General features: G+C 68.7%; 59 protein-coding genes (2 of these 59 cut by a window edge). 15 read left to right on the forward strand and 44 right to left on the reverse strand.

The genetic code is table 11. The features are described from left to right. The 3 genes in view from lptC to E2F46_RS04305 are tightly spaced (at most 8 nt apart) and all read right to left on the reverse strand, a layout consistent with a single transcriptional unit that may run on beyond the window. A protein-coding gene (gene lptC / locus E2F46_RS04295) for an LPS export ABC transporter periplasmic protein LptC (protein WP_133320835.1) crosses the window boundary here: on the reverse strand, positions 1-441 show its 5' portion. The gene continues 120 nt to the left of window position 1, outside the view; the window shows 441 of its 561 coding nt (coding positions 1-441); the start codon lies at positions 439-441; its stop codon lies off the left edge, out of view. Next, on the reverse strand, positions 438-986 hold the full coding sequence (locus E2F46_RS04300; protein ID WP_133320836.1) for a KdsC family phosphatase: 549 nt from the start codon (positions 984-986) through the stop codon (positions 438-440). The genes lptC and E2F46_RS04300 overlap by 4 nt, the downstream gene beginning before the upstream one ends. A gap of 8 nt (positions 987-994) precedes the next feature. Continuing rightward, positions 995-1993 carry a KpsF/GutQ family sugar-phosphate isomerase gene (locus E2F46_RS04305; RefSeq protein WP_133320837.1) on the reverse strand — a complete coding sequence of 333 codons (999 nt, stop codon included), beginning with the start codon at positions 1991-1993 and terminating at the stop codon, positions 995-997. Positions 1994-2113: 120 nt separating this feature from the next. Between E2F46_RS04305 and E2F46_RS04310 the strand changes: the two genes are divergently transcribed. Genes E2F46_RS04310 through E2F46_RS04320 form a run of 3 tightly spaced genes read left to right on the forward strand, consistent with a single transcriptional unit; the run spans position 2114 to position 3935 of the window. Further along, positions 2114-2362, forward strand: a complete 249-nt coding sequence (locus tag E2F46_RS04310; RefSeq protein WP_133320838.1) for a BolA family protein — start codon at positions 2114-2116, stop codon at positions 2360-2362. Further along, the gene (gene murA, locus E2F46_RS04315) at positions 2362-3621 is read left to right on the forward strand and encodes a UDP-N-acetylglucosamine 1-carboxyvinyltransferase (protein WP_133320839.1); all 1260 of its coding nucleotides are present in this window, start codon (positions 2362-2364) and stop codon (positions 3619-3621) included. Before E2F46_RS04310 ends, murA begins: the two co-directional genes overlap by 1 nt. Then, positions 3618-3935 carry an EF-hand domain-containing protein gene (locus E2F46_RS04320; protein ID WP_243720294.1) on the forward strand — a complete coding sequence of 106 codons (318 nt, stop codon included), beginning with the start codon at positions 3618-3620 and terminating at the stop codon, positions 3933-3935. Before murA ends, E2F46_RS04320 begins: the two co-directional genes overlap by 4 nt. Position 3936: 1 nt before the next feature. On the opposite strand, the gene E2F46_RS04325 is transcribed toward E2F46_RS04320, so the two are convergent. The 6 genes from E2F46_RS04325 to purM form a co-directional block, all read right to left on the reverse strand. After that, positions 3937-4653: a DUF3108 domain-containing protein gene (locus E2F46_RS04325; RefSeq protein WP_133320840.1), complete on the reverse strand. Its 717-nt coding sequence runs from the start codon at positions 4651-4653 to the stop codon at positions 3937-3939. 2 nt (positions 4654-4655) lie between these two features. Then, on the reverse strand, positions 4656-5474 hold the full coding sequence (locus tag E2F46_RS04330; RefSeq protein WP_133320841.1) for a DUF3108 domain-containing protein: 819 nt from the start codon (positions 5472-5474) through the stop codon (positions 4656-4658). Beyond that, positions 5398-6081 carry a phosphoribosylglycinamide formyltransferase gene (gene purN, locus E2F46_RS04335; RefSeq protein ID WP_133320842.1) on the reverse strand — a complete coding sequence of 228 codons (684 nt, stop codon included), beginning with the start codon at positions 6079-6081 and terminating at the stop codon, positions 5398-5400. Before purN ends, E2F46_RS04330 begins: the two co-directional genes overlap by 77 nt. A 27-nt stretch (positions 6082-6108) precedes the next feature. Next, positions 6109-7266 carry a Kelch repeat-containing protein gene (locus E2F46_RS04340; RefSeq protein ID WP_165967342.1) on the reverse strand — a complete coding sequence of 386 codons (1158 nt, stop codon included), beginning with the start codon at positions 7264-7266 and terminating at the stop codon, positions 6109-6111. An 81-nt stretch (positions 7267-7347) separates the two neighbouring features. Beyond that, positions 7348-7953 (reverse strand): Crp/Fnr family transcriptional regulator, encoded by a 606-nt coding sequence (locus tag E2F46_RS04345; protein WP_133320844.1) that lies wholly within the window; start codon positions 7951-7953, stop codon positions 7348-7350. Between the two features lie 3 nt (positions 7954-7956). Further along, positions 7957-8982, reverse strand: coding sequence for a phosphoribosylformylglycinamidine cyclo-ligase (gene purM, locus E2F46_RS04350; RefSeq protein WP_165967343.1), 1026 nt, complete (start codon positions 8980-8982; stop codon positions 7957-7959). A 185-nt stretch (positions 8983-9167) separates the two neighbouring features. On the opposite strand from purM, the gene E2F46_RS04355 reads away from it, so the two are divergent. Genes E2F46_RS04355 through hda form a run of 3 tightly spaced genes read left to right on the forward strand, consistent with a single transcriptional unit; the run spans position 9168 to position 12207 of the window. Next, positions 9168-10250, forward strand: coding sequence for a DUF2066 domain-containing protein (locus E2F46_RS04355; RefSeq protein WP_133320846.1), 1083 nt, complete (start codon positions 9168-9170; stop codon positions 10248-10250). 14 nt (positions 10251-10264) lie between these two features. After that, on the forward strand, positions 10265-11497 hold the full coding sequence (locus tag E2F46_RS04360; RefSeq protein WP_133320847.1) for an AI-2E family transporter: 1233 nt from the start codon (positions 10265-10267) through the stop codon (positions 11495-11497). Positions 11498-11505: 8 nt separating this feature from the next. Continuing rightward, positions 11506-12207 carry a DnaA regulatory inactivator Hda gene (hda, locus tag E2F46_RS04365; RefSeq protein WP_133320848.1) on the forward strand — a complete coding sequence of 234 codons (702 nt, stop codon included), beginning with the start codon at positions 11506-11508 and terminating at the stop codon, positions 12205-12207. Positions 12208-12229: 22 nt separating this feature from the next. Here the strand turns inward: hda and E2F46_RS04370 are convergent, their stop codons facing one another. From E2F46_RS04370 to E2F46_RS04410, 9 genes are all read right to left on the reverse strand, one after another. Then, positions 12230-13039, reverse strand: coding sequence for a PDZ domain-containing protein (locus E2F46_RS04370; protein WP_133320849.1), 810 nt, complete (start codon positions 13037-13039; stop codon positions 12230-12232). Positions 13040-13058: 19 nt separating this feature from the next. After that, positions 13059-13433, reverse strand: coding sequence for a hypothetical protein (locus E2F46_RS04375; RefSeq protein ID WP_133320850.1), 375 nt, complete (start codon positions 13431-13433; stop codon positions 13059-13061). After that, positions 13426-13968, reverse strand: a complete 543-nt coding sequence (locus E2F46_RS04380; protein WP_133320851.1) for an RNA polymerase sigma factor — start codon at positions 13966-13968, stop codon at positions 13426-13428. Before E2F46_RS04380 ends, E2F46_RS04375 begins: the two co-directional genes overlap by 8 nt. A gap of 262 nt (positions 13969-14230) precedes the next feature. Beyond that, positions 14231-14986: a PDZ domain-containing protein gene (locus E2F46_RS04385; protein ID WP_133320852.1), complete on the reverse strand. Its 756-nt coding sequence runs from the start codon at positions 14984-14986 to the stop codon at positions 14231-14233. Between the two features lie 10 nt (positions 14987-14996). Further along, entirely contained in the window at positions 14997-15374 is a 378-nt protein-coding gene (locus E2F46_RS04390; RefSeq protein WP_133320853.1) for a hypothetical protein, read from the reverse strand. Next, positions 15371-15973, reverse strand: a complete 603-nt coding sequence (locus tag E2F46_RS04395; RefSeq protein ID WP_133320854.1) for an RNA polymerase sigma factor — start codon at positions 15971-15973, stop codon at positions 15371-15373. The genes E2F46_RS04390 and E2F46_RS04395 overlap by 4 nt, the downstream gene beginning before the upstream one ends. Before the next feature lie 55 nt (positions 15974-16028). Further along, positions 16029-16754, reverse strand: coding sequence for an N-acetylmuramate alpha-1-phosphate uridylyltransferase MurU (gene murU / locus E2F46_RS04400; RefSeq protein ID WP_133320855.1), 726 nt, complete (start codon positions 16752-16754; stop codon positions 16029-16031). Positions 16755-16774: 20 nt separating this feature from the next. Beyond that, entirely contained in the window at positions 16775-17788 is a 1014-nt protein-coding gene (locus tag E2F46_RS04405) for an aminoglycoside phosphotransferase family protein (protein WP_133320856.1), read from the reverse strand. A gap of 150 nt (positions 17789-17938) precedes the next feature. Next, positions 17939-18139, reverse strand: a complete 201-nt coding sequence (locus tag E2F46_RS04410; protein WP_133320857.1) for a hypothetical protein — start codon at positions 18137-18139, stop codon at positions 17939-17941. A 188-nt stretch (positions 18140-18327) separates the two neighbouring features. On the opposite strand from E2F46_RS04410, the gene E2F46_RS04415 reads away from it, so the two are divergent. After that, positions 18328-19734 carry an FAD/NAD(P)-binding protein gene (locus tag E2F46_RS04415; protein ID WP_133320858.1) on the forward strand — a complete coding sequence of 469 codons (1407 nt, stop codon included), beginning with the start codon at positions 18328-18330 and terminating at the stop codon, positions 19732-19734. Between the two features lie 165 nt (positions 19735-19899). On the opposite strand, the gene E2F46_RS04420 is transcribed toward E2F46_RS04415, so the two are convergent. The 8 genes from E2F46_RS04420 to cysG all read right to left on the reverse strand — a co-directional run bounded on the left by E2F46_RS04420 (position 19900) and on the right by cysG (position 28219). After that, positions 19900-21084, reverse strand: a complete 1185-nt coding sequence (locus E2F46_RS04420) for a sulfate/molybdate ABC transporter ATP-binding protein (protein ID WP_243720296.1) — start codon at positions 21082-21084, stop codon at positions 19900-19902. A 17-nt stretch (positions 21085-21101) separates the two neighbouring features. Then, complete coding sequence (gene cysW, locus E2F46_RS04425; protein ID WP_133320859.1) at positions 21102-21956, reverse strand: sulfate ABC transporter permease subunit CysW; 855 nt, start codon at positions 21954-21956, stop codon at positions 21102-21104. Continuing rightward, positions 21946-22809 carry a sulfate ABC transporter permease subunit CysT gene (gene cysT, locus E2F46_RS04430; RefSeq protein ID WP_133320860.1) on the reverse strand — a complete coding sequence of 288 codons (864 nt, stop codon included), beginning with the start codon at positions 22807-22809 and terminating at the stop codon, positions 21946-21948. Before cysT ends, cysW begins: the two co-directional genes overlap by 11 nt. Positions 22810-22824: 15 nt before the next feature. Beyond that, positions 22825-23826 (reverse strand): sulfate ABC transporter substrate-binding protein, encoded by a 1002-nt coding sequence (locus E2F46_RS04435; RefSeq protein ID WP_133320861.1) that lies wholly within the window; start codon positions 23824-23826, stop codon positions 22825-22827. Positions 23827-23850: 24 nt separating this feature from the next. Beyond that, positions 23851-25332, reverse strand: coding sequence for an OprO/OprP family phosphate-selective porin (locus E2F46_RS04440; protein WP_133320862.1), 1482 nt, complete (start codon positions 25330-25332; stop codon positions 23851-23853). 76 nt (positions 25333-25408) lie between these two features. Further along, positions 25409-25624, reverse strand: coding sequence for a YezD family protein (locus E2F46_RS04445; RefSeq protein WP_133320863.1), 216 nt, complete (start codon positions 25622-25624; stop codon positions 25409-25411). Between the two features lie 20 nt (positions 25625-25644). After that, on the reverse strand, positions 25645-26622 hold the full coding sequence (gene cysK / locus E2F46_RS04450) for a cysteine synthase A (protein WP_133320864.1): 978 nt from the start codon (positions 26620-26622) through the stop codon (positions 25645-25647). 148 nt (positions 26623-26770) lie between these two features. Next, a complete protein-coding gene (gene cysG, locus E2F46_RS04455; RefSeq protein ID WP_133320865.1) occupies positions 26771-28219 on the reverse strand; it encodes a siroheme synthase CysG in 1449 nt (482 codons plus the stop codon). 226 nt (positions 28220-28445) lie between these two features. Between cysG and E2F46_RS04460 the strand changes: the two genes are divergently transcribed. Further along, entirely contained in the window at positions 28446-29432 is a 987-nt protein-coding gene (locus E2F46_RS04460; protein WP_133320866.1) for a LysR family transcriptional regulator, read from the forward strand. Between the two features lie 12 nt (positions 29433-29444). On the opposite strand, the gene E2F46_RS04465 is transcribed toward E2F46_RS04460, so the two are convergent. From E2F46_RS04465 to E2F46_RS04475, 3 genes are read right to left on the reverse strand one after another with little or no spacing between them, the layout of a single operon-like run. Continuing rightward, on the reverse strand, positions 29445-30185 hold the full coding sequence (locus tag E2F46_RS04465) for a phosphoadenylyl-sulfate reductase (protein WP_133320867.1): 741 nt from the start codon (positions 30183-30185) through the stop codon (positions 29445-29447). Further along, complete coding sequence (cysI, locus tag E2F46_RS04470; RefSeq protein ID WP_133320868.1) at positions 30182-31933, reverse strand: assimilatory sulfite reductase (NADPH) hemoprotein subunit; 1752 nt, start codon at positions 31931-31933, stop codon at positions 30182-30184. The genes E2F46_RS04465 and cysI overlap by 4 nt, the downstream gene beginning before the upstream one ends. Continuing rightward, positions 31933-33741 carry an assimilatory sulfite reductase (NADPH) flavoprotein subunit gene (locus tag E2F46_RS04475; RefSeq protein WP_133320869.1) on the reverse strand — a complete coding sequence of 603 codons (1809 nt, stop codon included), beginning with the start codon at positions 33739-33741 and terminating at the stop codon, positions 31933-31935. The genes cysI and E2F46_RS04475 overlap by 1 nt, the downstream gene beginning before the upstream one ends. A gap of 173 nt (positions 33742-33914) precedes the next feature. On the opposite strand from E2F46_RS04475, the gene cysD reads away from it, so the two are divergent. Beyond that, complete coding sequence (cysD, locus tag E2F46_RS04480; protein ID WP_133320870.1) at positions 33915-34838, forward strand: sulfate adenylyltransferase subunit CysD; 924 nt, start codon at positions 33915-33917, stop codon at positions 34836-34838. Next, positions 34838-36679, forward strand: a complete 1842-nt coding sequence (cysC, locus tag E2F46_RS04485; RefSeq protein ID WP_133320871.1) for an adenylyl-sulfate kinase — start codon at positions 34838-34840, stop codon at positions 36677-36679. The genes cysD and cysC overlap by 1 nt, the downstream gene beginning before the upstream one ends. A 356-nt stretch (positions 36680-37035) precedes the next feature. Here the strand turns inward: cysC and E2F46_RS04490 are convergent, their stop codons facing one another. Both E2F46_RS04490 and E2F46_RS04495 read right to left on the reverse strand, forming a co-directional pair. Beyond that, positions 37036-37302, reverse strand: a complete 267-nt coding sequence (locus E2F46_RS04490) for a GlsB/YeaQ/YmgE family stress response membrane protein (RefSeq protein ID WP_133320872.1) — start codon at positions 37300-37302, stop codon at positions 37036-37038. Between the two features lie 74 nt (positions 37303-37376). Then, the gene (locus tag E2F46_RS04495) at positions 37377-38870 is read right to left on the reverse strand and encodes a M20 family metallopeptidase (RefSeq protein ID WP_133320873.1); all 1494 of its coding nucleotides are present in this window, start codon (positions 38868-38870) and stop codon (positions 37377-37379) included. Between the two features lie 204 nt (positions 38871-39074). On the opposite strand from E2F46_RS04495, the gene E2F46_RS04500 reads away from it, so the two are divergent. Next, positions 39075-39410 (forward strand): ComEA family DNA-binding protein, encoded by a 336-nt coding sequence (locus tag E2F46_RS04500; protein WP_133320874.1) that lies wholly within the window; start codon positions 39075-39077, stop codon positions 39408-39410. Between the two features lie 170 nt (positions 39411-39580). Beyond that, positions 39581-40228 (forward strand): HutD/Ves family protein, encoded by a 648-nt coding sequence (locus E2F46_RS04505; RefSeq protein WP_133320875.1) that lies wholly within the window; start codon positions 39581-39583, stop codon positions 40226-40228. Positions 40229-40257: 29 nt separating this feature from the next. Here E2F46_RS04505 and E2F46_RS04510 read toward each other — a convergent pair whose 3' ends face one another. From E2F46_RS04510 to E2F46_RS04540, 7 genes are all read right to left on the reverse strand, one after another. Continuing rightward, positions 40258-40590 carry a non-heme iron oxygenase ferredoxin subunit gene (locus E2F46_RS04510; RefSeq protein ID WP_133320876.1) on the reverse strand — a complete coding sequence of 111 codons (333 nt, stop codon included), beginning with the start codon at positions 40588-40590 and terminating at the stop codon, positions 40258-40260. After that, the gene (locus E2F46_RS04515) at positions 40587-41126 is read right to left on the reverse strand and encodes a GNAT family N-acetyltransferase (RefSeq protein WP_133320877.1); all 540 of its coding nucleotides are present in this window, start codon (positions 41124-41126) and stop codon (positions 40587-40589) included. The genes E2F46_RS04510 and E2F46_RS04515 overlap by 4 nt, the downstream gene beginning before the upstream one ends. 48 nt (positions 41127-41174) lie before the next feature. Then, complete coding sequence (locus tag E2F46_RS04520) at positions 41175-42455, reverse strand: cysteine desulfurase (protein WP_133320878.1); 1281 nt, start codon at positions 42453-42455, stop codon at positions 41175-41177. Further along, entirely contained in the window at positions 42452-43711 is a 1260-nt protein-coding gene (gene sufD / locus E2F46_RS04525; protein ID WP_133320879.1) for a Fe-S cluster assembly protein SufD, read from the reverse strand. Before sufD ends, E2F46_RS04520 begins: the two co-directional genes overlap by 4 nt. Then, on the reverse strand, positions 43711-44475 hold the full coding sequence (gene sufC, locus E2F46_RS04530) for a Fe-S cluster assembly ATPase SufC (protein ID WP_133320880.1): 765 nt from the start codon (positions 44473-44475) through the stop codon (positions 43711-43713). The genes sufD and sufC overlap by 1 nt, the downstream gene beginning before the upstream one ends. Before the next feature lie 132 nt (positions 44476-44607). After that, a complete protein-coding gene (sufB, locus tag E2F46_RS04535; RefSeq protein WP_425599801.1) occupies positions 44608-46041 on the reverse strand; it encodes a Fe-S cluster assembly protein SufB in 1434 nt (477 codons plus the stop codon). Between the two features lie 54 nt (positions 46042-46095). Next, on the reverse strand, positions 46096-46551 hold the full coding sequence (locus E2F46_RS04540) for an SUF system Fe-S cluster assembly regulator (protein ID WP_133320882.1): 456 nt from the start codon (positions 46549-46551) through the stop codon (positions 46096-46098). Between the two features lie 191 nt (positions 46552-46742). On the opposite strand from E2F46_RS04540, the gene E2F46_RS04545 reads away from it, so the two are divergent. Then, a complete protein-coding gene (locus E2F46_RS04545; RefSeq protein WP_133320883.1) occupies positions 46743-46925 on the forward strand; it encodes a hypothetical protein in 183 nt (60 codons plus the stop codon). A 108-nt stretch (positions 46926-47033) separates the two neighbouring features. On the opposite strand, the gene E2F46_RS04550 is transcribed toward E2F46_RS04545, so the two are convergent. Next, positions 47034-47564, reverse strand: a complete 531-nt coding sequence (locus tag E2F46_RS04550; RefSeq protein WP_133320884.1) for a cytochrome C — start codon at positions 47562-47564, stop codon at positions 47034-47036. A 154-nt stretch (positions 47565-47718) separates the two neighbouring features. Between E2F46_RS04550 and E2F46_RS04555 the strand changes: the two genes are divergently transcribed. After that, a complete protein-coding gene (locus tag E2F46_RS04555; RefSeq protein ID WP_133320885.1) occupies positions 47719-48195 on the forward strand; it encodes an SET domain-containing protein in 477 nt (158 codons plus the stop codon). A gap of 134 nt (positions 48196-48329) precedes the next feature. Beyond that, on the forward strand, positions 48330-50549 hold the full coding sequence (locus E2F46_RS04560; RefSeq protein ID WP_133320886.1) for a DUF5916 domain-containing protein: 2220 nt from the start codon (positions 48330-48332) through the stop codon (positions 50547-50549). A gap of 27 nt (positions 50550-50576) precedes the next feature. Here the strand turns inward: E2F46_RS04560 and E2F46_RS04565 are convergent, their stop codons facing one another. From E2F46_RS04565 to E2F46_RS04585, 5 genes are all read right to left on the reverse strand, one after another. Further along, positions 50577-51218, reverse strand: a complete 642-nt coding sequence (locus tag E2F46_RS04565) for a nuclear transport factor 2 family protein (RefSeq protein ID WP_133320887.1) — start codon at positions 51216-51218, stop codon at positions 50577-50579. Between the two features lie 77 nt (positions 51219-51295). Then, positions 51296-51853 (reverse strand): DUF1439 domain-containing protein, encoded by a 558-nt coding sequence (locus tag E2F46_RS04570; RefSeq protein WP_165967344.1) that lies wholly within the window; start codon positions 51851-51853, stop codon positions 51296-51298. A gap of 80 nt (positions 51854-51933) precedes the next feature. Further along, a complete protein-coding gene (locus tag E2F46_RS04575; protein ID WP_133320889.1) occupies positions 51934-52365 on the reverse strand; it encodes a hypothetical protein in 432 nt (143 codons plus the stop codon). A gap of 88 nt (positions 52366-52453) precedes the next feature. After that, a complete protein-coding gene (locus tag E2F46_RS04580) occupies positions 52454-53104 on the reverse strand; it encodes a tellurite resistance TerB family protein (protein ID WP_133320890.1) in 651 nt (216 codons plus the stop codon). A gap of 149 nt (positions 53105-53253) precedes the next feature. Further along, positions 53254-53484, reverse strand: the 3' portion of a protein-coding gene (locus E2F46_RS04585; protein ID WP_133320891.1) for an HU family DNA-binding protein. Its footprint extends 168 nt past the window's final position; the window shows 231 of its 399 coding nt (coding positions 169-399); its start codon lies beyond the right edge, outside the window; the stop codon is at positions 53254-53256.

The raw sequence follows: 53484 nt of genomic DNA on the forward strand, positions 1-53484 counted from the left end.
GACCACGGACGAGGTGGCGAGGTTGTGGTTGGGGAAGACGTCCAGTTCCTCCGTATTCATCGTGGTCGGGCGGCTGGCGCCCATCGGGCTGATCGCCACCACGTCGCCGCGCAGGCGGATCTCGTCGCTGTCCTCGTTGACCCAGCCGGACTTCGAGCGCACTTCCCAATGGCTGCCGTGGTGGTCGGGCATCAGGAACAGCGGGGTGGTCAGTTCCATGGTGCGCGCACCCGGCGTCTGCCGCAGCTCGGGGGCCTTGAGCGAAAAAGACTCCTTGCCTTCGGCGTCCAGGGTGACCAGTTCGAAGTCATGCAGCACGTAACCCGAGCGCACCGGACCGGCCTCCACCTCGACCACCTCGTCGCGCTGCACCCAGGCGGACCACGCCGACACCAGCGCGCCGACCAGCAGCAGCAGCAGCAGGGCGGAGCGCCAGCTCATGCCGGTGCCCTCGCCAGCAGTGCATCCACCTTGCCCTGTGCCAGCAGCACCAGGTCGCAGAACTCGCGTGCCGCGCCATCGCCGCCGCGTGCGCGGGTGATCCAGTGCACGTCGTCGCGGATCCACGGGTGCGCGTTCGCCGGTGCCACGGCGAACCCGACCGCACGCAACACGTGCAGGTCGGGCAGGTCGTCGCCCATGAAGGCCACTTCGTCCATCGACAGCCCCAGGCGGTCGCGCAACTGCGCCACGCAGGCCAGCTTGTCCTTGACGCCGTCATGGGCTTCGAGGCCCAGCTCGCGGGCGCGGTTCAGCGCCGCCTGGCTGGTGCGCGCGGTGACGAAGGCCACCGAGATCCCGGAACGTCGCAACAGCACCAACCCCTGTCCGTCGAGCACGTGAAACGCCTTGCTTTCGCGATGCCCGGCGTCGAAGTACAGGCGCCCGTCGGTCAGCGTGCCGTCCACGTCGAAGCAGGCCAGCCGCACCTTGGCGGCACGGGCCAGCAGGTCGGCGGGAATCTCGCGGAAAATACGGTCGTCCATGTGCCTGATCACACGACGCGCGCGCGCAACAGGTCGTGGATGTTGAGCGCACCCACGACGCGTCGCTGCGCATCGAGTACCAGCAGCGCGTTGATCTTGCGGGTTTCCATCAGCCGCGCCGCCTCGACCGCCAGCGCGTCGGCGCCGATGGTGACCGGGTCGCGGGTCATCACCTCGGTGATGCGGGTGGCGCGTACGTCGATGCTGCGGTCGGCCAGCGTGCGGCGCAGGTCGCCATCGGTATACAGGCCCAGCAGGTGGCCGTCGCCGTCGACCACGGCGGTCACGCCCAGGCGCTTGCGGCTGATCTCAAGCAGGGCTTCGTCCAGCGTGGCATCGCCGCCGACGCGGGGCACGTCGTCGCCCACGTGCATCACGTCGGAGATGTGCAGCAGCAGCCGCCGGCCGAGTGCGCCGGCCGGGTGCGAACGCGCGAAGTCGTCCGAGGTGAAGCCGCGCGCCTCCAGCAGGGCCACCGCCAGCGCGTCGCCCATCGCCAGCGAGGCGGTGGTGCTGGAGGTCGGGGCCAGGTGCAGCGGGCAGGCTTCCTCGGGCACGCTGATGTCCAGGTGCACGTCGGCGGCCTGTGCCAGCGTGGACTGCGGCCGTCCGGTCATCGCCAGCAGCACGTTGCCCTGGCGCTTGAGCACCGGCAGCAGCATCAGGATTTCGTCGGATTCCCCGGAGTACGACAGCGCCAGCACCACGTCGGCATCGGTCACCATGCCCAGGTCGCCATGGCCGGCCTCGCCCGGATGGACGTAGAACGCAGGGGTGCCGGTGGAGGCGAGGGTGGCGGCGATCTTGCGCGCGATGTGCCCGGACTTGCCCATGCCAGTGCAGACCACGCGGCCACGCCCGGCGAGGATGCGTTCGCAGGCCTGGGTGAAGGCGCCATCGATGCGCGCGGCCACGGCCTGCAATGCGCGGGCCTCGACCTCGAACACGCGACGCCCGCTGTCGGCGGGCGTTGTGGCGTGGATGGCGTGGGCGTCGTGTGCGGCCATATCCGGGCGCAGGGGTTTCCGCTAGGCTATTCCGTTCATTTTAGGCGCTTCCCGGCGCGAAATGCCCGTGAGGGCGATGCTTGGCGGCCGGGACTCATGCGCGCTTCAGCAGGATTCCCCTTGGACGCGAACCGCATCAAGACTTTGATTGAAGACGGCCTGCCCGGCGCCCGCGCCGACGTGCAGGGCGACGACGGCGTGCATTTCGAGGCCCTCGTGGTCTGCGAGGCCTTCGCCGGCAAGCTGCCGCTGGCCCGCCACCGCATGGTCTACGCCACGCTGGGCGAGCGCATGGGCGGCGAGATCCACGCGCTGGCGCTCAAGACCCTGACGCCCGACGAGCACGTGCGTCAGCAGGAGCGCGGCTGATGCAGAAGATCGTGGTGACCGGCGGCGGGCCGCTGGACGGCGAGGTCCGGATCTCCGGCGCCAAGAACGCGGTACTGCCGATCCTGTGCGCGACGCTGCTGGCGGACGAGCCGGTCGAGATCCGCAACGTGCCGCACCTGCATGACGTGCGAACGATCGCGCGCCTGCTGGGCGGATTGGGCGCTGGCATCGGCCACGACCGCGAGGCCAGCGTGGTCCGCGTCGATCCGCGCACCGTCGACAGCCACCTCGCCCCCTACGACCTGGTGCGCACCATGCGCGCCTCGGTGCTGGTGCTGGGCCCGTTGCTGGCGAAGCATGGCACCGCCGAGGTGTCGCTGCCCGGCGGCTGCGCGATCGGCTCACGCCCCGTGGACCTGCACATCAAGGCGATGGAGGCGCTGGGCGCCGAGGTCGCGGTCGAGCACGGCTACATCAAGGCGCGGGCGCGCCGGTTGCGTGGCGGCAATTTCACCTTCCCGATGGTCAGCGTGGGCGCGACCGAGAACGTGCTGATGGCCGCGGCCTTGGCCGAGGGCACCACGGTGATCGACAACGCCGCCTGCGAGCCGGAGATCGTCGACCTGGCCGACTGCCTGCTGGCGATGGGCGCGGACATCGAAGGCGCGGGCACGCCGCGGATCGTGGTGCGCGGCGTCGAGCGCCTGCATGGCGCCACCCACCACGTGATCGCCGATCGCATCGAGACGGGCACCTTCCTCGTGGCCGGGGCGATCACGCGCGGTCGCGTGGTGGCGACGCATGCCCGTCCGGACACGCTGGATGCAGTGATCGGCAAGCTGGCCGACGCCGGCGCGGACGTTTCGATCGACGGCGACCGCATCACCGTGGACATGCAGGGCCGACGGCCACGCGCGGTGGACATCGTCACCGAACCGCACCCCGGCTTTCCCACCGACATGCAAGCCCAATTCATGGCGCTCAACTGCGTGGCCGAAGGCACCGGCACCATCGACGAAACGATCTTCGAGAACCGCTTCATGCACGTCAACGAGCTGATGCGGCTGGGCGCCGACATCGCGATCGACGGCAACCGCGCCACCGTGCGCGGCGTGGCGTCGCTCAGCGGCGCGCCGGTGATGGCCACCGACCTGCGCGCGTCGGCGTCGCTGATCCTGGCCGGGCTGGTGGCGGATGGCGAAACCACCATCGACCGCATCTACCACCTTGATCGCGGCTACGAGCGCATCGAGGAAAAGCTGTCCGGGCTGGGCGCGATCATCCGGAGGATCGATTGAGCCGCTTCACCCGCCTGTCTGGCCGTCGCAAGGTCCTGTTCGCGATGGTCGCGTTGATCCTGCTGCTGGTCGCAGGCCTGCGCTGGGCCGGCGTGGCCGGACTGAATGGCACCGAGCCCAGGCAGATGGACTGGAATGCCGACGGCGAAGTGAGCCGCGTGGAGATCCTGCAGGCCTACACCACGGTCGTGGTGCACGAGTCCGTGGACGGCGACCGCAGCTGTCGCAGCTACGCCCGGCTGCGCGACCGCGACAACCCGATCCGGGTGGATTGCCGGGTCACGCCCGGGGGCGCCAGCGCCGCAACCGAGTGAGTTAGCGCAGTGCGGTCAGGCGCAGGTCGACATGGTCGCGGCCGTTGCGCTGCTGCAGCAGGCGCGCGGGGACCGGCAGGCCATCGACGATCCAGGCAGTGATGGTGCGCGCGCCATCGCGATGCACCACCTTCGTGGCGCGTTGCTGGCGGCCCTGGACCTCGATCATTTCGGTGCCTGCAGGCGTGAAGACCTGGCGGCGCGCGCGGCCATCCTCGACCAGGCGATAGGCCAGCTCGTTCCCGGACTTGAAGTCGCGCACCAGTGCGAGGTTCATCAGCATGCCGTCCAGGTCGCCGGCCTGCAGCCGGACCGGGCCCGCGCGATCCTCGTTCACGTCACCCGACCACGTGGCCACGCCACGCGACCAGTCGTAGGTCGCGCTGCTGTTGCGGTTCTTGACCAGCATCGCCGCCAGGCCGCGTTCGCCGCGCTGGGCGTCGTTGCTCGACAGCGGGCGCCACTGGTCTCCGTTGGCCTCGAACACGGTGCTCTGGGTCAGCCGCGCGCCGGCGCCGGTGATGTCCAGGCTGTAGGTCCAGCGATTGCCGCTCTCCGGCGCCAGCGTCATCTTGCCGGTGGCCTGCATGCCCATGTAGGTCGCGCGGTAGTCGGCGGTGAACGGCTCCATCGCCATCGCCGGCATGACTGCGAACAGCAGCGCGGACACAGCCAGCAGGCGTGCCTTGCGCAGCAGGGAAAGGCGGGGGGTTGGCATGTTCATCGCGCTCCTCGGTACTCGACTAGGCGGAGGTCGATGCTGTCCTCGCCGTCCTCGCGTTGCAGGATGCGGACCGGCGTGGGCACGCCGTCCGCGATCCAGAAAATGGTTTCGTCATCGTCGCCGTCCGTGCGGGTGCGCTCGACACGCATCGCCTGGTACTCCATGTCCCCGACCACGACCGGTTCGGTCTCGGCGGCGACGCGGTACTGGTGGTCGCGCACGCGCCCGCCATCGACGAAACGGTACGCCAGCGACTTGCCGGGTTCGGCGTCGCGCACGGTGGCGAGGTTGATCAGCAGCCCGCTCATGTCGCCCTCATGCAGCGGGATCTCGCGCTGGCGCCACTCGCTCAGGCGGTCGCCGGTCCATTGCGCCGTGCGTGTCCGCCAGTCGTAGGTGCCGATGATCCGCCGGTTGAGGAATGCAGCCTTGCGTACGGTGCTTTGCGAGATGGGGCGGTACTGGTCGTGGTAGGCGTCGAACACGGTGCTCTGCTCGACATTGAGTCCGAGGATGCCGGCGAAGCCGCGATTGCCGCGGATGCCCAGGTCCACGCGCCATTGTTCCAGCGCGGGATCGCCACGTTGCACGACCTGCATCGTCGCGGTGCCTGCCTGCCTGCCGTCGTGCCAGGCTTCGTAGCTGGCCACGAACGGCTCCAGCGCCGCCGCCGGGAAGGCGACGATCAGCGCAGCGGTGCCCAGGGCGGTGGCGGAGCGACGGTCCATAGGGCGCACATCATGCGAAGCGGTTGTTGGATGCCAGCTGAAGCGGGCCGCGCAGCCTGCCGCCGTCGACGTGAACGCTGTGTTCATGCAGCGCGATGCGGCCGGAGGCGATCCAGCGCAGCGTCTCCAGCAGCAATGGGTGCTCGCGCGACAACACGCGCGCGGCCAGCGCATCGGCATCGTCGCCGGGCAGGACCGGCACGCGTGCCTGTGCGATCACCGGGCCGCCGTCGAGTTCGGCGGTGACGTAATGCACGCTGGCGCCATGCTCGGTTTCACCAGCGTCCAGCGCCGACTGGTGGGTGTGCAGGCCCTTGAAGAGCGGCAACAGCGAGGGATGGATGTTGACCATGCGTCCCGGGCGTGCCTCGACCGCAGCCGCACCGATGATCCGCATGTAGCCGGCGCACACGATCAGGTCGGGGTGCACGGCATCCACGCGTTCGAACAACGCCGCGTCGAACGCATCACGCGAGGCGAAGCCTCTTGCCCGCAGCGCCTCGGCATGGATGCCGGCATCGCGCGCGCGCTGCAGTGCCAGTGCGCCGGGTTTGTCGGAGAACACGCCGACCACTTCGGCGGCGAGAGTGCCGGCGGCGATCGCGTCGAGGATCGCCTGCAGGTTGCTGCCGCGGCCAGAGGCGAGCACGGCCAGGCGTATCGTGGCGCGGGGGGCGGAGGGGGCTGCAGGCATGGCGAGGGGAAACGGGAATCGCGCGCATCATAGTGCATCGGCTTGTGCCAACCGGGCTTGTTCCGCGCGCAGCAACCAAACCGATGCCGAAGCCACGATCCGTTCGTCGTACCCGCCCAGGACCAGCACGTCGCCGTTGGCGAGCAGGGTCGCGGTCGCGAACTCACGCGCGCCGGACGAACCGCCGTCGACCAGCTGGAAGCGCCCCTGTCTGGCCCGGAGGCGCTCGACCCGCCTGTCGCCACCTGCGACGACGACGTCGCCCGACCTCGATACCACCACCGCATCGGGCAACTTGAATCGCGCGAGGTGCATGTCAGGCCCGGGCGTGAAGCGTCCGGTGGCAGGGTCGTACCACTCCGTGCTGTGGTACCGCCCCTGCTGGTCCCGGCCATCCGATCCGCCTATGACCAGTACCCGTCCGTCGGCGAGCAGGACGCTGGCGTGCTTGCGGCGTGGAAACAGCATGTCGCCGGTGCGTTCGAATCGTCCCGTGCGCGGGTCGTAGAGTTCGGCCGAACGCATCACGTCGCCGCGGCGCGACGGGGCGCCGCCGGTCACCAGCACCCGGCCATCCGCCAGCGCCGTGGCGGCGTGCCCGACCCGTGGCGTACTCATGGGGCGGGTGCCGGTGAAGCGGGACGTGGCGGGGTCGAAGATCTCCGCCGATGCCAGTACCTCGAATGCGGCGGTCTGCCCGCCGACGACCAGCACGCGGCCATCGGCAAGATGGGCGGCGCGGGCTGCCGCGCGAGGCTGCGCCATGCTGTCGGCAGGGACGAAGCGCCTGCCCGCCGGCTCGAAGATTTCCGCGCTGCCAGTGACCCCGCGGCCCGACCATCCGCCGGCGACCAGTACGCGACCACCGGGCAGGCTGGCGGCAACGTGACTGTTGCGCGGCTCGGACATCGGCGCGGTCGCTGCGAAGGCGCGGCTGGACGGTTCGTAGAGTTCGGCCGCTGCCAACGAAGCGCTGCAGCCATCACCACATCCGCCGGTGACCAGGACCTGGCCTGAGTCCAGCAACGTGGCCTGGTGCGCAGCGCGGGCCGTGGACATCGTGCCGGCCTGGACGAGGCGGGGGTGGCCTGGCTCGGCTGGTGTGGATGCATTCGATACGAAGAACACCGCGGCGGCGGCGCAGGTTCCGGCCAGCGCAGCCGGCAGCCATGGTTTGGTTTGCATCGTGTCTTCCCGCAATGGATGGTGCGAGAGGTATACCGATGCCATCCGGGCCGCGCATTAACCTCGATCAAGATGCCGCGGTCAGCGCCTGCCGCCTGCGCGCCAGTCGCGCAACAGTCGCGACAACGCCGGCTCGGTGACGCCGATGTAGGACGCGATCTGGCGCTGCGGGAGCCACCCGACCAGTTCCGGGTAGCGGTCGGCGAACCGATGGAAGCGGGTGAGCGCGGAATCGAGCAGCAGTTCGCGCTCGCGTGCCTCCTTGCGCATCGCCATCTGCTCGGCCAGGACGCGGCCGATGCGCTCCCAGGCCTGGTGCCTTTCGTAGAGCACCGGCAGGATCGAAACCGGGAACGCCAGCGTTTCGACATCGGCGATCGCGGCGATGACGAAGGTGTTGGGCGCGCCGCTCACCACGGCCGACAGCGGCATGACGATGTCGCCCGGCCGCGAGAACGCCTTGTTGTACTCGCGCCCGGATTCGGTGACATGGAAGAAGCGAAGGAAACCCGAAGTCAGGAACCAGCAGTGCCGTGGCGGCTGGCCGATCTCGATCAGCGCCTGCCCGCCTTCGTAACGGCGTGGCTCGGCGTGCTGTCGGAGGTAGTCGAGTTCCGCGACAGGCAGCGCGGCGATGCGTCGCAGTTGGCTCGACAGCGCTTCGAATGCCTCGCCGCCGATGGCCATGGTTCAGCCGATCCGTACCCGCTCGTCAGACGTGGCGGCAACCACCTGCCCGATCCGCCAGTGCGGCAGCGCCAGCCGGAGCAACTCGGCCTCGATGTCCGGTGCCGAGGCAGGATCGACCACCAGCACGAAGCCGATGCCGCAGTTGAAGGTGCGCCACATTTCGGCGTTCTCCACGCTGCCCTCGCGCTGCAGCCACTGGAACACCGGTGGCAGTTCCCAGGAAGATGCGTCGATGTCGAGGCCGAGTCCGTCGGGGACCACGCGGATGATGTTCTCGGTCAGCCCGCCACCGGTGACGTGGGCCATGGCGTGGATCGCCGGACCGTGCGCGCCGCGCAGCAGTTCCAGCACCGGTTTTACGTACAGGCGCGTGGGCGCCATCAACGCATCGGCCAGGGCCACGCCGCCCACGTCGAGCTCGGCGGGCCGGCCGGCCTTGTCGTAGATGCGGCGGACCAGCGAATAACCATTGGAATGCGGGCCGCTGGAGGCGATCCCGATCAGCAGGTCGCCCTCGCGCACCGCCGCGCCGTCGCGCAGTTCGGATTTTTCCACCGCGGCGACGCAGAAGCCGGCCAGGTCGTATTCGCCGGGAGCGTACATGTCCGGCATCTCGGCGGTCTCGCCGCCGATCAAGGCGCAACCGGACTGCGTGCAGCCCTCGGCGATCCCGCCGACCACCGCGACCGTGGTGTCGAGGTCGAGCTTGCCGGTGGCGAAGTAGTCCAGGAAGAACAGCGGCTCGGCACCCTGCACCAGCACGTCGTTGACGCACATCGCCACCAGGTCGATGCCGATGGTGTCGTGGCGGCCCAGTTGCTGCGCCAGCTTGAGCTTGGTGCCCACGCCGTCGGTGCCCGAGACCAGCACCGGCTCGCGGTACTTGCCGGACAGGTCGAACAGGGCGCCGAAGCCGCCCAGGCCGCCCATCACCTCGGGCCGGAAGCTGCGCTTGACCAGCGGCTTGATGCGCTCGACGAGCGCGTTGCCCGCATCGATGTCGACACCGGCATCGCGGTAGGTCATGCCGGGGGGGGGAGGCGGGGGGCTGGTCACAGGGCGGGTCGCGGGAAGCCGGGCAGGGCGCGATTTTAGCAGTGTGCCGCGTCCGGGCCGCGGCGGCGGGCGGGCGGCATGGTGCCGTGCAGGCGGTGCCGACGCCGTTTGTGGCACCATTTCGCCTTTCCCGCCAACGGATCCAGGAACGGATGATGGGTGTGGCCAATCGTTTCGCGCGACAGCTGGCCTGCGGCCTCGCGGTGGTGCTGCTGCTCGCTGGCACTGCGTCCGCGCAGCGGGTCGAGGGCGACCGTGCCGGTGCGCAGGGGCCGTACGAAGCCGAGGTGCCGGTACGCAGCCAGAGCGAAAGCGAGCGCGAGGCCGGTTTCGCGCGTGCGCTTGCGCAGGTGTTCGGCAAGCTGTCCGGCGACCGCAGTGCGGCCAGCCGTCCCGGCGTGGGGCAGGAACTGCGCCGCGCCGCGGATTACGTGGATGGCTACGACTACCGCCAGGACGAGAGCGTTGGTGCCAGCGGCGCACCCACCTTCCAGACCATGCTGGTGGTGCGCTTCAAGCAGGCCGAAGTCGATGCCGTGGCCGGCGCGCTGGGATTGCCGGTCTGGCCGACGCCGCGCCCGCGCCCGGTGCTGTGGCTGGCCATCGATGATGGCAGCGGCCCGCGCCTGGTGGGCCTCAACCAGAACAACGCGGCGCGCCCGGTGCTGAACCGTGCGATCGAACGCGGCTTCCGCCTGGGCCTGCCGGCCGGCAATGCCGCCGAACAGGCCGCCGCCGGCGCCATCTGGCGCGGCGATACGGCCGCGATCGCCCGGCTGTCGGCGCGCTACAACCCGCCGATGCAGCTGCTGGGCAAACTGTACCGCGGCGATGGCGGCTGGAAGGCCGACTGGATCTTCGTCGACAACGGTCGCGTGCTGTCGCGCTGGTCGGAAAGCCACGCAGATGCACGGCGTGCGATGGCCACCGGTGCCGACGGCGCTGCCGACGCGCTGGTGCGTCGCTACGCGAAGGCCAGTCCGGCGGGGCAGCAGGCGACCCAGCGCATCGTGTTCACGGGCATCAACAGCTCGGCCGACTACCTGCGGCTCTCCGCCGTGCTGCAACGCATGTCGGTGGTGCGTGGCTTCCGCCCGGTTCGCGCCATGCCGGACGGGATCGAGGCGGACCTCGACCTGTTGACCGGCATCGCCGGCTTCCGTCGCGTGGCCGATGCCGACGTCCTGGTCGAAGTGGAAGGCGGCGACGGCATCGTGCCGATGTACCGACTGCGCTGACGGAACCACGGACCATGGATACGCAACCACAGGCGAACTTCGAGATCGCCCGTTTCCTCAAGCGCCTGCAGTGGGGGCTGGTGGCCTTCGCGGTGCTGTGGGTGGTGTACCTGCTGGGCCCGGTGCTGACGCCTTTCGTGCTGGCGGCGCTGCTGGGCTGGCTGGGCGACCCGTTGGTCGATCGGCTGGAGAAGCGCGGGCGTTCGCGTGCGGTGGCGGTGACGCTGGTGTTCCTGCTGATGGCCCTGTTGCTGGCGCTGGTGCTGGTGATCCTGGTGCCGATGGTCCAGCGACAGGTCACCACGCTGGTTGCGGAGTGGCCGACGTACCAGGCCTACATGGCCGAGTGGTTCCAGGCCAATGCGGCGCCATGGATCGAGCGGATCACGTCGATGGTCGGCATGGAGGCGGACTCGTTCAGCCTCCAGCGCCTACTGGAGCTGGCCAGGGAACATTGGCAGGCGGCGGGCGGCATGGCGACCACGACGGCCGGCTACCTGTTCGGCTACCTCGGCCGTTCCGGCATGGCGCTGGTGATCATCGCGGTCAACGTGGTGCTGGTGCCGATCCTGACGTTCTACTTCCTGCGCGACTGGGACAAGCTGGTGGCGCGTGTCGCCGCGCTGGTGCCGCGCGACCATCTGGCCACGGTGTCGCGGCTGGCCCGCGAGTCCAGCGAATCGCTGGGCGGGTTCCTGCGCGGACAGATCCTGGTGATGGCGGCGCAGGGTGCGATCTACGCCGTCGGCATGTCGCTGGTGGGCCTGCGGCTGGGCCTGCTGATCGGCATCATCGCAGGCCTGATCAGCTTCGTGCCCTACCTCGGCGCCACGGTCGGCATCCTGCTGGCGCTGGTGGCGGCCATCGTGCAGGAGGGTGGCTTCAACTGGACCCTGCTGCTGATGGTCAGCGCGGTGTTCACCATCGGCCAGCTGGTGGAAAGCTACGTGCTGACACCGCGGCTGGTGGGCGACAAGATCGGCCTGCACCCGGTGGCGGTGATCTTCGCGGTGATGGCCGGCGGCCAGTTGTTCGGCTTCCTCGGCATGCTGCTGGCGCTGCCCGTCGCGGCGGTCGCCAACGTGATGCTGCGTTATGCCAACGAGCGCTACACGCAGAGTCGCCTGTATGCCGGCGACCGGCCGAAGATCGTACTGGATGGCCGTGCAAGCGAGGCGGGCATTGTCTTGGATGCGGACGTCGATGCCGCCGTGGATGACGCCGCCAACGGCAAGCGCGAGTCCTGATCGCGACGATGGTGACGCCTGTCCCGCAACTGCCGCTGGCGTTGCGCTACCCGCCCGACCAGCGTTTCGATACTTTCGTGTCGGGTGATCCGACCGTGCCGGCACACCTGCGTGCAGCGGTGGATGGTTCGCATCCAGGCAGCCTTTTCATCGCAGGCGCCGCCGGTACCGGCAAGACCCACCTGCTGCTGGCGGCGTGCGCCGAGGCCGACGGCACGGGCCGGCGCGCCGCCTACCTGCCGCTGGCCAGTGCCGTCGGCCGGCTGCGTGATGCGCTCGAAGCGATGCACGCGAACGAACTGGTCGCGCTCGACGGGGTGGATGCCATCGCCGGTCGCCGCGACGACGAGGTGGCGCTGTTCGATCTGCACAACCGCGTGCACGATGCCGGCGGCACGATGCTCTATGCCGCGCGCGACATTCCCGATGCCTTGCCGCTGGCCTTGCCCGACCTGCGCTCGCGCTGGCAGCAGTGCGCGCGCATCACGCTGCCAGTGCTCGGCGACGCCGCCCGCCGCGAGGTCCTGCGCCTGCGCGCGACACGTCGCGGGCTGCAGGTGGATGACGCCGCATTGGATTGGCTGCTACGGCGCGTGGACCGCGACCTCGGAAGCCTCACCCAGCTCTTCGACCAACTCGACCGCGCCGCGCTTGCGGCGCAGCGGCGGATCACGGTGCCGTTCCTGCGCCGGTTCTTCGAGGGGAACTGATCGGACAGGCCCGGGCGGCGTATCAGCGGCAGGTTTCGGCAGTCTGCCGCCACACGACCGGTTCCCAGTACGTGTTGTCGCGAATCATCCCGGTGTCCGGCGACCTGGTGAGCAATCGCGCGCCGATTTCATACCGGGTGTCCGGCGCGACATCCACGATCAGTACCTTGTAGCGACGCGCACCCTGCCGGCGGAGCTGGCGTTGCCGCTCCTGCAGGGTGAAGGCCGAGAACCGGGTGGCATCGATGCGCTCGTCGACCACGAGTACGCGGCGGCCGGCATCCACGCGGTGTCGATTGACGTCGAACAAGGGGGTGCTCCTGCCATCGATCCGGGTCACTTCGGCAGGGAAGACCTGCTGGCTGACCCGCGGGTGCGCACCGGACGTGGAGACATACCCGCAGCCCATCGGCGTGGATGCGGCCGTGGGGGAAGGGGTTTCACGAGCACTGCCCCGCAGGACCATTGGCACATCGTCGCGAATGATCTCAAGATGCAGTGCACGACCCGGCCCGGAGGTCGCCGAACGGAGTGCGGCCGCCGGAGTATTGCTGGCCGAAATCGGCTGGCCATTGATCGATACGATGCGGTCACCGCCGCGCAGGCCCATGCGCTCGGCGTTGCCGCCCGGCGTGACGGCCATCACCACGGCCCCATCGGCACCGATGCGCCGGATATCGATGACGGCGCCGAAGTCCTGTATCGCGGACTGCGCCATCAGCGGGACGGCGGCCGCAGCGTGGGCAGGAAGCGGCTGGCTCCGCGCCTGGGTCGGCAGCGCGGCAATCGCGACTGCGGCCGTGACCAGGATCAGCAGGCAATAAGTACGCATGGCAGGGTTCCGTGTGGAGTCAGTTGGTGCGTTGGATGGAGAGGCCGTGCATCAGCTGTGCGCGCGCGACCCACATGGGCTCGATCTCGGGGTCGCTGGCGTCGCTTTCGTATGCCGCCTGCAGTGCGCGATCGAGCGTGGCGATCTGTTCCACGACGTCGTTTTCCGTGGCGAGCGGCGGATGCGATTCGAAGTGGGGTGCCGTCGACCATGGCAGGAGCGCCGCAACTGCCAGCATCCCCGTCGCGGCAACTGCAGACGCACCGGCCAGCATGCGCCGCCGCGCAACAGCCCCGCGCTGGCGGTCGCGCAGGCGTGGCCAAAGGGTGTCGGGTGGATCGAGCAGGGGTGCCTGCTCGAGCTGCTTGAGCGGTGAACGGTTCAGGTCATGCATCGTCATCTCCAGGGTCCATGTCCTCGCGCAGCCGTGCCAGTGCACGGGACAGGATCGATTTCGACCAGCTTTCGCTGCGTCCGAAACGCCTGGCCAGTTCGGTGTGCGACCAGCCTTCGATTTCGTGGAGCCACAGCAGGGTACGGGCAAGCGGGGACAGCCGTCGCAACAGCGCCTCCGCCTCCACGCTGTCGGCGTGTACCGTCCCGGCCGATTCCATCGACCCCAGCCGTTCATCGTCGCCGTAGCGGCGCTCCCGGCGCAGGCGGTCGATCGCGAGGTTCGCGGCCACGCGCTTCAGCCAGGGGCGCAGGGGCGTGTCCGTGCGCAGGCCGGTGAGGAAGCCGAACATGCGCAGGAAGGTGTCCTGCACGATGTCCTCGGCGGCGGCGCGGTTGCCGGTCAGGCGCAGCGCCAGTGTGAACACCGCCGGCGCGTGCAGGCGATACAACTGCTCGAACGCACCGGCATTGCCCTGACGAGCCAGCTTCAGCAGGTGCGGTTGCGAAGGCGCGTCGGCGTCGTCCAGCTCCATGCAGACAAGGTACGGCGATGGCCGTCGATCCGTCGCACCCGGACCGGACCGCCACGCGGTGCCGGCGATCAGGCGGAGGCGAGCTACCGGTGCCGCTCAGGGACGGCCAACGGCGATCCAGCGCCAAGCGAGACCCTCGCCGGCGACCGTCCTCCTCCGCAACGCCACCCGCAGCAGTCGCCGCCGGCTGGAGTCGCGGCGTCTCGGCATACGCATCCAACCCCCGGTCGATCCCCAGCGGAAAAGGGACGAGATGTCGTGGTCAGGGGCAGGGCGTGTCGCTGCGCTCCTGCCAGACCACGGGTTCCCAATAGGCGTTGGCGCGGATGCTGTCGGGGTCCAGCCGATCGGTGAGCAGCCGCGCACCGACGTAGTAGGTCGTGTCCGGGGCGACATCCACCACCAGTGCCTTATAGGCCCGGGCCTGCTCGCGGCGCTTCATCAGTGCCCGTAGCCGTCTCTGGGCGATGGTCAGCTCCTCAATCCCTTCTGCAACGATCAAGACGCGCGTACCGGCGTCCACCCGGTGGCGGTTGACCGTCCCCAGCGGTGTGCTGCGGCCATCGATCCGGGTGATCTGGCTCGAGTAGACGCCTTGGGTGACCCGGGGCAAGGTGCCCTGAGTGGTCAGGAAACCACAGCCGGAGCCGGCGCCCGTGGCGGACGTGGCGGGCGCGGCAACTCGCCCCGCCAAGGACTGCCTCGCGCCGTTGCGGACTACCTCGATACGCAGTTCGCCACCGCTTTCGGCGAGCGTTTGTCCGAGCAGGGAGCCGGGCTGCCTGCTGCCGACGAAGGAATGGCCGTTGATCGACTCGATCCGGTCGCCGACCTGAAGGCCGATGCGCTCCGCATTGCTGCCGGGCGTGATGGCAAGCACCACCAGGCCATCCTGCGTCTGGCGCAGGTCCGTGACTGCGCCGAATGTCGAAGGCGTCCATTGCGCCGAAGCGGTGCCGGCCATGGCGAGCGCCATGCACGTGGCCAGCAACAGGGTCCGTCGTCGGGAGATCGTCATTCCGGCAGCCTCACATTGCGTCGGGGAGTTGCGTGGCCTGAATCGCCAGGGATCGGCGAAGCCGCCACAGGGGTTCGATCTCGTCGTCGGAAGCGCCTTGTTCATAGGCAGCCTGCAACGCGCCGTCGATGGCCCCGAGGCGTTCCTGCACGACGCGCGTATCGACGGTGCCAGCGGACATGGCCATGGTCGTCGGCGCAGGTGGCTGGTCGCGAGGGACCAGCCACCACGCGCCTGCCAGCAGCACGGCCGCACAGAGCACCTGAGCGCCCTCGCGGAACCTGCGGCGCCGTCGCCGTTGGGCCGCCGCGAGCTTCGGCCAGAGCGTGTCGGGGAGGGCGGGAACCTTGCGGTCTGGGAGCGTGGGTCGAGGATCGAAGTTGCTCATCTTGTTTTCCGCGTCGCGGCCTTGCGCGTCTGGTTGGAGTGGTCGTGATTGGCGTCCGCGGAGGGAGCGTTGGCCCGGCGCAGCTGGGCGATCGATCGCGAGACCAGCGACTTCGACCAGCTTTCGCCGTGGCCGAAGCGTTCCGCGAGTTGTGCGTGGGACCAGCCTTCTGCCGCATGCAGCCAGACCACTGCGCGTGCGACCGGCGGCAGCATCAGCAAGAGCCGTTCGGCATCCACGCCGACGATCGCCGCATCGGCATCCCCAGCTTCGCTCAGGCCGGCTTCCTCGGGCAATGCATCCTCGAGATGGCTGCGGTCGCGACGGAGGCGGTCGATCGCGGCATTGGTGGCAACGTGCTTCAACCACGGTCGCAAGGGCCGATCGGAACGTAGCCCGCCCAGGAAACGCAGCAGGCGCAGGAAGGTCTCCTGGGTGATGTCCTCGGCGGCCGCTGCATCCCCTGTGATCCGGAAAGCGAGTGCGTGGACCGTCCGGGCATGGCGGTGATAGAGGATCTCGAAAGCGGACTCATTGCCCCAGCGCGCCTTGCGTATCAAGGCGGCTTCTTCCTCCACGTCGAATTGCGCTGCTTCCATTCCCTATGGATACGGACGACAGGCGAGAATCGTCGCAACTCTCGAGAACTTCGCTTTAATCCGTGCTGCGAGTCGTGGAATGTGGATTGAGGCTGGCATCCAGTTCTTGCAACCGCTCCGGGGTGCCGACATCGGTCCAGTGGCCGGTGAAATGCTCGCCGGTCACGGCGTCTCGCTGCATCGCCGCGCGCAGCAGCGGCGCAAGCTGGAAGCGCGGCGGTTCGGCGCGCGCGCCAGGGGTGTCGCCGATGACGGCGCGCCAGTCGTCGAACAGCCGTGGCCGGTATACGCCGATGCCGGAGAAGGTGAGCTTGTGCTCACCGCTGGCGGCAACGCGCCCATCATCGTGCAGCAGGAAGTCGCCCGAAGGATGGTGCGCGGGATTGTCGATCAGCACCAGGTGCGCGTCGCCCGCGGGTTCGCGCGGCAGTCGCGCGAAGTCGTAGTCGGTCCACACGTCGCCGTTGACGGCGAGGAACGGCGCATCGTCCAGCAGCGCCAGCGCATGCCACATGCCGCCGCCGGTTTCGAGCGGCGTGCCGCCTTCGCGCGAGTAGCGGATGCGCAGGCCGAAGCGTTCGCCATCGCCCAGGGTGGCCGGGAACTGGTCGGCCAGCCATGAGATGTTGATGACGACGTCGCGCACGCCGATCGCGGCAAGCTTTTCCAGATGCCATTCGATCAGGCGCTTGCCGCCCACGCGCAGCAGCGGCTTGGGCGTGGTGTCGGTGAGCGGGCGCATGCGCTCGCCGAGGCCGGCGGCCAGGACCAGGGCTTTCATCGTGCGACGCGCGACGTGGATCAGGCGGCCGCGCTGGCGCCCTGCAGCGCCGGGCGGACGTGTGCATCCAGCAGGTCGGCCAACGCCTGCAGCTCCGGATAACGCGGCAGCACGGCATCGAGGTAGGCGAGGAAACGCGGCGCATCGGCGACGTACTTCGGCTTGCCGTCGCGATGGTTGAGCCTGGCGAAGATACCGATCACCTTGAGATGGCGATGGATACCGATCAGGTCCGCATCACGGCGGTACTGCTCCCATGTCGGCACCGGCAGCCCGGCTTCGGTGGCCAGCGCGTGGTAGCGCGCCTGCCACCGGGCCACGCGTTCCTCCGGCCAGCTGAGGAAGGCATCCTTGAACAGGCACGTGGCGTCATAGGCGATCGGGCCGTGCAGCGCGTCCTGGAAATCGATCACCGCGGTGTCGCCATCGCCGGGCATCAGGTTGCGCGGCATGAAGTCGCGGTGCACCAGCACCTGCGGCTGCGCCAGCGCACTGTCGATCAGCACGCGGTAGACGGCGAACAGGCGCTCGGTTTCGGCCTCGTCCAGCGACACGCCAAGGTGCACGCCCAGGAACCATTCGTCGAACAGGCGCAGCTCGCGCAGCAGGACTTCCTCGTTGTAGGCGGGGAACCCGTCGGGCACCGGGATGTGTTGCAGTTTCAGCAGCTGGGCCAACGCGGCCTCGAACATCATGTCGGCGTTGTCGGCATCGATGACGTGCAGGTAGGTATGCGGGCCGAGGTCTTCGAGCAGCATGAACCCCTGTTCCGCATCTTCCGACAGCACGCCCGGCACCCGCACGCCACCGCTGCGCAACAGCTCGCGGACCTTGAGCCAGCCGGTGACGTTCTCTTTCTCCGGCGGCGAATCCATCACGATCCGGCTGGGCACGTTGCCGATGGTGCGCCAATAGCTGCGGAAGCCGGCGTCCACCGAGGCGCGCTCCAGCTCCAGCGCGGGATTGCCGGCGGCGGCGCGGGCCCAGGCCAGGCGCTGGTGTTCACGGGCGGTCGGAAGGGTGCTTGGGTCCATGGATGCTCCAGCCGGCGGATGCCGGTCGGGGCATAGGGTAGTGGAATCCGCGCCACCGCGTGTCCACCGATGTCCCGGGCATGTCGCCCTTGTCCGGCGCGCGTGGCGCCGTCCCCGAAGCTGAATGATCCGGTCCGTCGGACGTGTGGTTCAGGCTGCGGCGCGTGTCTGCCCGAGCGACGCCAGCCACTCGTCGTCCGAGCCTTCGTTCACGCCCTCGAACAGGAACGTCGACAGGTAGCGCTCGCCGGTGTCGGGCAGGGTGGTCAGGATCACGCTGCCTTCGGGCGCCTGTCGGCGACCTGACGCATGCACGCCCTTGGATACGCCGCGGTGCGGCAGCCACGGCATATCGTCATTGCCAACCGGCATATCACGACGATGCTCCGCCGCATGCTCGTCGGATCAGTACCTTGCGCTCGATGTCGTACGTTGGACCTGCGCAGCCGCGCGCTAGATCACGCCGCGATAACCGTTCGCTTACATCCGCTCCAGGCCGGCTTGCTAGAAAACCGGCGATTCCACACGAGGCGAAGGGCATGCGGATCACCATCATCGGTGCAGGCTTCAGCGGTTGCGCGTTGGCGTTGCAGTTGGCCGATACGCGCGACGATGCTGTCGAAGTCTGCGTGGCCGGCGTGCCGGCGACGTTCGGACGAGGCGTCGCATATGGCGAGGCACGGCCGGAACACCTGCTCAAAGTGCGTGCGCGGCACCTGGGAATCGATCCTGACAACCCGGACGATTTCGCCGAATGGCTGAACCTCAGCACGCGCGCCCGCGATGCCTTCCTGCCGCGCATCGCGTACGGGGAGTACCTGCACGACAGGATCCTCACTACCCGCGAACAGTCCTCGAATCTCTCGTTTTTCGAGCACGAAGTGATCGCGATCGAGCGGGAGCCCCAGGGATTCCGCGTGTTCCTGGCGGACGGAAGCGATTTCGCCAGCGATTGCGTGGTTCTCGCCCTCGGTGCGCTTCCGCCGCAGCGCCTCGCCGGTGTCGGGCCCAGGTTGGCGCGTCATGCGCGTTATATCGGCTGGCCCTGGCACGAGGAAGCGCTCGACCGGATCCAGCCGGACGAGCGCGTGCTGATCATCGGGACCGGCCTGACGATGGCCGATGTCGTGACCAGCCTGCACAAACGTGGCCATCGTGGCGAGATCGTCGCGCTGTCGCGGCATGGGTTGCTGCCGCTGCGCCACCTGCCCGAGGCGCCCGCGCCGATCCGGCTGCCGCCGAGCGTGCTGCATGCGCTCAGGACGCGCGATGTCCGGAGGTTGCTTGCAGCCGTCCGTTCGCTCGCATGCGCCGTCCCGGACTGGCGCAGCGTGGTGGATGCTCTGCGGCCGCATACGCAGGCGTTCTGGCAAGGATTGCCGGCCGTGCAGCGCGCCCGCTTCCTGCGCCACCTTCGCACCTACTGGGAGGCGTGTCGGCATCGCCTCGCGCCCCGGGTTGCGGCGGAACTCGACTTGCTGGCGGTGTCGGGGCAGTTGCAGGTGCGCGCCGGACGCCTGTTGCGTGCCGGCCTGCGCGAGGACGGGGTGGACGTCGTCATCCGTCACCGTTTCCGGAAGCAGACCAGCGTCGAACGCTTCGACCGGCTGGTCCGGGCGACTGGACTGGATACCGACATCACGCGGACCACCCACCCCCTGGTGACGCACATGCTGGATGCAGGCCTGGTCCGGGCGGACGCGCACGGCCTCGGCATCATGGTGGACGATGGCCTTGGCGTGCTGGATGCCAGCGGGTTCACCATTCCGGGCCTGTACTGCCTGGGCCCCTTGCTGCGGGGGCACCTGTGGGAGATCACCGCGGTGCAGGAGCTGCGGACCGCGGCCGGTGCGCTGGCGCAACGGCTCCTGGAGGGCGACCCATGTGCCGACAGGCCGCGACTTCCCGCATGGCCATGGCGCGCTGATGCGGACCGGTCCGGCTGATGCGCGACGCCAGGGACCCTCCGGACACGGACAGGGTCATGGGTTCAGCGCGCCGTGGAGGCGTACGCGGACCGGGTACGCGCATGCCTGGTCCGCGTGAACAGCTCCGGCATGTGCAGGACTGGCGACGTCCGGGCAAGCCCGGGGATGGACTCGTTCAGCCCGTCAACAGCGGCCAGGATCATCGGAACGTGGGTAAAGCCGGTAGCGAAGCGGTTGGATCGCGACCCGGTCGCCCGGAGAGGGCACGGACACGGCCGGCGTCGCAACGACGTCGATCTCGAACACACGCGGTTGCAAGCGCAAGCGCAGTTCGAGCGTGATCCGTTCCGCAAGCCTGCGCACCGCGGCGACCTCCGCGTCCAGTCCCTGGCCGGCCGCGGCCAGCACCACGTCATGAGGGCGCACGTACAGCGTCGCCGGGCCGTCCGCAGCGTCATCGACGTCCAAGGTCGTGGACTGGCCTGCGGCGAGGAATCGCCCGTCGGACACGCGGCCCTCCAGCGCATTGGCACGACCGACGAAATCGAACACGTAGTCACTGGCCGGCTGGCCATACACCTCGTCCGGAGTGCCGACCTGTTCGATACGCCCCTGGCGCAGCACCACCACGCGGTCGGCGAGTTCCAGCGCTTCTTCCTGGTCGTGGGTCACGAACACCGTGGTCTGGCCGGTGCGGTCGTGCAGGTGGCGCAGCCAGCGCCGCAGGTCCACCCGCACCTTGGCGTCCAGCGCGCCGAAGGGTTCGTCCAGCAACAGCACCGTTGGGTCGATCGCCAGCGCTCGCGCCAGTGCGACACGCTGTTTCTGGCCGCCGGACAGCTGTTCCGGATAGCGCCCGCCGAGTTCCGGCAACTGGATCAGTGCGAGCAACTCCTCGACGCGGCGCTGGATGGCCGCGCGTCCAGGACGGCGGTTCCGCGGACGGCTGCGCAGCCCGAATGCGATGTTCTCGGCCACGGTCATGTGCCGGAACAGGGCGTACTGCTGGAACACGAAGCCGACGTTGCGCTCGCGCAGGCTGAGTGCGGTCGCGTCGATCTCACCGAAGCGCACCCGGCCCTCGTCGATGGGCAGCAGGCCCGCGATTGCGCGCAGCAGCGTGGTCTTGCCCGAGCCCGAAGGCCCCAGCAGCGCCACCAGTTCCCCGGGAGCGATGTCCAGGTCCACCCCGTCCAGCGCGGCGACACCCGGATAGCGCTTGCACACCTTCTCGATGCGCAGTGCGACGCCGGCCTTGCCGGCGGTGGCGGTGGCAGCGCCCTCGGCATCGATGCTTCCTGGGAGTGCGAGCACGCCAAACGCGGTTGCGGGCGTCATCACGAGGGGAGCGACAAGTGTGTCCGTCATCAGTGTGGTCCCGGTCTTCAGTGGCGGCGGTGCGAATGCGCCAGCCCGTCGGCATGGCGGGCCTCCAGCCAGAACTTCAGCACCAGGGTCACCAGCGCCAGCCCGGCCAGCAGCGACGCCACTGCGAACGCGGCCGTCGTGTTGAACTCGTTGTAGAGGATCTCGATGTGCAGCGGCAAGGTGTTGGTCAGGCCGCGGATATGCCCGGACACTACCGACACTGCACCGAACTCGCCCATCGCGCGCGCGCCGCACAGCAGCACGCCGTACAGCAGTCCCCACTTGATGTTGGGCAGAGTGACCCGGAAGAACATGGTCCAGGCATTGGCGCCCAACGAGCGCGCGACCACCTCTTCCTCGCTGCCCTGCTGCTGCATCAGCGGGATGAGTTCGCGCACCACGAACGGGAAGGTGATGAACAGCGTGGCCAGCACGATGCCGGGCCGGGCGAACAGGATCTTGATGTCGTAGGCGCGCAGGAGGTCGGCGAACCAGCCCTGCCGGCCGAACAGCAGTACCAGGCAAAGTCCCGCGACCACGGGCGAAACGGCGAACGGCAGGTCGATCAGCGCCAGCAGGCCGCGCTTGCCGCGGAATTCGAAGCGGGTGACCGCCCACGCAGTGAACAGGCCGAATACTGCGTTCACCGGAATGACGATGGCGGCGGTGAACAACGTCAGCTCCAGCGCGGCGAGCGCGTCGGGTTCGGACAGCGCCGCCCACCAGTTGGCGAAACCGCTGCCGAACGCGGCGGCGAGCACCATCGCCAGTGGCAGCACCACCAGCGCGAGCATCACCAGGATCGCCAGACCGATCAGAGCGCGCCGTACCCACGGCGGTTCCTGCAGGTGCGATGGGGACTCATGCGACATGCCGGGCCTCGCGTTCGTGGTGGAACAACAGCGGGATCAGGTTGATCGCCAGCAAGCAGACGAACGAGGCGGCGAGCAGCAGTGCCGCCAGCGCGATGGCACCGCCGTAGTCGTATTCCTCCAGGCGGATGGTGATCAGCAGCGGCGCGATCTCGGTGAGGTAGGGCTTGTTGCCGGCGATGAAGATCACCGACCCGTATTCGCCGAGACCGCGGGCGAAGGCGAGGGAAAACCCGGTCAGCATCGCCGGCAGCACTTCCGGCAGGATCACCCGCCGCAATGTGGTCCAGCGCGATGCGCCCAGCGACGCTGCCGCCTCCTCCTGCTCGTGGCCCAGCGTTTCCAGGATCGGCTGCATCGTGCGCACCGTGAACGGCAGGCCGATGAACGTCAGCGCGACCACGATGCCGGAGAAGTGGTAGGCCACCGGCAGCCCCAGTGGTTCCAGCCAGCGGCCGATCCAGCCGTTGGGCGCATAGATCGCGGTCAGCGCGATGCCGGCCACCGCGGTCGGCAGCGCGAACGGCAGGTCGACCAGCGCGTCGAGCAGGCGTCGCCCGGGAAAGCGGTAGCGCACCAGCACCCACGCCAGCAGCGCGCCGGCGAGCAGGGCCAGCAGGGCTGCGATCGAGGCGGCGCCGAAGCTGACTTTCAGCGCCGCCTGCATCCGCGGATCGTGCAGCGCACGAAGCCACGCCGCACCGCCCAGGCCGGCCGCGTTCAGCGTAAGTGCGGCCAGCGGCAGCAACACCACGATCCCGAGCCAGGCGAAGCCCAGTCCCAGGCTCAGGCCGAAGCCTGGCAGCGGGCGCCGCCAGCGAGAAAGGCGCGAGGGCAATGCGATCGCCGACATTCCCGATCCGTACCGTCAGCGCGGCTGGTAGATGCGGTCGAAGAACCCGCCATCGGAGAAATGCAGCTGTTGCGCCCGCTTCCAGCCGCCGAACGCGTCGTCGATGGTGACCATGACGAGCGGCTTGAATCGCGCGAGTTCGGCTGCAGACACGCTTTCGGGCCGCGACGGCCGGTAATGGTGCTTCGCCGCCAGCCGCTGGCCTTCGGGCGAATACAGATGCTGCAGGTAGGCGCGCGCCACCGCTTCGGTGCCGCGCCGGGTGACGTTGGCGTCTACCCAGGCCACGGGCGGCTCGGCCTTGATGCTGATGCTGGGATAGACGATCTCGAAGCGGTCGCGGATCGAGCGGTCGGACAGGGTCAGCAGGGCCTCGTTCTCCCACGCCAGCAGCACGTCGCCGATGCCGCGCTCGACGAAGGTGGTGGTGGAGCCGCGCGCGCCGGTATCGAGTACCGGGACGTTGGCGAACACCTGCTTCAGGTAGTCGAGCACGCGCGCGCCGCTGCGGTACTCGCGCGATGCCCATGCCCATGCGGCGAGGTAGTTCCAGCGCGCGCCGCCGGAGGTCTTGGGGTTCGGGGTGATCACGCCGACTCCGGGTCTTGCGAGGTCGCCCCAGTCGCGGATGCCCTTCGGGTTTCCGCGACGGACCAGGAACACGATCGTCGAGGTATAGGGCGAGCTGTTGTTGGGCAGGCGCGACTGCCAGTCTGCCGGCAGCAGCGTGCTGTTTTCGGCGATGGCGTCGATGTCACCCGACAGCGCCACGGTGACGACGTCCGCTTCCAGCCCGTCGATCACCGAGCGCGCCTGCTTGCCGGAGCCGCCGTGGGAGGCGCGGATCCTGACCGTGTCGCCGGTCTCGGCCCTCCACTTCGCGGCGAATGCGGCGTTGAACTCGGCGTAGAACTCGCGCGTCGGATCGTAGGAGACGTTGAGCAACTCGATGTCTTTCGCGAACGCGGATGCCGGCAACGCGAACGCCAGCAGCAGCGCGGTGAGGGTCTTTTTCATGTCGGTATCCCGTGGGGGTGGGGTTCAGAACGAGAACTGCGCGCGGGTGAAGAAGGTCTTCTCGTCCTCGCGGTCGTCCGCCGGCGCACCGCCGTCGAAGGCGGCGCGCGTGTAGTTGGCGACCAGCTTGAGGTTGCGGCTCAGGTACCAGTTCATGCCGAGGCTCCATGCGCTCGCCGCGGATGCCGATGCGGTGGGGTCGGCGAACACCGGGAAGGCGTCATCGTCGACGTCGAGCCGCCCGTAGCGCGCGACCACTTCGAACGCGCCCCAGCCTGCACCACCGATGGTAAAAGACTGGTTAGGCGTGACGCCGCGGTAGCTGGCCGCCTCGCCGGTCAGCACCCAGCTGCCGACGAGCTGCCAGGCGCGGTGGTCCAGCGACGCCCGTGTCCCGCTGGAGCCGTCTACCACGTCCTGTTTCGAACGGATGTATTCGCCGAGCAGGCCGAACGGCCCGGCATACCAGTACGCCTGCGGCGACCAGCGGATGTGTCGGCCTTCGGCGGCCACGGCGGCGCGGTGGTTGAAGAAGACCACCTGTCCTGGCGTGCGGTAGCGCGGCAGGAAGCTGTTGCCGGCACCATGCTTGTCGCCGGCACTGCCGGCGATGCCGAAGCCGAGCCCCGACAGCACGCCGTCGCCACCCTTCCATGGCTCGACGAACACCCTGCCGGCGAATTCGAAGTCGTTATCCGGATTGCCGGTCGGACTGTCGCGCCCGTCCGGTGCGCCGTTGTAGATGCCGAGCACGTAGCCGAGCTTCGACCCGGCCAGTGCCCCCTGCAGCTGCACGCCGAGGTCGCGGTTGGGGGCCAGCTCGGTCGGGAAGCCGCGCTCGACCAGCGCGATCGCGCCGCCGCTCTGCAGTCGCTCCAGTCCGACCGGTCCTTTGACCTTGCCTACGCGGACGGTTGCGGCGGGATGGAATCTGAGGTCGATATAGGCGTCGACGATGCTGGCGCTGTCGCCGGCGAACTCCGGGGTGAGGCGAAACGCGACCAGCTCGCCCCAGTTGCCTTCCAGCGTCGGCCGGATGCGACGCCAGAGGAAGCTGTCGTTCTGGGAGCGTTCGCCGTCGTCGATGAAGTTTCGGTGGTCGGCCTGTACCAGAGCACCGAGTTTCAGCTGGATGCCGCCATCAGCGCTGCGGATCGACGCGCCCTTGTCGGCGGCCAGCGTGATCACGGGCGCTGCCTTCGGCTCGGGTGGTGCCGCGGATCCCGCGGCAGGGGCTTGCCGGTCCCGTTCGTCCAGGCCGAGTTCGACCGCGCGCAGGCGGCGGTCTAGTTCGACGAGGCCCGGCGTCGCCGCTTCGCCGGGGGCGATCCCGAGGCGCTGTTCGACGATGCGCAGGCGCTCGGCCAGCGCTTCCTGTGTGAGGGAATCGATGGCCTGCGCGGCGGCCGTGCCGGACAGCGTCGCGAGGGTCAGCGCGAGCGCGAGCGCGGAACGCCGCGCCTGCGCTTGGAGCGGTCTTCGGGATGACGGGGGGAGCAGCCGCATGGCGTTTCCTCGAAGTGCGGGGAAGCGCCTCCGGTCGTCCGGTCGGCACCGCGGGTGGGAGAGGTGGCCGGACGCGTCATGGCGCGTTGTCCAGCCGGACTTTCTGGCTGCGGGTGATCTGCACGATCCGTGAGGAATGCACCACCACCTCGACCTGGCCGTAGGCGATGCCGCGCAGCGCTTCGAGGACGGCACGTTCTGCCTCGCTGGGTGGCGGGGACGGCGCCGGCGGCGGTGCATCTGCCTCGTTCGGCAGGAGGGCGACGACCGTGTTGACGGGTGGCTGGCCCATGGGCGTCTCCTGCGTGCAGGTCAGGCCGCGTCGCGCTGCGCGTCCAGCGAGGCCAGCCACTCGTCGTCCGAACCTTCGTTCACGCCCTCGAACAGGAACGTCGACAGGTAGCGCTCGCCGGTATCGGGCAGGGTGGTCAGGATCACGCTGCCTTCGGGCGCCTGTTCGGCGACCTGCAATGCGACGGCGACCGTCGCGCCGGCCGACAGGCCGACGAACAGGCCTTCCTCGGCCGCCAGCCGGCGTGCGGTGGTACGCGCGGTCTCGTCGTCGATCGGGTGCACGGCCTCGAACACGCTGCGGTCCAGCACGCCGGGCACGAAGTCCGGGGTCCAGCCCTGGATCTTGTGCGGCGACCAGTCCTTGCCCTGCAGCAGCGAGGCGACCGCGGGCTCGGCGGTGACGATGCGCACCTCGGGGCGCGCCACCTTCAGCACCTGGCCGACGCCGGTGAGGGTGCCACCGGTACCCCAGCCGCTGACGAAGTAGTCCAGCCGCCTGCCGGCGAAGTCGCGCAGGATCTCGGCGGCGGTGGTCTGCCGGTGGTAGGCGGGATTGGCGGGATTGTCGAACTGCTGCGCCAGGAACCAGCCGTGCTCCTCGGACAGTTCCTTCGCCTTGCGCACCATGCCGGTGCCGCGTTCGGCGGCGGGCGTCAGGATCACCTTGGCGCCGTAGGCGCGCATCAGCTTGCGGCGCTCGACCGAGAAGGTTTCGGTCATCACCGCGACGAACTTGTAGCCGCGTGCGGCGGCCACCTGTGCCAGCGCCACGCCGGTGTTGCCGCTGGTGGCTTCGACGATGGTGTCGCCGGGCTTCAGCAACCCCTTGGCCTCGGCATCAAGCACGATGGCGATCGCCAAGCGGTCCTTGACCGAGCCACCGGGATTGAAGAACTCCGCCTTGGCGTACAGCGTGACGTGCTTTGGCGGCAGCCGGTGCAGCTTGACCACGGGCGTGTTGCCGATGGTGTCGAGGATGTTGTCGTAAAGGGCCATGGATGCCTCCGTATTGGCGTTGCGCTCCTCCCCTTGCTCGCGCAGCGAGTAGGGGGAGGTTGGGAGGGGGTCGAGGGGCGCAGCGCCGAGCTGGCCGAAAGCACCCCGCCCCAACCCTCCCCCTCGCGACGCGAAAGGGAGGGCGTGTTCATGCTGCTTGTGAAAGCGTTGCGTTGTGACAGTTCAATGGCCTCGCGCCGAACCAGTGCAGCGAGCGTGCCAGTCCGGCCACTTCGCCGAGGATGAGCAGCGCGGGCGAGCACACGGCGTGCAGGCGCGCGGTGTCTGGCAGGTCGGCGAGCGTGCCGATGACCACGCGTTGCGTCGCGCGCGTTCCGTTTTCGACCAGTGCGAACGGCGTTGTGGGCGCGCGGCCATGCGCCAGCAGCCGTTCGCGCAGGGTGTCGAGCATCGCCACGCCCATGTACACCGCCAACGTCTGTCGTCCCTGCGCCAACGCCGGCCAGTCCAGCGTGTCCAGCGAATCCTTCGCGTGTGCCGTGACCAGCCGCAGCGATTGCGCATGGTCGCGATGCGTCAGCGGGATGCCGGCGTAGGCGGCGCAGGCGGTGGCGGCGGTGATGCCGGGCACCACTTCGTAACCGATGCCCGCCGCGCGCAAGACTTCGAGTTCCTCGCCGCCACGGCCGAACACGAACGGGTCGCCACCCTTGAGCCGCACCACGCGCTTGCCTGCGCGCGCATGTTCGACCAGCAGCGCATTGATCTTGTCCTGCGCAGTGCTGCGTCCGTTGGCCTGCTTGCCGACTTCGATGCGCTCGGCGTCGCGGCGCGCGAGCTGCAGCACGTCGTCGCTGACCAGGCGGTCGTGCAGGACCACGTCCGCCTCGTTGAGCACGCGCAGTGCACGCAATGTCAGCAGGCCGGGATCGCCCGGGCCTGCGCCCACGAGCGCAACGCTGCCCGCCGCGGCGTGGGGTGAATCGGGCGCGAGCACCGCATCGAAATGGCGCTCCGCTTCGATGTGCCGTCGCCGACGCAGCAGCGATGGGAGTGGGCCTGACAGCAGGGTTTCGAACGCACGACGGCGCGCGGCGGCATCGGGCCAGCGTGCCCGGATGCGATGGCGGTGGCGGGTGAGGAAGGTGGCCAGTGCGCCGACGGATTCGTCGAGGCTGGTTTCGATGCGTTCGCGCAGCAGGCGCGCCAGCATCGGCGCGCCGCCGCCGCTCGAGATCGCCACTTGCACCGGACCGCGTTCGATCCGCGCCGGCAGGTGTACGCGCGCCAGCGCCATGTCGTCGACCACGTTGACCCAGACGCGTCGCCTTTCGCCCGCTTCGGCCACGGCGCGATTGACGTCGGCATCGTCGGTAGCGGCGATCGCCAGCCAGGCGTCGTCCAGCCAGTCCGGCGTGAACGCGCCGGCACGGTGTTCGATGCGACCCTGTGCCGCCCAACCGGCCAAGGTGGCGTCGAGCACGGGCGCGCCGACCACGATCCGCGCCCCCGTGCCCAACAGCGCTTCCACCTTGCGCGTCGCCACCACGCCACCACCGACCACGAGTACGGTGCGGTCGCGCAGGTCGGCGAACAGCGGAAACAGGCGATGCGCGGGTGCTGCGTCGACGGACATCGTCACGGCCAAAAAAGAAGTGGCCACGACAGTAGCGTTCGCCCCTCGTGGCACGGAAATGGCGACGCTTCCTGCGGACATGCCGATTCGGCATAAGCGCGGAACACAGTAGGCGGATCGGTGCGTGGACACCCGCCGGGTGGACGACTAGCATCCGGTGACATCCCTTCATCCGCATGGAGCGACGCGCGGTTGCACCTGCAACCGTCGCGTTCCCGGCACCGCCATGACCCTCACCCAGCTGCGCTACCTCGTCGCCATCGCCGATTCCGGGCTGAACATCACGCTCGCGGCGGAGCGTGTGCACGCGACCCAGCCGGGGTTGTCGAAGCAGCTCAAGCAACTGGAGGACGAGCTGGGCTTCCAGCTGTTCGTGCGCAAGGGCCGCAGCCTGGAAGGCGTGGCGCCGGCGGGCGAGCGCGTGATCGAGCACGCGCGCCGGATCCTCGAGGAAGCCGCCAACATCCGCCGCTATGCCGCCAACGAGCGCGGCGAACACGCGGGCCGCCTGCTGCTGGCGACCACCCACACGCAGGCGCGCTATGTGCTGCCGTCCGTGATCGCCGCAGTCAAGCGCGATTTCCCGCAGGTCAACGTGGACCTGCAGGCGGCAGGCGATGCCGAAGTGCTGCAGGCGCTGGCGCAGGACGGTGCCGACCTGGCCCTGATCAGCACCGCAGGCAGCGTGCCTTCGGGAGGTTTGGCCGTACCGCTGTACCGCTGGCGTCGCGTGCTGCTGGTGTTGGCATCGCATCCGCTGGCGGCTGCGGGACGCGCGCCTTCGCTGGCAGAGCTGGCCCGGCATCCGCTGATCAGCTACGAGTCGTCGATGCGCGCGGATTCATCGCTTCGGCGTGCCTTCGCCGCCGAGGGCGTGGAACCACTGGTGGCGATGACCGCGCGCGATGCCAACCTGATCAAGACCTATGTCCGCGCCGGCATGGGTGCGGGCCTGCTGGCCGAAATGGCGTTGGGGGTGCGCGAGGACGACGGCCTCCGCATCCTCGAGGCACCCGCGCAGATCCCGGAATGCATCACCTGGGCGGTGGTGCCGCGCGGCCGCGTGCTGCGCGACTACGCGCTGGCGCTGCTGCAGGGCATCGCCCCGCAGATCGACCGGCGCGACCTGCGCCGCATCCTCGAGGGCAACCTCGAGGCCGACTGGCCGACACCGCCCACCTGGCGCGAACTGAGCCAGCCGATCACGGTGTGACCGTCCCGCGGCTCATGCCGCCACGCCGGTCTCGTCGTCGACATGCAGGCCGCATTCGCGCTTGAGCCCGAAGAAGCGGGTGTCTTCCGCGCGCATGCCTTCGGTGAGCGGCGACGTGGTGTGCACGTCGCCGATCGACACGTAACCCTGGTCCCACAGCGGGTGGTAGGGCAGGTCGTGGCGCTGCAGGTAGTCCCACACGTCGCGATCGGTCCAGTCCGCGATCGGGTGCAGCTTCCAGCGGCCGTCGCGCAACTCGAGGAAATCGATGCCGGCACGCGTGCCCGACTGGTCGCGGCGCAGCCCGGCGATCCAGGTGCGCACGTCCAGTTCCTTCAATGCGCGCCGCATCGGTTCGACCTTGCGCAGGTTGTTGTAGCGCTCGATGCCGACGAGCCCCTGCTCCCACAGCCGGCCATGTCGCGCTTCCATCCAGGCGCGGCTGACATTGGGCCGGTAGACGCGCAGGTCCAGGCCCAGGCGTGCCTGCAATTCATCGGCGAAGCGGTATGTCTCCGGGAACAGGTAGCCGGTATCGACCAGGATCACCGGGATGTCGGGCTTGCGCTGCGTGACCAGGTGCAACGAGACGGCGGCCTGCGCGCCGAAACTCGACGACAGCGCGTGGTTGCCGGCGGTATTGGCCAGCGCCCATTCGATGCGTTCCCCGGCGCTGCGCCGTGCCAGCCAACGGTTGAGTTCGGCCAGCGCGGGCGCGGATTCGGCGGCGGTGATGGGGTCGGGCGGCGTCATGCGGATGCCTCGATGAGCAGCGTGTCGGTGGGAATGCCGCGCCTGCGATCGCGATCGGGGATGTCGACGATGCCATCGCGCAGCAGGAAATCTCCGAAACCTTCGTTGCCGTCGCGCGACGCGGCATAGCGCGCGAACAAGGGGTCGAGTGCGCCGAGGATGGTGGCTTCGTCGATGTTCTCGCGATACAGCGTGTTGAGCCGCTGGCCACGATGGTCGGCACCCAGCATCAGGTTGTAGCGGCCGGGCGCCTTGCCGACCAGTGCGATCTCGCCCAGGTAGGGCCGCGAGCAGCCGTTGGGACAACCGCTGAGACGCAGGTGGATCGGTGCATCGGCAATGCCGTGGCGTGCAAGCAGCGCTTCGACCTTGCCTGTGAACTCGGGCAGATAGCGTTCTGCCTCGGCCATTGCCAGGCCGCAGGTCGGCAGCGCGACACAAGCCAGTGCATTGCGTCGCAACGGCGACGCCGCGCGCCAGCCGTCGAGGCCGTGCTCGGCCGCCAGCGCATCCACGCGTGCGCGCAGCGCGGACGGTACGCGCGCGACCACCAGGTTCTGGTTCGGCGTCATCCGGAACTCGGCGCCGTCGCCCTCCGCATCCAGCAGCGCGGCAATCGCGCGCAGGCCGGAGAGATGCCGCACGGCCCCGCCACGGCCATCCAGTGCGCCATCGACGATCCGCCCGGCGGGAATGCGCAGCGTCAGGTGCGCGCGGCCGTCGTCGCCATCCACCCAGCCGAAGCGGTCGCCGTTGTGGTCGAATGCGAACGGACGCGCCGGCGACAGCGGGAAGCCCGCGCGACGTTCGACTTCGGCGACGAACCACTCCAGCCCGCGGTCGTCGATGGTGTACTTCAGCCGGGCGCGCTTGCGCACGGCGCGGTTGCCGAAGTCGCGTTGCGCGGTGACCACGGCCTCGGACACGGCGATCACCTGTCCGGGCGCGACGAAGCCGATGACGTTCGCCAGCCGCGGATAGGTCTCCGGGTCGCCATGGCTCGCGCCCATGCCGCCACCGATGGCGACGTTGTAGCCGGCCAACTTGCCGCCCGCGTCTGCGATGGCGATGAAGCCCAGGTCCTGTGCGAAGACATCGACGTCGTTGCCTGGCGGGATGGCGAAACCGATCTTGAACTTGCGCGGCAGGTAGCGCTCACCGTAGATCGGCTCGACTTCCTCGCCACCACCGGCAACGCGTTCCTCGTCCAGCCAGATCTCGTAGTAGGCGCGGGTGTTGGGCAGCAGGTGTTCGGACAGCGCGGCCGCCTGTGCATGCACGCCGGCATGCAGGCGTGAAACGTGCGGATTGGCGGCCACGGCGACGTTGCGGTTGACGTCGCCGCAGGCGGCCAGCGTGTCCACCAGCGCGGCGTTGATGGCCTGCATCGTCGCCTTGAGTTCAGTCTTGATCACGCCGTGGAACTGGAAGGCCTGGCGCGTGGTGATGCGCAGCCCGCGTTCGGCGAAGCGGCGGGCGATGGCGTCGAACTGCAGCCATTGCGCGGGTGAGACCACGCCGCCCGGCGTGCGCGTGCGGATCATGAAGCTGTGCGCCGGCTCGAGTTTCGCCAGCCGCCGCGTTTCGCGCACGTCGCGGTCGTCCTGCTGGTAGCTGCCGTGGTACTTGATCAGCGTCTGGTCGTCCTCGCGCAGCGCGCCGGTGACCGGATCCGCGAGGCTCTGCAGCAAGGTGCCGCGCAGGCGGGCGCTCTGCGCCTTGATGTCTTCGACCGAATGCGTGGCCATCAGTACAGGTCCCGCGCGTAGCGGCCTTCGCGCTGCAGCGCATCGAGGCGTTCGACGGCCGCTTCGCGCCCCCCGGATTGCAAGGCCACCACGTCCAGCAAGGCGTCATGCACGCCCTTGCCCATCGCCAGCGCGCCGCAGACGTAGACGTGGGCGCCGTTCTCGATCCACTCGAGCAAGTCGCGTGCGCGCTCCCGGATGCGATGCTGCACATGGACCTTCGCTGCGCCATCCCGCGAGAAGGCGAGGTCGATGCGATCCAGCGCGCCGGACTTCAGGGCGCGCTGCCACTCCAGCTGGTACAGGAAGTCGCTACGGAAGCGGGGATTGCCGAAGAACAGCCACTGGCGACCATCGGCGCCGCTGGCCTCGCGTTCCTGCACGAATCCACGGAACGGGGCGACCCCGGTGCCGGGCCCGATCATGATGATGTCGCGCGAGGCATCGGCCGGCAGCCGGAAGCGTTCGTTGGGCTCGATGTAGACCGGCAAGGTGTCGTCATGCCCGGCCTTCGCCAACTGGTGCGAGGCCACGCCGAAGCGCGCGGCGCCATTGCGCTCGAATGCGACATGGGCGACGGCGAGGTGCGCTTCGTCCCCGACCACGCGCTGGCTGGATGCGATCGAGTACAGGCGTGGCTGCAAGGGGCGCAGTGCCGCGACCAGGGACGCGGCATCCCAGTCCGCCGGTGCCGACTGCAGCACATCGATGACCTGGCGGGCTTCCGCCCAGGCGGCGAATGCCGTGCCGTCCTGCTCCGCGAGCAGCGCTTTCAGTTCTGCATCGCCGCTGCGCTCGGCGTGCGCGGCAACGAACGGGCGCGCCAGCCTGGTCAGTTCACGCTTGCCTGACAGCCAGTCGCGCAGCGGGCGCTCCTCGCCGCCATGTGCCACGAGTGCATCGCCCTGGAGCCTGCTTGCGGTAAGGATGTCGTCGACGAGGGTGTCGTCGTTGCGCGGCCACAGACCCAGCGCGTCTCCGGGTTCGTAATGCAGGCCGGACCCTTCCAGCGACAGCTCGACATGGCGGATGTCCTTGCCGGACGCGCCGCGCCCGGCCGCCAGGGTGATGCGCTGGTTGGCGAGGACGGCCGCGGAGAACGGCTGGTCGCGATCGTGGCGGGTGCCCTGCGTGGCGGTGGGACGCAGTGGCGTCACCGTCGCCAGCGGCTTCAGCGATTCCTTCGCCGCCGCCAGCGCGCGTTCGCGCCAGGGTGTGGCAACGATCTCGATGTCGAGGTCGGCATCCCCGCGCGCGGTAAGGCGTGTCGCGCCGAGTTCGGCCAGGCGCTCGTCGAGCTTGCGGCCCACCGCGCAGAACAAGGGATAGCTGGAATCGCCGAGCGCGAGCACGGCGTAGTGCAGCTGCTCGAGCTTCGGCGCGCGCGGTCCGAGGATGAAATCGTGCAACTCGCGGGCATCGTCGGACGGGTCGCCATCGCCCTGGGTGCTGAGGACCAGGACGAGGTGGCGTTCTCCCTTCAGTTCGCGAACCGGATAGGCATCGGCACGCAGTATCCGCACGGGCAAGCCGGCCGCTTCGGCATCCGCGGCCAGCCGTTCGGCAGCGCGCCTGGCGTTGCCGGTCTGGCTGCCGTAGACGATGGTCAGCCGGCCTGCCGTCGCCGCATCGAGGCGCGGAGCAACGGCAGGCGCCGGCTGTTGGGGCGCGGACCTTGCCGCGAGGCCCGCTGCATAACCCGAGAGCCACCACAGGCCCGCGGTGTCGAGTTCACCGGTCAGGCGGGCCAGCGCATCGACGGCGTGCTCGGGGATCGGCAAGGCAGGCAGTGCGGCAGGCGGTGGCATCGCGTGAATGCGGTCCGTGGGATGACGCGGCCAGACTAGGCAGCGCGGGCGCGCGATGGAAAGGAGCGTCGGTTATGCGGTCATGCCGTGGAGTGATTTATTCCCCGGGCTGCCCCGCTGGCTAGAATGCGGGCAGTCGCGGCGCCTGCCGCAGCCGGACCCTGCCGTAGACGATGAACCCGCAAGCCCCCGCCATCCGCCGACATGACGACCTGGACCGGCTGGAGGCGGAAAGCCTGCACATCCTGCGTGAAGCGGTGGCCGAGAGCCGGCGCCCGGTGCTGCTGTACTCGATCGGCAAGGACAGCTCGGTATTGCTGCACCTGTTGCTCAAGGCGTTTTCGCCGGCATTGCCGCCGGTGCCGCTCCTGCACGTGGATACCACCTGGAAGTTCCGCGAGATGATCGCGTTCCGCGATCGCCGCGCGGCCGAGACCGGTATCGAGCTGCGCGTGCACACCAACCCCGATGGCGTACGCGACGGCGTCGGCCCGTTCAGCCATGGCGCCAGCGTGCACACCGAGGTGATGAAGACGCTTGCCCTGAAGCAGGCGCTTGAATCCGGCGGCTACGACGCCGCGATCGGGGGGGCGCGGCGCGACGAGGAAAAGTCCCGCGCCAAGGAGCGCGTGTTCTCGTTCCGCGATGCCAGCCACCGCTGGGATCCGCGGCGGCAGCGCCCGGAGCTGTGGAACCTCTACAACGGCCGTGTCGGCCAGGGCGAAAGCGTGCGCGTGTTCCCGCTGTCCAACTGGACCGAGCTGGACGTGTGGCGGTACATCCGCCGCGAGGGCATCGACGTCGTGCCGCTGTATTTTGCCGCCCAGCGCCCGGTGGTGTGGCGCAATGGCACCTGGATCATGGCCGATGACGATCGGTTCGAAGTATTGCCGGGCGAGCGCATCGAGCACCGCCGCGTACGCTTCCGGACACTGGGCTGCTATCCGCTGACCGGCGCAGTCGAATCCGACGCCGTGGATCTGGATGCCGTCATCGCGGAGATGGAGGCCAGCGCGCTCTCCGAACGCGCCGGCCGCCTGATCGACCACGCCGATGGCGATTCGATGGAGAAGAAGAAGCGCGAGGGGTACTTCTGATGGCGAGTGGTGCGAGCAACGGCTTCCTGCGCCTGATCGCCTGCGGCAGCGTCGACGACGGCAAGAGCACCCTGATCGGCCGCCTGTTGCACGAGGCCGGGCGCATCCCGGACGACGAGCGGGCGGCGCTGGCGCGCGCCAGCGCGACCCATGGCACGCGTGGGGATGACATCGACTACGCGCTGCTGCTCGATGGCCTGGACGCCGAGCGTGAGCAGGGCATCACCATCGACGTCGCGTGGCGGCATCTCGACACGCCGCAGCGCCGCTACCTCATCGCCGATTGCCCCGGCCACGTGCAGTACACCCGCAACATGGCGACCGGCGCATCGGTCGCGGATGCGGCGATCCTGCTGGTGGACGCCACCCGAGGCCTGTTGCCGCAGACTTTCCGACACACCGCCATCCTGTCGCTGTTCGGCGTGCGCCACGTGCTGCTTGCGGTGAACAAGATGGATCGCGTCGGCCACGACCGGGCCGTCTTCGAACGCATCGCTTCGGACTATCGCGCGCACGCGGCCAGGCTGGGGCTGGATGACGTGGCCTGCATCCCGGTATCGGCTGCGCAGGGCGACAACGTGGTGGCGCGCGCCAGCACGATGCCCTGGTACGACGGGCCGGATGTGTTGGACCACCTGTCCTCGATCCCGCTGTCCACGGCAGCGCCGGACGAGCGCTTCCGCATGCCGGTGCAAAGCGTGCTGCGCGATACGGAAGGTGGGCGTTGGCTGGCGGGCACATTGGCCACGGGGCGCGTGCATGCCGGCGATACCGTCCGCGTCGAGCCCGGTGGCGCGGTGACCACGGTCGCCGCCTTGCTGGTCGCCGGCGCCGAAGCACCGCAAGCCGGGGCGGGCGATGCCGTTGCCCTGCGCCTGGGCGATGACGTCGATGCCGCACGTGGCGACATCCTGTCGGCGGCGGATGCGCCGCTGCCGGCCAGCGACCAGTTCGTCGCCGACGTGCTGTGGTTCGACGAGGCGCCGCTGCTGCCCGGGCGGCGCTACCAGGTCAAGCTGGCGACCCGCAGCGTCGGTGCGCGCGTCGGCGAACTCCGGCATCGGCATGATCCTGAAAGCCTGCAGCCGCTGGCGGCGAAACAGCTGGACACCAACGACATCGGCCAGGTCGCGCTGTCGCTGGATGCACCGGTCGCTTATGCGCCCTACGCCGACAGCCCAGCGCTTGGCGGTTTCCTGCTGGTCGATCCGCTGACCCGCGCCACCGTCGGTGCCGGCATGATCCGCCATGGCCTGCGCCGTGCCGACAACCTCCACTGGCAGGCGCTGGACGTGGATCGCGCCGCGCGCGCCGCGATCAAGGGGCAGCGTCCCCGCTGCGTGTGGTTCACCGGGTTGTCGGGTGCGGGCAAGTCCACCATCGCCAACCTGGTCGAGCGTGAACTGCTGGCGCGCGGCTGCCACACCTACCTGCTCGATGGCGACAACGTGCGCCATGGCCTCAACCGCGACCTCGGCTTCACCGATGCGGACCGCGTTGAAAACCTGCGTCGCGTCGCCGAGGTGGCGAAGCTGATGACCGATGCCGGCCTCGTCGTGCTGGTGAGTTTCATCTCGCCGTTCCGCGCCGAACGCGCGGCGGCCCGCGCGCTGTTCGCGGACGGCGACTTCGTCGAGGTGTTCGTGGATACGCCGCTGGCCGAAGCCGAGCGCCGTGACGTCAAGGGTCTTTACGCGAAGGCACGACGGGGTGACCTGCCGAACTTCACCGGCATCGATTCACCCTATGAGCCGCCGGAGCATGCGGACCTGGTGCTGGACACATTGGCCGATTCCCCGGCAGGGCTGGCGCGTCGCGTGGTGGAACGCTTGCTCGATTGAGGGCGTGGATGCGGATGCGCCGGCAGGACGCTGGTCGTTTGTGATCCGCCGTGAAGCGAACGGCGAAGCCGCTCGAAAAGCAGCCAGCGGAATACCCTCCGACCAGGGCCAACCGGTTTCGACAGAATGCATCGGGGGGACATCCGCGTCCTGTCGAACCACGGCTGGTGTCGCGACACGCTCTCCTCCGGATCTTCGGACAGTGCCATTGCGCAACGTAGGTCCGGGGGCTCGACAAACCGTCAGTCCGGCGGGCCCGGGGACCCGGCACCCTTCCACGCTCCTCCCGCATCAGCAGTAGCGCTACGAAAAAGGGCCGGGCATCACTGCCCGGCCCTCGGATCATGCACGCAGGGTCACCGCTTCTTGCGGAGCATGCCGACGATGAGCAGGATCACGATGGCGCCCAGCGTGGACGCGATGAAGCCTGCCGCCTGGCCTTCCGCATACCAGCCCGTGGCCTGCCCGACGAACCCGGCAAGGAGTGCGCCTCCAATGCCCAGCAGAATGGTGAGGATGATGCCCATGCTGTCCTTGCCCGGCTTGAGCAGGCGCGCAAGCACGCCGACGACCAGGCCGATCAGGATGATGTAGAGCCAGTTGCTGCTGCCGAACAATTCCATGCTGCCCCCTCGGGTTGGTTGAACGCGCGCAGCTTGGCAGGACCGGCGCGTGCGCGCCAGCCCCAGCCAAGGCATCAACAGCAGCCGTGGTCGCCGTGGCGCTGGCCGCTGTCGGCGGCGACCGCCGAACCGGTGGTTTCGCCGCGCTGGCTGGCATGGTGGTGTTCGGCGATCACCCGCGCCACCGAGGCCGTCACCTTCTTGCCCATGGCGATGTGCAGGAACTCGTTCGGTCCGTGCGCATTCGAGTGCGGGCCGAGTACGCCGGTGATCATGAACTGCGCGCCGGGGAACTTCTCGCCCAGCATGCCCATGAACGGGATCGAGCCGCCTTCGCCCATGTACATCGCCGGCTTGCCGAAGAACTCGTGGCTGGCCGCATCGATCGCCTGTTCCAGCCATGGCGACATCGCCGGTGCGTTCCAGCCGGTGGCGGCCTTCTCCAGCGCCAGCGTCACCTTGGCACCGTTCGGCGGGTCGCGCAGCAGTTCGGCCTGCAGCAGTTCGCCGGCGCGCTTGCCGTCCACGGTCGGGGGCAAGCGCAATGACAGCTTGACCGCGGTGCGCGGGCGCAGCACGTTGCCGGCCGAATCCAGCGTCGGCACGCCGCCGACGCCCGTGACCGAGAGCGCCGGGCGCCAGGTGCGGTTGAGCACCAATTCGGTCAGGTCGTCATGCATCGGCGACAGGCCCGGCACCAGCGGGAACTTGTCGTAGACCGCCGTGCCCAGCACCTCCGCGGCGCGGCGTGCCTGCGTGCTGCGCTCGGCCGGGATCCGGGCATGCAGGCCATCGACCAGGATGCGTCCGGTGGCCTCGTCCTCGATCCGCGACAGCAGTTGCCGCAGCAGGCGGAAACTCGAAGGCACCACGCCCGAGGCGTCGCCCGAGTGCACGCCTTCTTCCAGCACCTGCACGTCGAGGTTGCCGCCAGTCAGGCCGCGCAGCGAGGTGGTGCACCAGAGCTGGTCGTAGTTGCCGCAGCCCGAATCCAGGCATACCACCAGCGACGGCTTGCCGATGCGGTCGGCGAGGTGGTCGACATACGCGGGCAGGTCGTAGCTGCCGGACTCCTCGCAGGCCTCGATCAGCACCACGCAGCGCGCATGCGGCACCTGCTGGTCCTGCAGCGCGAGGATCGCGGCCAGCGAACCGTAGATCGCGTAGCCGTCGTCCGCACCGCCGCGGCCGTAGAGCTTGCCGTCGCGCAGCACCGGTTTCCACGGGCCCAGGTCGTCGTCCCAGCCGGTCATCTCCGGCTGCTTGTCGAGGTGGCCGTAGAGCAGCACGCAGTCGTCGTTGCTGCCGCCATGCGCGGCCGGGATGTCGATCAGGATCAGTGGCGTGCGACCTTCCAGACGAACCACTTCCACCTGCATGCCCGGGATCGATTGCGCGCGGGCCCAACCCTCCATCAGCTTGACCGCATCGTCCATGTAGCCGTGGGCGGCCCAGTCGGCATCGAACATCGGCGACTTGTTCGGGATGCGGATGTACTCGACGAGCTGCGGGACGATCTCGTCCTCCCACTTGGCGTCCACGTAGCGGTCGATGCGGCTGGCGTCCATTGGTTGGCTCCCTTCGGTAACGAGGCTGATTTTAGCGCGGGGGATGCAAGGGTAGGGCTTTTCCTACACGGCGCCGGGGGATTCCCCGGCATCGCAATGGCGTCTCCGGCGATACGCTGTGTCCATGGCATTCCCGAGACTGGGTCCACCGGCACCGCAGGAGCGACGCCGGGCCAGGAATCCCAACCAAGGAAGGAGAACGCCATGCACAAGTTCAGGACGCTGTTCGCCACGCTGCTGTTCGCCCTGCTGTTCGCGGGCAGTGCCGTCGCGACCGAGAAGGTCGACATCAATACCGCCGATGCCGCAACGCTGGCACGGGTGCTCGTCAACGTGGGGCCGGCGAAGGCGGAGGCCATCGTCGAGTACCGCCAGGCCAACGGCCCGTTCCGCAGCGCGGAGCAGCTGGCGCAGGTGTCGGGCATCGGGCTGAAGACGGTCGAGAAGAACCATGACCGCATCGTCGTCGGCGCCGCGCCGGCGCGTAGCAACACCCCCGCGGCAGCGCAGGCTTCGGCCCGCAACGCGCCGCAGCGCTAGATCCGGTCGCTGCCGGGCTCGCAAGGAGGCGAACCGTCAGTCGAGGAGCAGGACGCTCCACGGACCCAGCAGGGATGCTGTTACAGGGATGTTCCGCCGCCCGCATCGCACAGGACGTGCGGTCGGGCGGCTTCTGTTTGTCTTGCGAACGCGGGCGCTACACTGCCTCGATGACCATGGCGCGCCCGCAGTCCCTGCTTATCCCCGCCAACGAGTACCGGCGCGTGCGCTGGAAGAACGGCGCGGGCTGGACGCGCGAGATCTGCGCCTGCCGGATGGATGGCCGGGAGGGCATCGACGCGACGGCGTGGGATTTTCGGCTGTCGATCGCCGAAATCGAAGCCGACGCGCCGTTTTCCTCGTTCCCCGGTATCGATCGCGAGCTGGTGCTGCTGAGCGGGAACGGGCTGTCGTTGCAGTTCGACGATGGCGACGCCGTGACCTTGCTGCCGCCACACGACCGCGCCCGGTTCGCCGGGGAGCGTGGGGTGGCGGGGCGACTTGTCGACGGTCGCACCGAGGATTTCAACCTGATGTGGCGACGCGAGGCGGTGCAAGCCACGCTGTGGCATCGCCCGCTGGTGGGCGCAATGGTGGTCTTCGTCGACGCGGGGGACTGCTGGGCCGTGCACCTGGTGGGGGGGCAGGCCCGGATCGATGGCGAACGATTCAGCGCTGCGCTTGAGCAGGGCGATACCGCATTGCTGCAGGCCGAAGCCGGGCGCACGCGCCATGTCATCGAGGGCGGCGGTGAATTGCTGCTGGTGCGGATCCAGCCATCTGCGCTGGACGATGCGGCGAATCCCTCGTTCGGCTGATCGGCGGTGTGCGGATGGCCGCGCAGCGTTCAGTCCCGATCGTCCCGTGCCCAGACGCCGTCGCCCTCCCGCTTGACCGCGAACTTCGCCACCGGCGTATAGGCCGGCGCGCACAGGGCACGCCCGTCGCGCACATCGAACTTCGCGCCGTGCAGTACGCATTCCACCGTCCCGCTTGCCGCGTCGAAGCCGCCCGCGGACAGCTCGAATTCCTCGTGGCTGCACATGTCCTCGAGGGCATGCAGGTCGCCATCGAGGTTGAAGACCACGATGCCGGCCCCGGTGACCTCGTCGAACGCCGTCTTCATTTCGCCCGGCAGCAACTCTGCGCTGGCACAGATGTAGGTCCAGGTGTCGATCATGGGATGTCTCCTTCCAGTCGCTTCTCCAGTACCTCGAAGCGCAGGTCGTCGCGCAGCGGGATGCCGTAGCGCTCGTCGCCATAGGGAAATGGCTTGAACAGGCCGGTGCGCCGATAGCCGCGACGCTCGTAGAACGCGATCAGCGTGTCGCGGAGGTCGATCACGGTCATGCGCATCGCCGGAAGTCGCCACTCCTCGCGCACGATGCGTTCGCATTCGGCCAGCAGCCGCTTGCCGAGCCCTGTGCCCTGCAGGCCGGGCTGGACCGAAAACATGCCGAAGTAGCCGGCCCCGTCTTCCGCGGCGATATGCGCGCAGGCCAGCAGCGCGTGGTCGCGTTCGGCCAGCACGATGCGGCTGCGTGGCCGCTCGATGTCATGGCGCAGCACGTCGGGGTCGATGCGGTTTCCGTCGAGGAGATCGGCTTCCGTGGTCCAACCCGCGCGACTGGCTTCGCCGCGATAGGCGGACGTGACCAGGGCGACCAGGGCCGGGATGTCGGCGACGCTGGCGTCGCGGAAGCGGGACTCGTCCATGCGCCCATTGTAGGGCGGGCCCAGGCCCGCCGCTAAGCGGTCGCCCGTCTAACCCAGCAGTCTGCGGACCTTCTTCAGCGCCACGATGAAATGCTCGACCTCTTCGTGCGTGTTGTAGAACGCGAACGAGGCGCGCACGGTCGCTGCCACGCCGTACCACTGCAACAGCGGATGCGCGCAATGCTGGCCCGAACGCACGGCCACGCCCTCAAGGTCCAGCAGGGTGGCCAGGTCGTGCGCATGCGCGCCATCCACCAGGAACGACACCACCGCAGCCTTCTCCGGCGCGCGGCCGAAGATGCGCAGGCCTTCGATCCTGTCGAGCTCCTCGGTGGCATGCGCCAGCAGTTCTGCTTCGCGTACTTCGACTGCACCCATGCCCAGCGTGGCGAGGTAATCGACCGCCGCGCCCAGCCCGACGAAGCCGGCGATGTTCGGCGTGCCGGCTTCGAAGCGGTGCGGCGGGTCGTTGAACACGGTGCCGTCGAAGCTGACTTCCTTGATCATCTCGCCACCGCCGATGAACGGTGGCATCGCCTGCAGGTGCTCGCGCCGCGCCCACAGCGCGCCGGTGCCGGTGGGACCGCACATCTTGTGGCCGGTGAAGGCGTAGAAGTCGCACCCGAGGCCAGCCACGTCCACCGCGCGGTGCGGCACCGCCTGCGAGCCGTCGACCACGGTGACGATGCCGCGCCTGCGTGCCTCGCGGCAGATCTCGCGCACCGGGTTGACCGTGCCCAGCACATTGGAGGTATGGGTGATCGCCAGCAGCCTCACGTCGCCGGTCATCGCGGCGCGCAGTGCGTCCAGGTCGAGCGTGCCGTCCTCGCGGATCTCGGCGACACGGATCGTCGCGCCGGTGCGTGCGGCGACGAGTTGCCAGGGCACGATGTTGGCGTGGTGCTCCATCCGCGAGACGAGGATGGCATCACCGGCCTTCAGCCGCGGCAGCGCCCACGAGTACGCGACCAGGTTGATGGCGAAGGTGGTGCCGCTGCATAGCACCAGCTCGTCGCTGCGCACGTTGAGGAAACCGGCCAGCTTTCGTCGCGCGGCTTCGTAGGACTCTGTGGCCTCTGTGCCCAGCGCATGCACGGCGCGGCTGACGTTGGCATTGTGGCGACGATAGAAGTCGTCGACGGCGTCGATCACGGCGGCCGGCTTCTGCCCAGTATTGGCGCTGTCCAGGTACACAAGCGGCTTGCCATGCACCTCGCGCTGCAGCAACGGGAAGTCGGCGCGGACGAGGGTCCAGTCGGCGCCGCCAGCCCCTTCCCCCGGATGCGGGGGAAGGATGGGGTGGGGGTTCGCGACGTGCGACGTATTCATGCCGTGATCGTTTCCAGCGCGGCATCGACGCGGGCCAGCAGCGCCTCGCGGACGCCGTCGTCATCGATGGCCGACAGCGGCTCGCGGCAGAACGCGGCAGTCAGCAGCTGCGTCGCCTCGGCCGCGGCCAACCCGCGCGAGCGCAGGTAGAACAGGGCGTGCGGGTCGAGCTGGCCGACGGTGGCGCCATGCGCGGCCTGTACTTCGTCGGCATGGATCTCCAGCACCGGTTGGGTATCGATCTCGGCTTCGGCCGACAACAGCAGGTTCTTGTTCGCCAGCATCGCGCTGGTGCCGTCGGCGCCTTCGCGGATCAGGATGCCACCGTGGAAGACCGCGCGGCCACGACCGCTGCCCAGGCCGCGCCAGGTGAGCTCGCAGGCGGTGTCGCGGGCGACGTGGTCGATGCCAAGCCGGGTCTCGACATGGCGGCGGCCGTCGGCCAGGAGCACGCCGTTGGCATGCAGCCGTGCGTTGTCGCCTTCCAGGCGCACGTTGAGCTCGTGGCGCGACAACGCGCTGCCGAGCTCCAGGTCGATGCGCTGGTAACTTGAGTCGCGCGCCAGCACCGCGTCGGTTCGCAGGAACTGCGTGGCGCGTGCGCTGTCGGACTGCACGCGCACGTGCGACAGGCGGGCGCGCTGCGCGAGATGCACGTGGGTCAGGACATTGGCGAAGTGCGCATGCGCAGCGGCGGCGAGGTGGTGCTCGACCACGGACAGCGATGCGTCCGCATGCAACTCGATCAGGTTGCGCAGGTGCCAGGCACGATCGACCGGATCCTCCGCACCGATGAAGACCATGTGTAGCGGCTGGTCGCCACGTGCGCCGGCTTCGGCGCGCAGCAGGACGCCTTCGCTGGCGAGCGCGGCGTTGAGGCGGGCGAAGGTTTCATCGCTGCGCTCGAAGCGACGCTGCAGGAAGCGTGCGCTTTCGCCGCCTTCCGCCAAGGCTTCCGAAAGCCGCTGGACGCTGATGCCGGTCGGCAGGTTCGCGAACTGCGACAGAGCGTCGGCGTAGCGGCCGTTGACGAAGACCAGCCTTGGCGCGGGAATGTCGGCCAGCAGCGCGGCATCGACGTCGGGCGTCTCGCCCACCGCGGCAAACGTGCGCCGCTCCAGCTGGCGCAGCGAGGTGTACCTCCAGGCTTCGGTACGCGGGCCGGGCAGGCCATCGCGCAGCACCTCGTCCAGCAATGCGCGGCGCGGGGCATCGCCGCTGAACGCGGTCGAGAGGGAGTCGAGCAGGGCGCTCATCAGGCGGTAGCCTCCGGCGCCACGCGATCCTTCAGCCAGGCATAACCGTGCTGTTCCAGTTCCAGCGCCAGCTCCGGCCCGCCGCTCTCGACGATGCGGCCCTCGGCCAGTACATGCACCACGTCGGGCTTGATGTGCTCCAGCAGGCGCTGGTAGTGGGTGATCACGACGAAGGCGCGATCGGGCGAGCGCAGCGCATTGACGCCGTCGGCAACGGTCTTCAGTGCATCGATGTCCAGGCCGCTGTCGGTCTCGTCGAGGATCGCCAGTTTCGGTTCCAGTACTGCGAGCTGGAAGATTTCGTTGCGCTTCTTCTCGCCGCCGCTGAAGCCCTCGTTGACGCCGCGGTGCAGCAACTCGTCCTTCAGGTGCAGCACGGCCAGCTTCTCGCGCACCAGCTTGAGGAATTGCATCGAATCCAGTTCTTCCTGGCCGCGCGCCTTGCGCTGTGCGTTGAGCGCCGCGCGCAGGAAATAGGTGTTGTTCACGCCGGGGATTTCCACCGGGTACTGGAAGGCGAGGAACAGGCCCGCGGCCGCGCGCTCCTCGGGCTCGAGGTCAAGCAGCGGCTTGCCCTCGAACGCGACCGATCCTTCGGTGACTTCGTAGCCTTCGCGCCCGGCCAGGATGTTGCCCAGCGTGGACTTGCCGGCGCCGTTGGGCCCCATGATGGCGTGTACCTCGCCCGGCTTCACGTCCAGCGTGAGGCCCTTGAGGATCTGCTTGCCGGCGACGCTGGCGTGGAGGTTGTCGATCTTGAGCATGTTGATTGTCCGTTTCGTTGATCTGCTCCCTCCCCCATTGCGGGGGAGGGCAGGTGTGGGGCCTGTCACGTAAAGCTGCCCCCATCCGCCCTGCGGGCACCTTCCCCGCGCGCGGGGGAAGGGAATGGTGGGTCAGCCGACGGACCCTTCCAGCGACACTTCCAGCAGTTTCTTCGCTTCCACCGCGAACTCCATCGGCAGTTCGCGGAACACCTGCTTGCAGAAGCCGTCGACGATCAGGCTGACCGCGTCCTCCTCGCTGATGCCGCGGCTGCGGCAATAGAACATCTGGTCGTCGCTGATCTTCGAGGTAGTAGCTTCGTGTTCCAGCGTCGCGGTCGGGTTCCTGACCTCGATGTAGGGGAAGGTGTGCGCGCCGCAACGCTTGCCGATCAGCAGCGAATCGCATTGGGTGTGGTTGCGCGCGCCGTCGGCGCCGCGCTCCATCCTGACCAGGCCGCGATAGGTGTTCTGGCCATGGCCGGCGCTGATGCCCTTGCTGACGATCTTGCTCTTGGTGCGCTTGCCGACGTGGATCATCTTGGTGCCGGTGTCGGCCTGCTGGCGGTGGTGGGTCAGCGCGACCGAGTGGAACTCGCCGGTGGAGTCGTCGCCCAGCAGCACGCAGCTCGGGTACTTCCAGGTGATCGCAGACCCCGTCTCGACCTGGGTCCAGACCACCTTGCTGCGCGCGCCGCGGCATTCGGCACGCTTGGTGACGAAGTTGTAGATGCCGCCCTTGCCGTTCTCGTCGCCCGGGTACCAGTTCTGCACCGTGCTGTACTTGATGTCGGCATCTTCCAGCGCGACCAGTTCCACCACCGCTGCGTGCAGCTGGTTCTCGTCGCGCATCGGCGCGGTGCAGCCTTCGAGGTACGACACCGTGGCGCGTTCCTCGCAGACGATCAGCGTGCGCTCGAACTGGCCGGTGTGGCCGGCGTTGATGCGGAAGTAGGTGGACAGTTCCATCGGGCAACGCACATCTTTCGGGATGAACACGAAGCTGCCGTCGGAGAACACCGCCGAGTTGAGCGCGGCGAAGTAGTTGTCGCCCACCGGCACCACGGTGCCGAGGTACCGCTTCACCAGTTCCGGGTGATCGGCGATGGCTTCTGACATCGAACAGAAGATGATGCCTTTCTCGGCCAGTTCCTTGCGGAACGTGGTGCCCACGCTGACCGAGTCGAACACGGCATCGACGGCCACGCCCGCCAGTTTCGCGCGCTCGTGCAGCGGCACGCCCAGCTTGTCGTAGGTGTCCAGTAGTTCCTGCGGCACTTCGTCCAGCGACGCGTACTTCGCCTTGGGCGCGCTGTAGTAGCTGATGGCCTGGAAGTCGATCGGCGCGATCTTCAGCTTCGCCCAGTGCGGCACCGGCATGGTCAGCCAGTGGCGATAGGCGGCGAGGCGCCATTCGGTCATCCACGCCGGCTCGCTCTTCTTCGCCGAGAGCGCACGGATCGTTTCCTCGCCGAGGCCTGGCGGCAGCGAGTCGGACTCGATCTCGGTCACGAAGCCGGCGTCGTAGCGACGGCCGAGCTGCTCGTGGATCTCCTTGTTCGCCATGCCTGGGGTAGACACGGGGTCTGCGATGTCGGTGGCCATGGGGCTGCCTGTGGTCTATGCGTTGGCCAGGCGCGCGGGGATGCGCCGGGCCGGTGTGGGGGAGGGCGGCGGGTCGCCGAGCATTTCGGCAAGCGTCACCGCGCGCAGGGCATCGGCGACCACGTCGTTGATCCGGCGCCAGTTGCTGCGCACGCCGCACTGGTGGGAGATGCCGCAGTCGCCGTGGTCGAGGCTGCATTCGGTCATCGCCAGCGGGCCTTCCATCGCCTCGACGATCTCGACCAGGCTGATGTCGCTGGCCGGCCGGGCCAATCGGTAGCCGCCATGCACGCCACGGAAGCCTTCCACCAGCCCCGCCTGCGCCAGCGGCTTGAGCAGCTTGCTGACCGTAGGCACTTCCAGCCCGGCGCGATCGGCCAGGTCCGCCGCGCTCAGCACGACGTCGGGCCGCGCGGCGAGCACGGTCAGGACGACGGTGGCGTAGTCGGTGAGCTTGGTGACCCGGAGCATGGATGCGAATGGTTCTCGAAAACGGACCAAAATTGTACGCTTTCGAGCCTCGCGGCTCAAACCCGGGCGTCAGCTGCGGGTCAGCCGGTGACGACTGTCACCCGCGGCGGATGATGGCTGCGACTGTCGCCAGGCGTGCGTAAACACGAACATGGCCTCGTCCACTGGCGGACGCTCGAGGGAGACGGATCATGGCGACCACGCGCATCCACGACGCCGCGACCGGCCTGGGTTCGTCGGGCATTGTCAAGGCTGCCCTCGTCGCCGGCGCGGTGCTCCTGCTGTGGAGGGCCGCACGCGGATTGCGTGACCTGGGCTGGGCGGCATTCGGGCTGGGCATGGCCGCGTACTGGACCGGTTTCTGGCCGTTCTGACACAGCGCAGCGGCGATCGCATCCGTGCGGTCATTCCGGCGCAAGCCGGCAGGACGGAACGCGGCATGGCCGGCACGGGTGAAATCGCGCGCCGGCATCCTGCGCCGCTCATTCCGTCGCTGCGACTGGCTCCACCAGTTGGAAGTACGGCGGCGGGGGCGTTTCACCCGGCGGCAGTGCAGGCCGCGAGGGCTCACCCGCCCGGCCGAGCGAACGAATGAAGTGGTAGATCGCGCGGCGGTCGGCCTCGCGCATCTGCCGCAGCACGAAATCGGGCATGATCGGCCGCGTGTGCAGCTTGCCGGTGTAGTCCAGCCACTCGGTTTCGGAAAGACCGTCGACGGTCAGCCGCAGGTTGGTGGCGTACGTGGTCCCCCAGGGGCCGTGGTAGCCCAGTGGCGATCCAGTCAGCCATGCGTCCTTCGGCACGTCGCCGCCACGCGGCATGTAGTCGGCAGTGTGGCAGTCATTGCAGCCACCGATGCGGACGATGTACTCGCCGTGTGCGATCAGTCCGGCGTCGGTGCCGCTGGCCGGGGCAACGGTGGCGGGGGCTGACTCCAGCGGAGGCCCGGAGGTCGATGGTGGCTGGCAGGCCGACAGCATGCAGGCTGCGGCGAGGGCGATGGGCAGGCGCATGGCGGGTTCGCTCCGGGGTGGTGATACCGGTGCAACGCAGGGATCGATCCGGAACGGCCGTGTTGCATCGAGCGCGCGGAGGACGGCCGGCTACGGGCCGGTGGCGTGGCCGGCCGTGCGACAATCCGGCCTCCCGCCACGATGCCCGCCGCACATGCCGAAGAAGAAGAAGAAGATCGAAGCCCGCCTGTCCGAGATCCACGGCAACGGCGTGTTCGCCACCGAGGCGATCAGGAAGGGCGAGCGCATCGTCCGCTACAAGGGCAAGCTGCGCACGCACGAAGAGGTGGACGAGGCGTATGGGGATGATGACGAAGACGGCCACACCTTTCTGTTCACGCTCAACGACGATTACGTGATCGATGCCAACGTCGATGGCAACATCGCGCGCTGGATCAACCACAGCTGCGATCCGAACTGCGAGTCCGAGGTCGAGGAAGACGGGAAGGACCGCCGCAGGAAGGACAAGGTATTCATCCACGCCCTGCGCAACATCAAGGCCGGCGAGGAGCTGACCTACAACTACGGCATCGTCCTGGACGAACCGCACAACGCGAAGAACAAGAAGCTCTGGGCCTGCCGCTGCGGCTCGAAGAAGTGCACGGGGACGATGCTGCAGCCCAAGCGCTGAGGCGTTGCGTGCGGCTGGACAAGTCGCTGATGCGCCAGGCACGCCAATGGTTGCCATGACTCACGGCAGGCGTGGCGTGGCCTTGCGGCGCGTAGATTGCGCATCCAACGCGAACTGCCTGTCCGGAACCACCGATGTCGATCCTGCCGCGCCTGGCCTGCCTGGCCTTGCTGTCCTGCTGTGCGCCACTGCAAGCGGTCGAGATCGATGGTCGCATCGATCCCGACGAATGGGCCGGTGCGCGGCACGTCACCGATTTCCGCCAGACCCAGCCGCTCACCGGGCAGCCGGGCTCGCTGCAGACCGAAGCCTGGGTGCTGGCGACGCCGGACGGACTGGCGGTGGCGTTTCGCAACGTCCAGCCCCCGAGCGTGCCGCGTTCCAGGCAGAAGCTGCAGCGTGATTTCGATGAACAGGTGGACCGCGTCAACGTGTTCATGGACTTCGATGGCGACGGTCGCACCGGCTACGCCTTCACCGTCAGCGCGAGTGGTGGCATCGCCGACGAGATCATCACCAACGAGAACCAGTTCAACAGCGACTGGGATGGACAGTGGCGGCATGCGGTGTCCGAGGACGACGCGGGTTGGTCGGTCGAACTGCTGATCCCCTGGCACACCGCGCCGATGCGCGATGGCACCGGTGGCGAACGGACGTTGAAGGTGTTCCTTGCGCGCGTGGTGGGCGCCACCGGCGAGCGCATGGCCTGGCCGGCGGCCAGCTTCGAACGGCCGCGCTTCCTGTCCGAGTTCGCGCCCATCGTGGTGCCGCAGTACAGCCAGTCGCTGCTGGCGATCACGCCATACGTGTCCGGGCTGTACGACAACGTCGGCGGCGGCAGCGACTTCAATGGCGGCGTGGACGTGTTCTGGAAACCCAGCGGGCGGTTCCAGCTGACCGCCACGGTCAACCCGGACTTCGGCCAGGTGGAAAGCGATGATCTGGTGGTCAACTTCAGCGCCACCGAGACCTTCGTCAGCGACAAGCGTCCGTTCTTCACCGAGAACCAGGGCATCTTCGAACTGACGACCCCGTCGGACTTCAGCCAGCAGCTGTACACGCGCCGCGTCGGCAGCACCGGCGACATCACCGCCGCGGTCAAGGCCAACGGCAGCCTGGGCCGCGCCAACTACGGCGTATTCGCCGCCGACGAGGATGGACCGACCGGACGCGGCTACCAAGCCGTGCGGCTTGTGCGCGATTTCGAGTCGCAGAACCTGGGTGCGATGCTGACGCGTGTCGACGATCCGTGGCGCGACCGCGAGGCGATGGTGGTGGGCGTCGACCACAACTGGCGCCCCACCGCGCGCTGGAACGTGCGCAGCCGCCTGCTGGGCAGCCGCATCGACCAGGCCGGCGACCAGGTGCAGGACATGGGGGCGACCGTCTGGGCCGACTACGAGATGGACAACGGCTGGCGCCAGCAGTGGATCGCCATGCACTTCGGCAACCACCTCGAGCTCAACGACTTCGGCTACCTGTCGCGCAACAGCATGAACTACCTGCACTGGGAAGTGCGCCGCCGTTTCACCGATTTCGCCGACGACGCCCGGTATTCCTCGGTCGACTGGCGCTGGCGGGCCACCACCAACCACAACAACCGCGGCGACAAGCTCAACGACCAGTTCCGGATGAGCAGGCAGGGGCGCTTGCGCAACGGCGGCTCCGAGTACGCCCAGATCAATGTCAACAGCGCCGGTATCGGCGACACCCTGCTGCGCGGCAACGGCATCGTCCGCGTGCCGTCCAGTTTCAATGCAATGTACGAGTACGAGCGCCCGCGCGAGGGCGACTGGTCGCACCACTATGGCGGCGAAGCGTTCAGCGGCGGATTGGCGGGCAACGACAAAATCGGCTGGGCGGGGTGGCTGGGCGCCACGCATTTCTTCAGCGACGCACTGCGCGTGAACGCGGGGGTGACGGTGATCCAGCGCCCGGACTGGCTGATCTGGCAGGGCAGTGCCCGTCCTGGACTGGTGGGTTCGTTCGAAGGGCGCGAGGCGCGCCTGCGCGCGGGCATGGAATGGACCATCGACCCGCGCCAGGAGCTGCGCGTGAAGCTGCAGGCCATCGGGATCGGCGCCACGGCGCAGGGTGCCTGGCGCTTCGACCCGTCAGGCCGCGCGATTGCGGTGGACGACGCCATCGAGGATTTCAACGTGCGCACGCTCGGCTTCCAGGTCCGCTATCGCTACGAACTGGCGCCGCTGTCCTACCTGTACGTGGTGTACGCGCGCGGCGGTTACGACCGAACCGAGACATCGGACGGCGTGGACGATGCGCTGTTCGACAGCTTCCGCCTGCGCAACGACGAACAGCTGATGGTGAAACTGAGCTACCGCTTCGAGATCTGAGGCGACCGAACGTGCGGCGAGCCGGGTTTACTCCGCTGCGTCGCGCAGGTCGGCCGAAGCGATGCGCCAGGCGCGCTGTTCGGCGCTGGCGCCCTCCACCATCGCCCGGCGCAGCACGATTCGACCGGCCTGGGTGCGCACGCTGCCATCGCCGTGGGTCGTGCGCAGCAGCAGCGGCACTTCCACGACGCGCGAGCCGGCGGCCGCTTGCACAGGGCGCGGTTCGCCCGGTTGGGCGTCCACGGCGGTCACCTGGGAAAACGTGGCGGCGAACTGTTCCGGCGTGAGTCCGCTGGCGCGACCGCCGTCCGACCACATGCCATAGGCCTTGGCAAAGTCGCGCGCGCCGAGTGCGTCGTAGTACTGCCGCAGCAGCGCGACGGCATCCGCGGGCGTCGGCTCGGGCAGGTCCGCAGTGGTCTCCGTCATGCCGAGTCCGGTTTCCGGGTTGTCCTCGAGCAACGGCATGCCGAAGCGCTCGTCGGCGGCAAACAGCGGCGGCGGCGCAGGCGGCTCGCCACCCAGCGGCACGTCGCCGGGGCCCGGGTTCTCGGGCATGCCAGTGACCGCGCCATCGGCGGCCAGCGGTTGCGGCAAGGCTTCGACAGCGCCGCTGGGGCGCATCGGATCGGTGTCGTCGTCGCGCCTGCACGCGGTCGCGACCAGCATCGCGAAGAGGGACGTGGCAATGACCGTCCGGCGCAGGTGGTCGGCACGGGGCCGAAGGCGTGCAGCCCACATGGCGGTCAGCGATCGAGATGGACGACCACGGTGCCGCGCTCGATCGCGACGTCGCCGACGCGGCGACCGGCGGGGAGTTTCGACAGCAGGTCCGGCTCCAGCCGGTACACCGGCTCGTTGCGCGAGAGTTCCGCCATCAGGCTGTTGACGATGCCACGCGCGCCGCCCTGCATGCTGCCCGCACCGGGGATGTCGAATTGCAGCAGTTCCGGCGCATCCAGGTGCAGCCCCTGCGTGCCGGGGTCGTAGCGCAGGCCGCTGGCCAGCGAGATGCGGCCGTTGTCGTTGCGGCTGCCCAAGGCGCCCACGCCAACGTCGAAATCCAGTCGCAGGCGCGTATCGCCCGCCGGGATCGACAGGCGCGGGTTTTCGAGCGTGACCGTCACCAGTCCACCAAGTCTGTCGAAGCTGCGCGGATAGTGCTGGTCGAGGTAGCGCTGCAATTGTGGCGGTGCCAGGGCGACGCGATCGTTGAGCCAGGCCGAGACGACGCCGAGGGTCGTGCAGCCGGCCAGCAGGGTGGTCAATGCGGCAAGCAGGACAAGGGCGGGACGGTGGTGCATGGGCGGGCCTGCGGTCGAATGGAATGACGACAGTGTGCGCAGCGGAAATGAACGGGGCGTCACCGCGACAGGCCAGTGCGTCACCCGGGCAGGGTCAGCGTCGGTCGCCGCGGTTGCAGCCATGCCAGCAGGGCACCGAGCAGCAGCATCGACAGCGTACCGAACACCACCTGCTTGGCGACCAGCGCGGTCGGTAGTGGCTGCACGGCGTAGTGGATCAGGTAGCCCGGCACCGTCGAGAACAGCGCCATCGCGGCACCGAAGCGCAGGCCCTGGGCCAGCGTCGCCTCGCGTCCGTCGAAACCCTGCGCGAAGATCCAGGTCATCGCAAACCCGATCAGGGCGTGCGCCAGCAGCATCCACGGGAAGTGCCGGCGGCCATCCTCGGCATCGCGGTACAGCGCACCGAGCGCTTCGTAGTCGGCGCCCAGCAGCAGCGCATGCACGACGAAGGCCAGCAGCATCGCCGCGAAGAACATCACCAGGCCGCAGATCCAGAAGCGCTTGCCCATGTCGCACGTCCGCCGGGAATGCCACGATGCTAGCGCGACGGCGGCAGGGCGTCGATGGCGGCGCGGTCCATCCCCCACCGCCAGTGTCTCAGGGCGCCGCGCGCACGCTGTCTTCCAACCGTTGCTTGAGGGCGTCGTCGATCCCCATGCGGCGGGCCAGTTCGTCGAGGTAGGCGCGTTCCATGAAGTTCTGTTCGTCGGTTGCGACCAGGCTGGCGAGGTACATTTCCGTGGCGATCTCGGGCGTCGTCGCGGCAACCGCCACCTCGCCCGGGTCCAGTGGCTTGTCCAGCTCTGCCTGCAGCCACTTCTGCACGTCGGCGTCGGGCGTGATGCGCGCGAACTCGCCTTCGATCACCTCGCGTTCGCGGGCATCGATGTGGCCGTCGGCCTTCGCCGCCGCCACCAGGGCGCGCAGGATGGCTTCGCCGTGCACGCTGGCCTGCGGCGGCGGCAGGCGGTCCACGGTCTGCGGTTGCACCGGCTGGCCCTGCTGGCGCTTGTAGTCACCGTAGGCCCGGTAGGCCATCACGCCCAGCGTGGCCAGGCCGCCGTAGGTCGCCAGCTTGCGCGTGGTCTTGTTGCGTCCCAGCAGCAGGCCCAGCGCACCGCCGGTCATCGCACCCTTGCCGAAATCGGAGCCCAGCGCGCCGCGCACGCCGCCATTGCCGTCCTTGTCGGACAGGGTGGTGGGTGCGGCGGACTTGAGCAGGTGGTCGAGGAAGCCGTTGAGACTCATCGGGGAAGGCCTGGGCGGTGTGGGGTCGTGCGGGATCTATGGGCCCAATCAGCGGGCGCAAGGCATGGCAGGCATTTTCCCGCGGCGTAAACGACTCGGGACGGCAGTGCCGTCCCGAGAAGCATGTTGCAAGCGTTGGATCGTGGCGATCAGGCCGCCGAATCCTTCAGCTTCTTCAGCGGACGCACCTTCACCTTCACCGAGGCAGGCTTGGCGGCGAACCACTGCTCTTCCTTGGTGAACGGGTTGATGCCCTTGCGCTTCGGCTTGGCCGGCACGCTGACGGCGGAGAACTTGGCGACGCCCGGCAGGGTGAAGCTGCCCGCGCCCTTCTTGTTCAACGAGCCGTGGATGGCGCCTTCCAGCGCGCCCATCACGGC

The sequence above is a fragment of the Luteimonas aestuarii genome (assembly GCF_004357985.1).
Taxonomy (GTDB): domain Bacteria; phylum Pseudomonadota; class Gammaproteobacteria; order Xanthomonadales; family Xanthomonadaceae; genus Luteimonas; species Luteimonas aestuarii.

What these genes read in the sequence shown, in the direction of transcription:
- E2F46_RS04375 (WP_133320850.1), bottom strand. Translation starts at nt 13,433, where the DNA reads ATGCATGACCTGAACCGTTCACCGCTCAAGCAGCTCGAGCAGGCACCC.
- murU (WP_133320855.1), bottom strand. Translation starts at nt 16,754, where the DNA reads ATGAAAGCCCTGGTCCTGGCCGCCGGCCTCGGCGAGCGCATGCGCCCG.
- E2F46_RS04520 (WP_133320878.1), bottom strand. Translation starts at nt 42,455, where the DNA reads ATGAATACGTCGCACGTCGCGAACCCCCACCCCATCCTTCCCCCGCAT.
- cysG (WP_133320865.1), bottom strand. Translation starts at nt 28,219, where the DNA reads ATGTCCGTCGACGCAGCACCCGCGCATCGCCTGTTTCCGCTGTTCGCC.
- E2F46_RS04435 (WP_133320861.1), bottom strand. Translation starts at nt 23,826, where the DNA reads ATGAAAAAGACCCTCACCGCGCTGCTGCTGGCGTTCGCGTTGCCGGCA.
- E2F46_RS04410 (WP_133320857.1), bottom strand. Translation starts at nt 18,139, where the DNA reads ATGCCGTGGCTGCCGCACCGCGGCGTATCCAAGGGCGTGCATGCGTCA.
- cysW (WP_133320859.1), bottom strand. Translation starts at nt 21,956, where the DNA reads ATGTCGCATGAGTCCCCATCGCACCTGCAGGAACCGCCGTGGGTACGG.
- E2F46_RS04370 (WP_133320849.1), bottom strand. Translation starts at nt 13,039, where the DNA reads ATGCGTACTTATTGCCTGCTGATCCTGGTCACGGCCGCAGTCGCGATT.
- sufC (WP_133320880.1), bottom strand. Translation starts at nt 44,475, where the DNA reads ATGCTCAAGATCGACAACCTCCACGCCAGCGTCGCCGGCAAGCAGATC.
- E2F46_RS04440 (WP_133320862.1), bottom strand. Translation starts at nt 25,332, where the DNA reads ATGCGGCTGCTCCCCCCGTCATCCCGAAGACCGCTCCAAGCGCAGGCG.
- cysK (WP_133320864.1), bottom strand. Translation starts at nt 26,622, where the DNA reads ATGGCCCTTTACGACAACATCCTCGACACCATCGGCAACACGCCCGTG.
- E2F46_RS04420 (WP_243720296.1), bottom strand. Translation starts at nt 21,084, where the DNA reads ATGACGGACACACTTGTCGCTCCCCTCGTGATGACGCCCGCAACCGCG.
- E2F46_RS04390 (WP_133320853.1), bottom strand. Translation starts at nt 15,374, where the DNA reads ATGAGCAACTTCGATCCTCGACCCACGCTCCCAGACCGCAAGGTTCCC.
- E2F46_RS04460 (WP_133320866.1), top strand. Translation starts at nt 28,446, where the DNA reads ATGACCCTCACCCAGCTGCGCTACCTCGTCGCCATCGCCGATTCCGGG.
- E2F46_RS04570 (WP_165967344.1), bottom strand. Translation starts at nt 51,853, where the DNA reads ATGCACCACCGTCCCGCCCTTGTCCTGCTTGCCGCATTGACCACCCTG.
- purN (WP_133320842.1), bottom strand. Translation starts at nt 6,081, where the DNA reads ATGCCTGCAGCCCCCTCCGCCCCCCGCGCCACGATACGCCTGGCCGTG.
- cysC (WP_133320871.1), top strand. Translation starts at nt 34,838, where the DNA reads ATGGCGAGTGGTGCGAGCAACGGCTTCCTGCGCCTGATCGCCTGCGGC.
- E2F46_RS04505 (WP_133320875.1), top strand. Translation starts at nt 39,581, where the DNA reads ATGACCATGGCGCGCCCGCAGTCCCTGCTTATCCCCGCCAACGAGTAC.
- E2F46_RS04545 (WP_133320883.1), top strand. Translation starts at nt 46,743, where the DNA reads ATGGCGACCACGCGCATCCACGACGCCGCGACCGGCCTGGGTTCGTCG.
- purM (WP_165967343.1), bottom strand. Translation starts at nt 8,982, where the DNA reads ATGACCTACCGCGATGCCGGTGTCGACATCGATGCGGGCAACGCGCTC.
- E2F46_RS04495 (WP_133320873.1), bottom strand. Translation starts at nt 38,870, where the DNA reads ATGGACGCCAGCCGCATCGACCGCTACGTGGACGCCAAGTGGGAGGAC.
- E2F46_RS04500 (WP_133320874.1), top strand. Translation starts at nt 39,075, where the DNA reads ATGCACAAGTTCAGGACGCTGTTCGCCACGCTGCTGTTCGCCCTGCTG.
- E2F46_RS04565 (WP_133320887.1), bottom strand. Translation starts at nt 51,218, where the DNA reads ATGCTGGTCGCGACCGCGTGCAGGCGCGACGACGACACCGATCCGATG.
- E2F46_RS04475 (WP_133320869.1), bottom strand. Translation starts at nt 33,741, where the DNA reads ATGCCACCGCCTGCCGCACTGCCTGCCTTGCCGATCCCCGAGCACGCC.
- E2F46_RS04445 (WP_133320863.1), bottom strand. Translation starts at nt 25,624, where the DNA reads ATGGGCCAGCCACCCGTCAACACGGTCGTCGCCCTCCTGCCGAACGAG.
- sufB (WP_425599801.1), bottom strand. Translation starts at nt 46,041, where the DNA reads ATGGCGAACAAGGAGATCCACGAGCAGCTCGGCCGTCGCTACGACGCC.
- E2F46_RS04380 (WP_133320851.1), bottom strand. Translation starts at nt 13,968, where the DNA reads ATGGAGCTGGACGACGCCGACGCGCCTTCGCAACCGCACCTGCTGAAG.
- murA (WP_133320839.1), top strand. Translation starts at nt 2,362, where the DNA reads ATGCAGAAGATCGTGGTGACCGGCGGCGGGCCGCTGGACGGCGAGGTC.
- E2F46_RS04580 (WP_133320890.1), bottom strand. Translation starts at nt 53,104, where the DNA reads ATGAGTCTCAACGGCTTCCTCGACCACCTGCTCAAGTCCGCCGCACCC.
- E2F46_RS04355 (WP_133320846.1), top strand. Translation starts at nt 9,168, where the DNA reads ATGGGTGTGGCCAATCGTTTCGCGCGACAGCTGGCCTGCGGCCTCGCG.
- E2F46_RS04415 (WP_133320858.1), top strand. Translation starts at nt 18,328, where the DNA reads ATGCGGATCACCATCATCGGTGCAGGCTTCAGCGGTTGCGCGTTGGCG.
- cysD (WP_133320870.1), top strand. Translation starts at nt 33,915, where the DNA reads ATGAACCCGCAAGCCCCCGCCATCCGCCGACATGACGACCTGGACCGG.
- E2F46_RS04465 (WP_133320867.1), bottom strand. Translation starts at nt 30,185, where the DNA reads ATGACGCCGCCCGACCCCATCACCGCCGCCGAATCCGCGCCCGCGCTG.
- hda (WP_133320848.1), top strand. Translation starts at nt 11,506, where the DNA reads ATGGTGACGCCTGTCCCGCAACTGCCGCTGGCGTTGCGCTACCCGCCC.
- E2F46_RS04490 (WP_133320872.1), bottom strand. Translation starts at nt 37,302, where the DNA reads ATGGAATTGTTCGGCAGCAGCAACTGGCTCTACATCATCCTGATCGGC.
- cysT (WP_133320860.1), bottom strand. Translation starts at nt 22,809, where the DNA reads ATGTCGGCGATCGCATTGCCCTCGCGCCTTTCTCGCTGGCGGCGCCCG.
- sufD (WP_133320879.1), bottom strand. Translation starts at nt 43,711, where the DNA reads ATGAGCGCCCTGCTCGACTCCCTCTCGACCGCGTTCAGCGGCGATGCC.
- E2F46_RS04395 (WP_133320854.1), bottom strand. Translation starts at nt 15,973, where the DNA reads ATGGAAGCAGCGCAATTCGACGTGGAGGAAGAAGCCGCCTTGATACGC.
- E2F46_RS04540 (WP_133320882.1), bottom strand. Translation starts at nt 46,551, where the DNA reads ATGCTCCGGGTCACCAAGCTCACCGACTACGCCACCGTCGTCCTGACC.
- E2F46_RS04345 (WP_133320844.1), bottom strand. Translation starts at nt 7,953, where the DNA reads ATGGCCATCGGCGGCGAGGCATTCGAAGCGCTGTCGAGCCAACTGCGA.
- E2F46_RS04550 (WP_133320884.1), bottom strand. Translation starts at nt 47,564, where the DNA reads ATGCGCCTGCCCATCGCCCTCGCCGCAGCCTGCATGCTGTCGGCCTGC.
- E2F46_RS04360 (WP_133320847.1), top strand. Translation starts at nt 10,265, where the DNA reads ATGGATACGCAACCACAGGCGAACTTCGAGATCGCCCGTTTCCTCAAG.
- E2F46_RS04305 (WP_133320837.1), bottom strand. Translation starts at nt 1,993, where the DNA reads ATGGCCGCACACGACGCCCACGCCATCCACGCCACAACGCCCGCCGAC.
- E2F46_RS04385 (WP_133320852.1), bottom strand. Translation starts at nt 14,986, where the DNA reads ATGACGATCTCCCGACGACGGACCCTGTTGCTGGCCACGTGCATGGCG.
- E2F46_RS04300 (WP_133320836.1), bottom strand. Translation starts at nt 986, where the DNA reads ATGGACGACCGTATTTTCCGCGAGATTCCCGCCGACCTGCTGGCCCGT.
- E2F46_RS04340 (WP_165967342.1), bottom strand. Translation starts at nt 7,266, where the DNA reads ATGCAAACCAAACCATGGCTGCCGGCTGCGCTGGCCGGAACCTGCGCC.
- E2F46_RS04515 (WP_133320877.1), bottom strand. Translation starts at nt 41,126, where the DNA reads ATGGACGAGTCCCGCTTCCGCGACGCCAGCGTCGCCGACATCCCGGCC.
- E2F46_RS04560 (WP_133320886.1), top strand. Translation starts at nt 48,330, where the DNA reads ATGTCGATCCTGCCGCGCCTGGCCTGCCTGGCCTTGCTGTCCTGCTGT.
- E2F46_RS04510 (WP_133320876.1), bottom strand. Translation starts at nt 40,590, where the DNA reads ATGATCGACACCTGGACCTACATCTGTGCCAGCGCAGAGTTGCTGCCG.
- E2F46_RS04575 (WP_133320889.1), bottom strand. Translation starts at nt 52,365, where the DNA reads ATGGGCAAGCGCTTCTGGATCTGCGGCCTGGTGATGTTCTTCGCGGCG.
- E2F46_RS04325 (WP_133320840.1), bottom strand. Translation starts at nt 4,653, where the DNA reads ATGCCAACCCCCCGCCTTTCCCTGCTGCGCAAGGCACGCCTGCTGGCT.
- E2F46_RS04555 (WP_133320885.1), top strand. Translation starts at nt 47,719, where the DNA reads ATGCCGAAGAAGAAGAAGAAGATCGAAGCCCGCCTGTCCGAGATCCAC.
- cysI (WP_133320868.1), bottom strand. Translation starts at nt 31,933, where the DNA reads ATGGCCACGCATTCGGTCGAAGACATCAAGGCGCAGAGCGCCCGCCTG.
- E2F46_RS04405 (WP_133320856.1), bottom strand. Translation starts at nt 17,788, where the DNA reads ATGGACCCAAGCACCCTTCCGACCGCCCGTGAACACCAGCGCCTGGCC.
- E2F46_RS04330 (WP_133320841.1), bottom strand. Translation starts at nt 5,474, where the DNA reads ATGAACACAGCGTTCACGTCGACGGCGGCAGGCTGCGCGGCCCGCTTC.